This is a genomic window from Polaribacter sp. IC073 (genome assembly GCF_007997075.1).
Lineage (GTDB): Bacteria > Bacteroidota > Bacteroidia > Flavobacteriales > Flavobacteriaceae > Polaribacter.
The window spans coordinates 1-57,671 of the sequence record NZ_VORS01000005.1 but is presented as its reverse complement, the minus strand read 5'-3'; the positions used below and the strand labels follow the sequence as shown (position 1 = coordinate 57,671).

General features: G+C 30.8%; 28 protein-coding genes and 3 pseudogenes (1 of these 31 running past the window's edge). 19 read left to right on the top strand and 12 right to left on the bottom strand.

Going from position 1 to position 57,671, the window contains the following annotated elements; all coding sequences use genetic code 11:
* From lpdA to ES045_RS08535, 15 genes and pseudogenes are all read left to right on the top strand, one after another.
* Nucleotides 1-312: the end of a dihydrolipoyl dehydrogenase gene (gene lpdA / locus ES045_RS08610; RefSeq protein WP_147115491.1), read on the top strand. Its footprint begins 1,089 nt before the window's first position; 312 of the gene's 1,401 nt are visible here — the last part of the coding sequence; its start codon lies beyond the left edge, outside the window; it ends in the stop codon at nt 310-312.
* Nucleotides 313-408: 96 nt separating this feature from the next.
* The gene (locus ES045_RS16625; protein WP_223267217.1) at nt 409-1,632 is read left to right on the top strand and encodes an acyloxyacyl hydrolase; all 1,224 of its coding nucleotides are present in this window, start codon (nt 409-411) and stop codon (nt 1,630-1,632) included.
* Between the two features lie 99 nt (nt 1,633-1,731).
* Nucleotides 1,732-3,024: an anthranilate synthase component I family protein gene (locus ES045_RS08595; RefSeq protein ID WP_223267216.1), complete on the top strand. Its 1,293-nt coding sequence runs from the start codon at nt 1,732-1,734 to the stop codon at nt 3,022-3,024.
* 48 nt (nt 3,025-3,072) lie between these two features.
* Entirely contained in the window at nt 3,073-4,398 is a 1,326-nt protein-coding gene (locus ES045_RS08590; protein ID WP_147115488.1) for a serine hydrolase domain-containing protein, read from the top strand.
* 19 nt (nt 4,399-4,417) lie between these two features.
* Complete coding sequence (locus ES045_RS08585) at nt 4,418-4,651, top strand: hypothetical protein (RefSeq protein WP_147115485.1); 234 nt, start codon at nt 4,418-4,420, stop codon at nt 4,649-4,651.
* Between the two features lie 39 nt (nt 4,652-4,690).
* Complete coding sequence (gene tilS / locus ES045_RS08580; RefSeq protein ID WP_147115483.1) at nt 4,691-6,031, top strand: tRNA lysidine(34) synthetase TilS; 1,341 nt, start codon at nt 4,691-4,693, stop codon at nt 6,029-6,031.
* A 46-nt stretch (nt 6,032-6,077) separates the two neighbouring features.
* The gene (locus tag ES045_RS08575) at nt 6,078-7,454 is read left to right on the top strand and encodes a TlpA family protein disulfide reductase (RefSeq protein ID WP_147115480.1); all 1,377 of its coding nucleotides are present in this window, start codon (nt 6,078-6,080) and stop codon (nt 7,452-7,454) included.
* Between the two features lie 23 nt (nt 7,455-7,477).
* Entirely contained in the window at nt 7,478-9,448 is a 1,971-nt protein-coding gene (locus ES045_RS08570) for a protein-disulfide reductase DsbD family protein (RefSeq protein ID WP_147115477.1), read from the top strand.
* A 54-nt stretch (nt 9,449-9,502) separates the two neighbouring features.
* Nucleotides 9,503-9,898, top strand: coding sequence for a hypothetical protein (locus ES045_RS08565; RefSeq protein ID WP_147115474.1), 396 nt, complete (start codon nt 9,503-9,505; stop codon nt 9,896-9,898).
* Between the two features lie 134 nt (nt 9,899-10,032).
* Complete coding sequence (locus tag ES045_RS08560) at nt 10,033-12,612, top strand: phosphoenolpyruvate carboxylase (RefSeq protein ID WP_147115471.1); 2,580 nt, start codon at nt 10,033-10,035, stop codon at nt 12,610-12,612.
* A gap of 91 nt (nt 12,613-12,703) precedes the next feature.
* Nucleotides 12,704-12,892 (top strand): annotated as a pseudogene (locus ES045_RS08555) (magnesium chelatase domain-containing protein); the annotation flags it as partial.
* A gap of 539 nt (nt 12,893-13,431) precedes the next feature.
* On the top strand, nt 13,432-13,722 hold the full coding sequence (locus ES045_RS08550) for a hypothetical protein (protein ID WP_147115468.1): 291 nt from the start codon (nt 13,432-13,434) through the stop codon (nt 13,720-13,722).
* 76 nt (nt 13,723-13,798) lie between these two features.
* Complete coding sequence (locus ES045_RS08545) at nt 13,799-14,617, top strand: GLPGLI family protein (RefSeq protein ID WP_147115465.1); 819 nt, start codon at nt 13,799-13,801, stop codon at nt 14,615-14,617.
* A 16-nt stretch (nt 14,618-14,633) separates the two neighbouring features.
* Nucleotides 14,634-17,321 carry a hypothetical protein gene (locus ES045_RS08540; RefSeq protein WP_147115462.1) on the top strand — a complete coding sequence of 896 codons (2,688 nt, stop codon included), beginning with the start codon at nt 14,634-14,636 and terminating at the stop codon, nt 17,319-17,321.
* Nucleotides 17,322-17,538: 217 nt separating this feature from the next.
* Entirely contained in the window at nt 17,539-19,074 is a 1,536-nt protein-coding gene (locus ES045_RS08535) for a YifB family Mg chelatase-like AAA ATPase (RefSeq protein WP_147115459.1), read from the top strand.
* 127 nt (nt 19,075-19,201) lie between these two features.
* On the opposite strand, the gene ES045_RS08530 is transcribed toward ES045_RS08535, so the two are convergent.
* The 4 genes from ES045_RS08530 to ES045_RS08515 all read right to left on the bottom strand — a co-directional run bounded on the left by ES045_RS08530 (nt 19,202) and on the right by ES045_RS08515 (nt 28,656).
* Nucleotides 19,202-22,561 carry a VCBS repeat-containing protein gene (locus ES045_RS08530; RefSeq protein WP_147115456.1) on the bottom strand — a complete coding sequence of 1,120 codons (3,360 nt, stop codon included), beginning with the start codon at nt 22,559-22,561 and terminating at the stop codon, nt 19,202-19,204.
* Between the two features lie 83 nt (nt 22,562-22,644).
* Entirely contained in the window at nt 22,645-24,204 is a 1,560-nt protein-coding gene (locus ES045_RS08525; RefSeq protein WP_189663061.1) for a RagB/SusD family nutrient uptake outer membrane protein, read from the bottom strand.
* A gap of 10 nt (nt 24,205-24,214) precedes the next feature.
* Complete coding sequence (locus tag ES045_RS08520; RefSeq protein ID WP_147115450.1) at nt 24,215-27,250, bottom strand: SusC/RagA family TonB-linked outer membrane protein; 3,036 nt, start codon at nt 27,248-27,250, stop codon at nt 24,215-24,217.
* A gap of 35 nt (nt 27,251-27,285) precedes the next feature.
* Entirely contained in the window at nt 27,286-28,656 is a 1,371-nt protein-coding gene (locus tag ES045_RS08515; RefSeq protein WP_147115447.1) for a Gfo/Idh/MocA family protein, read from the bottom strand.
* A gap of 303 nt (nt 28,657-28,959) precedes the next feature.
* Between ES045_RS08515 and ES045_RS08510 the strand changes: the two genes are divergently transcribed.
* The gene (locus ES045_RS08510; RefSeq protein WP_189663060.1) at nt 28,960-32,958 is read left to right on the top strand and encodes an ATP-binding protein; all 3,999 of its coding nucleotides are present in this window, start codon (nt 28,960-28,962) and stop codon (nt 32,956-32,958) included.
* 79 nt (nt 32,959-33,037) lie between these two features.
* Here the strand turns inward: ES045_RS08510 and ES045_RS08505 are convergent, their stop codons facing one another.
* The 7 genes and pseudogenes from ES045_RS08505 to ES045_RS08475 all read right to left on the bottom strand — a co-directional run bounded on the left by ES045_RS08505 (nt 33,038) and on the right by ES045_RS08475 (nt 53,646).
* Nucleotides 33,038-35,938: an MBG domain-containing protein gene (locus ES045_RS08505; protein WP_147115441.1), complete on the bottom strand. Its 2,901-nt coding sequence runs from the start codon at nt 35,936-35,938 to the stop codon at nt 33,038-33,040.
* Nucleotides 35,939-35,945: 7 nt separating this feature from the next.
* Nucleotides 35,946-44,510, bottom strand: a complete 8,565-nt coding sequence (locus ES045_RS08500) for a LamG-like jellyroll fold domain-containing protein (protein ID WP_147115438.1) — start codon at nt 44,508-44,510, stop codon at nt 35,946-35,948.
* 23 nt (nt 44,511-44,533) lie between these two features.
* Entirely contained in the window at nt 44,534-45,487 is a 954-nt protein-coding gene (locus ES045_RS08495) for a phage tail protein (RefSeq protein ID WP_147115435.1), read from the bottom strand.
* Nucleotides 45,488-45,737: 250 nt separating this feature from the next.
* Nucleotides 45,738-45,941: pseudogene (locus tag ES045_RS16850) on the bottom strand (LytTR family transcriptional regulator DNA-binding domain-containing protein); the annotation flags it as partial.
* A gap of 498 nt (nt 45,942-46,439) precedes the next feature.
* Nucleotides 46,440-47,108, bottom strand: a complete 669-nt coding sequence (locus ES045_RS08485; RefSeq protein ID WP_147115432.1) for a LytR/AlgR family response regulator transcription factor — start codon at nt 47,106-47,108, stop codon at nt 46,440-46,442.
* Between the two features lie 3 nt (nt 47,109-47,111).
* Entirely contained in the window at nt 47,112-50,135 is a 3,024-nt protein-coding gene (locus ES045_RS08480) for a histidine kinase dimerization/phosphoacceptor domain -containing protein (RefSeq protein WP_223267215.1), read from the bottom strand.
* A gap of 196 nt (nt 50,136-50,331) precedes the next feature.
* The gene (locus ES045_RS08475; RefSeq protein WP_147115426.1) at nt 50,332-53,646 is read right to left on the bottom strand and encodes a glycoside hydrolase family 2 TIM barrel-domain containing protein; all 3,315 of its coding nucleotides are present in this window, start codon (nt 53,644-53,646) and stop codon (nt 50,332-50,334) included.
* Nucleotides 53,647-54,125: 479 nt separating this feature from the next.
* Here ES045_RS08475 and ES045_RS08470 point away from each other — a divergent pair, with 479 nt between their 5' ends.
* Together ES045_RS08470 and ES045_RS08465 are read left to right on the top strand one after the other, a co-directional pair.
* Complete coding sequence (locus ES045_RS08470; protein WP_147115423.1) at nt 54,126-55,823, top strand: GMC oxidoreductase; 1,698 nt, start codon at nt 54,126-54,128, stop codon at nt 55,821-55,823.
* Nucleotides 55,824-55,825: 2 nt separating this feature from the next.
* Entirely contained in the window at nt 55,826-56,368 is a 543-nt protein-coding gene (locus tag ES045_RS08465; RefSeq protein WP_147115420.1) for a gluconate 2-dehydrogenase subunit 3 family protein, read from the top strand.
* Nucleotides 56,369-57,085: 717 nt separating this feature from the next.
* On the opposite strand, the gene ES045_RS08460 is transcribed toward ES045_RS08465, so the two are convergent.
* Nucleotides 57,086-57,256, bottom strand: coding sequence for a helix-turn-helix domain-containing protein (locus tag ES045_RS08460; protein ID WP_410524640.1), 171 nt, complete (start codon nt 57,254-57,256; stop codon nt 57,086-57,088).
* 188 nt (nt 57,257-57,444) lie between these two features.
* Here ES045_RS08460 and ES045_RS08455 point away from each other — a divergent pair.
* A pseudogene (locus ES045_RS08455) lies at nt 57,445-57,671 on the top strand (transposase); the annotation flags it as partial.

The following is a 57,671-nucleotide window of genomic DNA, read 5'->3' as shown; positions in this document are numbered from 1 at the left end:
GACGAATTAAAAGAAGCAAAAGTAGATTACAAATCTGGTAAATTTTCTATGAGAGCTTTAGGTAGATCTCGTGCAAGTGGAGATATTGATGGATTTGTGAAGGTTTTAGCTGATAAAAACACAGATGAAATCTTAGGGGTTCACATGGTTGGTGCACGTGTTGCCGATTTAATTATGGAAGCTGCCGTTGCCATGGAGTTTAGAGCATCTGCAGAAGACTTGGCAAGAATTTGTCATGGTCACCCAACCTATTCTGAAGCTGTAAAAGAAGCTGCAAAAGCTGCTTGGGACGGAAAACCATTAAATGCATAAATTATTATTCCTGCGAAAGCTAGAATTTAAAATATCAAAAAAGCATCCAATTAATTGGATGCTTTTTGTTTTTAGAAAGTTACTTACTTTTATCACATGAAAAAAAACATGTTATTTGCCATTCTTTTTTTAACCTGCTTATACAATTACAGTCAAGAAAATGTTAGGCCAAAAACGCAACCTTCTCAATTTTTAGAAAACTTTTATTACACCGTAAATTTTGGCGGAATATTGTATCCTTTTTCAAACGACAATTTAATTGATGGCTACCAAACAGAAACTTTTTCTAAAAACTATTTTTCGGGAAAGCTAGGTTTTGGTTATAAAATAAAAGAAAATCTAGCTTTACAGTTTGGTGTTATTAGACCCGCTTCTTGGTTTAAATATGACAATGTAAATAATATTGGTTATGAAAGAAGTGTCTGGATTAATGCCTGGTATTTGTCTCTCAAAAAAAGTATAAACCTCAATAAAAAACTCTCCTTTTTCGCAGAAGTTGGTGGTGCAAATATCACGCGAAGCGGATTTTCCATTGAAGAAAAAATCATCTACGAAGATGCACATTTCGGGAGTTTCCTCTACGGATTTGGGTTCAATTACAAATTAAATGAAAGATGGCGATTGGCTTTAAACGGAACCTTTTTTCCGAAATCGAAGAAACACAACCAACCTTCTATTTCTCAAACTTCTTTTGGTTTTGAATATCACCTTCAGAAAATTGATGAAAAATTAGCGCTAGAATATGAGAATGATAAAAAATACTTCTTCCCGAAAAACATCTTACAAGTAAGTTACGGAAACAGTAAAATTGGTTTTGGGGCAAATCGTTTTTTCGGAATGAGTTTAAAAGTAGGCAATTTTGAAAGTTTTGGAATTCCTGTTTTTTGGGTAGGAGACGTAAAAGCATCGCATTCTTTTTCTGTTACTTACCAAAGATTAGCTTTTAGAACTCAAAAACTATTCTCTTTAGATTGGGGTGTTAGCATAACTGCTTTTCAAACGGAAGCAACCAATGAAAGTGTATTCGCATTCTCTATTTTTCCGACCATGCGCTTTTACCTATTAAGAAAAGAAGGTTTTGACATGTACGCCAACTATTCTTTAATCGGCCCCACTTTTTTAACTAAAAGCAATATTGACACACTAGAAACAGGACCAAAAACGACTTTTCAAGACACCATGGGTTTAGGTGTTTTCTTCGGAAAACAAAGAGATTACAATTTCGAACTTCGAATTATGCATTATTCTAACGGTAATATTTTTACAAAAAATTCTGGAGTCGCAATTCCTATTCAGTTTACGTTTGGTAAAACATTTTAGTCAAGATAAATCTACTTTAAAATTTAATTTCTAAACAATAAGAATTGTATTTTTGCGATGATGACTCCAAGAACTATCCGCACTTTTTCTGTAGAAAACATGAAAGACTTTAAGCAAAACTTATTGTCTTGGTCGCAACAATTTGAAACAGCACTTTGGTTAGATTCTAACAATTATAAGCAGCACTATTCTAATTTTGATAGCGCTTTGGCTGTTGAAGAATTTACGGCTATCAAAACAGACTACACCAATGCTTTTGATAAACTAAAAGAATACCAAACCATCACAAAAGATTATATTTTTGGGTATATTTCTTATGATGTTAAAAATGATGTAGAACGTCTTTCTTCTAAAAATTTTGATGGTTTAGATTTTGCAGATTTGTATTTTTTTCAACCGCAAAAGTTAATTTTTATACGAGGAAAAAACATCGAATTTCAGTATTTAAAAATGGTCGATGACGAGATAGAAAATGATTTTAAAGAGATTTCTAATATGTCTCCCCAAACGCAATCAGGAACTATCGACTCCTTTGAATTAGACAGCGAAAAAACGGATATTAAAATAAAACTTAGAATTCACAAAGACGAATACCATCAAAAAGTAACAAAGGTTTTAGACCACATTAAAAGAGGCGATATTTACGAAGCTAATTTTTGTCAGGAATTTTATGCTGAAAACGCAACTATAGAACCTCTTGAAGTGTACAAACATTTAAATGAGATTTCTGAACCACCTTTTGCTTCGTTTTTAAAAATGGAACATCAATACGCTTTGTGCGCTTCACCAGAAAGATATCTAAAAAAAGAAGGTGCTAAAATTATTTCTCAACCGATAAAAGGAACTGCAAAAAGATTGATCAGTGCAATTGATGACGCCAAAATTGCATCCGATTTATCGAGAGACGTAAAAGAACGCGCAGAAAATGTAATGATTGTAGATTTGGTAAGAAACGACTTATCTAAAACTGCAAAAACGGGTTCTGTAAAAGTTGAAGAATTGTGCAAAATCTATTCTTTTAAACAAGTGCATCAGATGATTTCTACCGTGGTTTCAGAAATTGACATCAATATGCATCCTGTAGAAACACTAAGAAGCACTTTTCCTATGGGAAGTATGACGGGCGCTCCAAAAATTTCTGCAATGAGAATTATTGAAGAACTAGAAGAAACTAAACGTGGCTTGTACTCTGGTACTATTGGTTATTTTACGCCAGAAAATGATTTCGATTTTAATGTAGTCATTAGAAGTATTCTTTATAATGAAGAAAAAAAATATATTTCCTATTCTGTTGGTGGCGCAATTACTGCAAAGTCTATAGTAGAAAAAGAATATGAAGAGTGTTTATTGAAAGCAAAAGCAATGAAATATGTGTTGCTAAATTCTAAATAAAACTGCTATATTTATAGCGTTTTAAAATCTTATAAACACTATCATCCTATGGTATTTCCTAAAAAAATATACACTTCTTTTTTAATTGGTTTTTTATGTATTTCAAACTTTACAACTGCTCAAAACAGTAAGCATCAAAAAATATCTTTTGGAAACCCTTCTGAAGTTGATATGGATTCTCTTTACATTCATACAAAAGTAGATTCGATTATAAATTTAGGCATACAAAAGGAAGCTTTTCCTGGAGCTCAAATTTTAGTTGTAAAGAATCATAAAATTATTTTTAACAAAGCGTACGGTTTTCATACGTATGACAGCATTCAGAAAGTTGGTTTAGATGATCTGTATGACTTGGCTTCTGTAACAAAAATTATTGGCCCTTTACCAGCATTAATGAAATTACATAGCGAAGGAAAACTAGATTTAGACAGTCCGTTTAGCAATTATTGGAAACCTTGGAAAAGGAGAAAAGACAAGAAAAATCTTACCGTTAGAGAAATTTTAGCGCATCAAGCAGGTTTAAGTCCGTATATAATATTTTTAAATGAAGTCTTAAAAAAGAACGGAAAAATCAAAAAAAGGTTTGTTAAAAAGGAACCGAATAAAAGGTTTGAAAACGAAGCGTACGAAGGTCTTTTTGTAAAAAACAGGTTCAAAAATAAAATGTTTCGTCAGATTAACAGATCTAAAGTTTCTGATGTAAAGAAATATAAATATTCTGGTTTGAGTTTTTTAATCTATCCTGACTTGATTTCACAAATCACCAAAAAAAGTTATACAGATTATCTACAAGAAAACTTTTTCACCCCTTTGGGAGCCACTACTTTGGGATATAGACCAAAAACTAAGAATTTTAAAAATTTGATTGTTCCTACAGAAATAGATTCGCTTTTTAGAAAAGGACTTACAAAAAACTGGGTTCATGATGAAAACGCTGCCCTTTTAGGCGGAATTTCTGGTAACGCAGGTTTGTTTGGTACATCTTTAGATTTAGCAAAAATCATGCAGATGTATAGTAATTATGGTGTTTACGACGGTAAAAGATACCTTGCAGAAAGTACGGTAAGAGAATTTACTAAAATTCAATACCCAGAGAATGAGAATAGAAGAGGTCTTGGTTTCGACAAACCTTTAATAAATAACGCAAAACTGTCTATAGAAGAGGCGTATCCTGCGCCAGAAGTAAGTGCCGAAAGTTTTGGTCATAGTGGTTTTACAGGAACGTTTGTTTGGGCAGATCCTATAAACGATTTGGTTTTTATATTTTTATCTAACAGAGTATATCCTAGTAGGACACACAGAAATATCTACAATTTAAATATTAGACCAAAACTTCAGCAAGTCTTCTATAAAGCAATCAAAAATAAAAAATAATTTCACTTATATTTGCGCTATGATAATTGACCAAGAAGCACTTTTTAAAAAAACGTTAGATAGTTTACAAGAAAAACCAACGGAACAGAATATGTTTAATAAATTTTTAGATTTGTATCCTGCAGAATGGAAACGGCTAAAAGTTACTTTTTCTAAATTTAACAGAAGCAAGCAATTTGGTAAGACAATTCCATTGCCGAGACCCGAAGTTTCTTTAAGAAGAAATATTAGCGTTTGGTTGAAAAAACAATAGTAAAATAACGTTATTAATTTGCGTACTTTTGAAGATCTTATGCTTCAAAAACTATCAAATCACATTGCCCAAAACCTTCCTTTTCTAAAGGATAAAAAACTATTAATTGCTATTTCTGGCGGAATAGATTCTGTCGTATTAACTCACAATTTAGCGGCTTTAAACTTTAACATTTCTCTTGCACATTGTAATTTTAATTTAAGAAATACAGAAAGTGATTTAGATGAAAAGTTTGTAAAAGAACTAGCGAAAAATTTAGACATCGATTATTTTACAACTTCTTTTGAGACTAAAAAAGTAGCGAAAGAAAATAAAGAATCTACACAAATTGCCGCTCGAAATTTACGATATACTTGGTTTCAAGAACTAATTACCACTCATAATTTTGATTTTGTTTTAACTGCGCATCATGCAGATGATAATCTAGAAACGTTTCTAATTAATTTAACAAGAGGAAGTGGTTTAGACGGTTTTACAGGAATCCCTGAAATTAATGGAAATATTGTACGTCCATTTTTAAAATTTTCTAGAGAAGAAATACTCGATTTTGCCAATAAGAATACTATTTCTTGGCGAGAAGATAAAAGCAATGCTTCTACAAAATATGTCCGGAATAAAATTCGCCATAACGTGTTGCCTGTTTTAAAGGAAATTAATCCGAGTTTGTTAGATACGTTTTCTAAAACAATAGAGAACCTACAAGAAAGTAAGCAAATTATTGAAGATCGAATTGCAGAAGTTTCTAAAAAAGTAGTTGAGAATAACTGTTCGACTGCGCTTGAAGAAACAAAATTCAATATTCAAGAAATTCAGCTTTTATCAAACCCGAAAGCATATTTATATCAACTTTTAGTAAAATATCATTTTACAGAGTTTAATGATGTTTACAATTTGCTTTCTGCACAATCTGGCAAACAAGTATTTTCTAAAACGCACGTTCTTTTAAAAGACAGAGAATATTTAATATTGTCTAAAAAAGATTTCTCTCCTAGCGTTTCTAATCCGCTAGCATCAGCCTTTGAGATAGCTGAAAATACGGTTGAAATCACAAATCCGATTCATTTAACGTTAGAAGATGTTAACGAGAAATCAATTCAAAATAAAAACACTATTTACGTTGCTAAAGCGCTTTTAGAATTTCCGTTAATTTTAAGAAAATGGCAAAATGGCGACTATTTTTATCCTTCAGGAATGAAAGGAAAAAAGAAGTTAAGCAAGTATTTTAAAGACGAAAAATTATCACTCTTAGAAAAAAATAACACGTGGTTGTTGTGCAATAATACTGGAGATGTTATTTGGATTCTCAACAAAAGACAAGACAATCGGTTTGAAGTTGACACAAACGCCGAAATTATAAAAATCTCTATCAAAGATAATTGACCAAAAGGTTTGTATCTTTAAATCTTCTACCAAAAACAATATTCTTATGAAAAAAATAGGGCTTTTAATAGCAATAATTACCATGGTTTCTTGCAAGCCAGAAATAAAAGTAGATTATACGATTGTTTCCGGGAAAATTGAAAATGCAACCTCTAAAAAAGCAACGATATATAGTCAGTTTGATACTAGTAAAAAATCTGAAATTACACTAGCAGCAGATGGTAGTTTTACAGATACCTTAAAAATGAATACAGATTTCTATTTTTTGAGAGAAGCAAGAAACATGACCACATTTTATGCTCCAAATGGGACTATCTTACATCTAGAATACAATGCTAAACAGAAAGATTCTACCCTTACTTTAATAGGAAATACGAGTACAATTAATAATTACATGATTAGAAATTTGAAAGTTTCTAAAGATTTAATTAATGACATGAAAACTCTTTATTTAAAGGATGAAACTGAATTTAAAGAACAATTATTAACTGTTAAAACAGCAAAAGAAAACCTTTTGTCTGAAACAGACGGAATTCCGGAAGATTTTAAAATGAACGAAAAAAGAAATATTAATTATGAATATTTAACAACGTTAAACAATTACCAATCTTACCATGGATATTACAGTAAAAATAGAAATTTTAAAGCTTCTAAGGATTTTCTTGATGACTTGGAGGGTTTAGATATAGATAATGATACTGATTTTCTTTTTTCTGGAAACTACAGATCTCTTCTTAGCACCAATCTAAGAGAAAAAGCAAAGAAATTAGCTGAAAAAGACTCAATTGCTGGTGATATTGCTTATTTAAAAACTATTGCAACAGTTAAAAGTGAGGTAATAAAGAACAAGTTATTGTATGATGACGCTCGATACGGAATTACCTACACAGATGATTTAGAGCAATACTATGCACTTTACTCTTCAAATTCTACAAATGAAGAAAACAACAAAAAAATAAATGAAGGCTACAGCAAATTAAAATCTTTAGCAAAAGGAAATCCTTCTCCAAAATTTACAGATTATGAAGACAATGCAGGTGGCACAAAATCTTTAGAAGACTTAAAAGGAAAATATGTTTACATAGATGTTTGGGCAACTTGGTGCGGACCATGTATTGCAGAAATTCCTTCTTTAAAGCAAGTTGAAAAAGATTTTCATGGTAAAAACATTCAGTTTTTAAGTATTTCTATAGATGTTGAAAAGGATCATGATAAATGGAAAAAAATGATTATTGATAAAGAATTAGGCGGAATGCAATTGATGGCTGATAGCGATTGGAAATCTCAATTTATAGAAGATTATATGATCAAAGGAATTCCGCGTTTTATTTTATTAGATCCTCAAGGAAACATTGTAAATGCAAATGCACCAAGACCTTCAGATAAAAAATTAGTAACAACCTTAAATGGTTTAAACCTTTAGTATTCTCTCAACATCAAATTATAATGAAGAAAATTTTTTCACTTTTTCTGCTTTTTACCGTATTTTCTATTTTTTCACAAACCGAAAACAATCCTATTGTTTGGGAAGCATCCATCAATAAAATTTCAGAAACTGAATATGACGCCGTTTTTACAGCTAAACTTTTATATGAATGGCATTTGTATTCGCAATATAACCCAGAAGATGCTTCACAAGCTTTAGAAATTCTAATTCCTGAAGGTAAAACTGGCTATAAATTAGTAGGCAAAGCTAAAGAAAGTAAAACAGACAAAGAGTATTCAGAAATCTGGGAAAAAGAAGAAATTTTCTTTAAAGACAATGCTACAATTACACAAAGAATAGCAATAATAAATGCTGATATTTCATCTGTTACACTAGAAATCTACGGACAAATCTGTAAGCAGGCTTGTATACAAATAGAAGAGTCTTTTTCTTTTCCTTTAGACGGAAAAAAGCTAGAAAAAGAAGTTATTGTTATAGATGACAAAAGTAAAAAACTAACAGAAGCACTAAAATTAGATTTAAAAAACACTGCTTTATTAAAAACAGGAGCTAAAACTGAAGAAGAATCTGGCAACTCATTATTCAATATTTTTCTTTTAGGTTTCGCTGGCGGTTTGTTCGCTTTATTAACCCCGTGTGTGTTTCCAATGATTCCTTTAACAGTTTCATTCTTTACAAAACAATCTCAAAGTAAAAGTAAAGGAATTTTTAACGCGATTTTATACGGTGTTTTTATTGTGATTATTTACATACTTTTAAGTGTTCCTTTTCACTTAATTGATGGTTTAGACCCGAATATTTTAAATACCATTTCTACCAATATTTGGTTAAATATTTTCTTCTTTGTCGTGTTGGTATTCTTTTCATTGTCCTTTTTCGGATTTTACGAAATAACACTACCAAGTTCTTGGGGAAATAAAATGGATTCTGCCTCTAATGTTGGCGGGTTTGTTGGTATTTTCTTCATGGCATTAACCTTAGCAATTATCTCTTTTTCTTGTACCGGACCTATTTTAGGTTCTCTTTTAGCAGGTTCTTTAGGTACAGTTGGTAATCCTGCATTTCAGCTTTCTGCAGGTATGACGGGTTTCGGACTCGCTTTAGCTTTGCCTTTTGCTTTGTTTGCTTTGTTTCCTAATTTATTAAATGCTTTACCAAAATCTGGTGGTTGGTTAAATACAACCAAAGTAGTTTTAGGATTTTTAGAATTGGCATTTGCTTTTAAATTTTTATCAAACTCAGACCTAGTTGGTCATTGGGACATTTTAAAACGAGAAGTTTTTATTGGTATTTGGATTGTTATTTTCTTAGGATTGGCATTGTATTTATTCGGGAAAATCAAATTTCCGCATGACTCTAAGCTTAAGAAATTATCTTTCTTTAGAGCATCTTTTGGTGTATTGGTACTTGCTTTTGTGGTGTATTTAATTCCGGGAACATTAAAAGACCCAACATGGAATTTGAATGCGTTAAGTGGTTTTCCTCCTCCACAGTTTTATAGTATTTATGAGCAAGAATCAGACTGTCCATTAGGTTTAGATTGTTATAAAGATTTTGATGAAGGCTTGCAAGTTGCTAAAGAAACAAACAAACCAATTTTATTAGATTTTACAGGTTGGGCTTGTGTGAATTGTAGAAAAATGGAAGAAAATGTTTGGAGCGATCCTGCAGTTTATAACATTCTTAAAAACGAATACGTTCTAATTTCACTATATGTAGATGACAATGAAAAAGAATTGCCCAAAGCAGCACAATTCGATTTTATAAAAGCCAACGGAAAACTTAAAAAAATTGAAACGTATGGTGATAAATGGTCTACGTTTCAGATCGTAAATTTCAAAAATGCTTCACAGCCTTATTATGTGTTGATGAATGCAGATCTAGAGATTTTAAATTCTCCACAAAAATATACAGATATAGAAACTTATAAGAGTTGGTTAGAAAAAGGGATTCAAAATTATAACAAGTAATAATTGGTATAAAAGTTGATGCTATCTATAGCATCAACTTTTATATTTTAAATAATGAAAAAAAGACTTTTATCTTTAACCATAAGTTTGTTCTTAAGCATTTCTTTGTATGCTCAAAAAACGAATACACCTCAACAGAAAGCACCAGTTAGTATTTACACCTTTAACTCTTTAGATAAAGATGTAAATAGTATTTCTTCCTTAAATAAAAGACTAAAGTTAACTTCTTACAAATTTGTAATTGTAAAGGCAGATGACATAGCTACTAAAGTCGCTTCCATTAATTTTAGTGCTATTGGTAAAAAACCATCAGCATCTATTTATGATGATTACAGAAAACATCAAAACAACAATCTCTTAAAAGGTTTTTTATATAAAAATGACCCAACAAGGTGGAACTTACATCGCATAGAAAACAGAATACAACCTTACTTCCTAAATCAAAAATAATACAGAAATTGAATTTTTCTTAAAATTAGGCACTATTTCTACGATTATAATAATTAAGTGGAGAACTATTGCCATATAAGTAAGTTCTGTAAAAACTTCTTTTTGTAACTTTACACTATAAAATTTACAAAAATATGTCCGGATTATCTGAACTTTCTCGTTTTAATGAAAATGTGTTGTCTAAATATCAAATTTACAACAGTATTTTTATGACCTTACCTTTTGACACTATTAGCAATACTGGTGTGTTATTACCCTTGTTTCATAAATTGTGTGAAAAAGGATTTCAAGAAGGAAAAAATCCGACAGAAATTGTAGATACTTTCTTTAGTAAGTACCAAGAAAACCCTACAGAAAAAGAGAAAACAGATTTATTATTTCGTTTTATTCAATACATAGAACGTCAGGTAGTTTTGTTTGATGCCATTGAAGATGCAGCTTTTCCTGTGGTAAATAATATGGACGGAATTGGTACACTTAGAAATTCTAAGGAAACCGCCATTTTAGGTGATAAAAAAGAAGCTTTAAAAGCCCATTTAGAAGACTTTAAAGTTCGTGTGGTTTTAACAGCGCACCCAACACAATTTTACCCTGGAAGTGTTTTAGGAATTATTACAGATTTAGACAAAGCAATTCAGAATGACGATTTATTACTGATAAAAAAATTGTTGGCTCAATTAGGAAAAACCCCGTTTTATAAAAAAGCGAAACCGTCTCCTTATGATGAAGCGATTAGTTTAATTTGGTATTTAGAAAATGTATTTTATCATTCTATCAGCAAAATATACAACTACATTCAAAACAATATTTATGATGGAAATCCTATGGATAATGAAATTATAGATCTTGGTTTTTGGCCTGGTGGAGACAGAGACGGGAATCCGTTTGTTACCACACAAATTACATTAGATGTTGCAGAAAAACTACGTCAATCTATTTTAAGAAGCTACTACAGAGATGTAAAAAAATTAAAGAGACGTTTTACTTTTGATGGGGTTCAAGAAATATTAGCCAGAGTAGAAAAAAGACTTTACAAACACGTTGTTAGAAGTTATAGTAAAGTCAACTTTTCGCAAAAAATATTATTAGAAGAACTCTTAAATGCAAGACAAATTGTAGCAGATAACCACCAATCTTTGTTTATCGAAGAGTTAGATGATTTTATAAATAAAGTAAGAATTTTCGGTTTTCACTTTGCAACCTTAGACATTAGACAAGACAGTAGAGTGCATCACCAAGCATTTACACAAATTGTAAAAGACTTGCATACTGTCGGAGACACTACTTTCCCAAAAAATTACGAACATTTATCCGAAGAAGAACAAATAGAAATTTTAGCGGCCGTAAAAGGAAGCATCGATCCTAAGATCTTAACAGACGACACTTCTGTAAGCACCATAGAATCTATGTATGCTTTGAAACAGATTCAGAAAAGAAACGGAGAACGTGGTGCAAACCGTTACATTATTAGTAACAACCAAACGGCATTAAATGTAATGGAAACTTTTGCGATGTTGAATTTATGTGGCTTTGAAAACGGATTACCAGTAGATGTAATTCCGCTTTTTGAAACTGTAGAAGATTTGCAAAATGCAGAAGAAGTAATGAGAACCTTGTATTCAAATAGAACGTACAGGTATCATTTAGAGAAAAGAAAGAACAAACAAACCATTATGCTAGGTTTCTCTGACGGAACAAAAGATGGTGGTTATTTAATGGCTAACTGGGGTATTTTTAAAGCTAAAGAAGCGCTTACAAAAGTTTCTAGAGAATTTGATATTGAAGTTATTTTCTTTGACGGACGTGGTGGACCACCTGCTCGTGGAGGAGGAAAAACACACCAATTTTATGCTTCTTTAGGACCTACAATTGAAGACAAAGAAATTCAATTAACTGTGCAAGGACAAACCATTAGTTCTAACTTCGGAACACAAAATTCTGCTCAATATAATTTAGAACAATTGTTAAGTTCTGGTATTAAGAATGATATTTTTACGAAAGATCAGTTAAATGATGATAATAGAAAATTGATTGAAGATATGGCTGAAACAAGCTATAAAACTTATGTCGATTTTAAAAATCATCCGCAGTTTTTACCGTATTTAGAAAAAATGAGTACGTTAAAATATTATGCTAAAACAAATATTGGTAGTAGACCAAGTAAGCGTTCTAATTCTGCTACGCTAGATTTTTCTGCCTTAAGAGCCATCCCTTTTGTAGGAAGTTGGAGTCAGTTAAAACAAAACGTCCCCGGTTTCTTTGGTGTAGGAACTGCGCTTAAGAAATATGAAGATGCTGGTAGGTTTGATGAAATTGTAGCGTTTTACAATACGTCAGATTTCTTTAAAACACTCTTAGAAAATAGCATGATGAGTTTGACAAAATCTTTCTTTGAATTGACTGCATACATGGCAGATGACCCTGAGTTTGGTGAATTTTGGAAACTGATTTTCGAAGAATATAAAACAACGAAGAGATTACTTTTAAAACTTACAGGACATACAGTATTAATGGAAAACTTCCCTATTGGAAAAGCTTCCATTGAAATTAGAGAGCAAATTGTCTTACCTCTTTTAACCATTCAGCAATTTGCTTTAAAACAAATTCAAGAATTACAATCTTCAGACGAAAATGCAGCTAAGATTGAAGTTTATGAAAAAATGGTGATGCGTTCTTTATTCGGTAATATTAATGCAAGTAGAAACTCTGCTTAAAAAATAGCTAAAAATATTTTATCCATAAAAAGCAACCAACATTTGGTTGCTTTTTTTATATTTTAATTTTCTCTATCTTTAAAGAAAAAAAATGCTTGTAAAAGCTTATGGTTCAGCCGTTTTCGGTATTGAAGCTACCACCATTACCGTAGAAGTAAATATAGATAAAGGAATTGGCTACCATTTGGTTGGTTTGCCAGACAATGCAGTACGAGAAAGTTCTTATAGAATTTCTGCTGCTTTAAATAATAATTCATACAAACTTCCTGGAAAAAAATTAAACTAGACAAAAGCACCTTATCTAATTTTGAAAAAGGTAAAACTGTAATATTAAGACTGAAGATTTGACTAAGATCTTTCTTGTTAAAAATAGCTGAAAACTATTTTTTTTTAAAAATTTTTAAAATAAGTTAGGGGGGGGGGCAAATATTTTTATACATTTGAGTGCTATCCTATTACAAAATGAAAAAGAAAAAGTGAGTATAAAAATGCTTTCTTTTTCAAAAAAACATATTTATATTATCATTTACCGAAAGTTAAAATGATAATAAATTAAAAAAAACTCAAATTTTGAGTATGTCTTGTTATGTAAAAAAAACAAAACCTCTGCCTGAAAATTTAAGAGACAAAAATATTTCACATAATTGTTTAACTTAAACCTATTGCCTATGTAAATATACAATAACAAGAAGAGATCGTATTGCAAAAGTAAAGCTTTTTCTACAAGTTTCCTAAGAGTTGTCAACTTGTTTATTCACATACAATTCTTAAAAAAATTATAAAACAACTAACCTTTAAAAGGTTATAAATTTAAAAATTATGAAAAAAATTTTAATAGTATTTTTAATGTTTTTTGCTTTATCAAGTTTCGCAATTGATTCAGTAAACAAAAATAAAAACGAGCAAAGTGAGTTTGAATTAACAAAAGATGAATTCGAATTAACGAATACTGCAGATTTTGTAATTGTCGTATGTTCTGTTACTATTAGGAATACTGAGACAGGTGAAACAAGAAAAGTTTATGCTTATGGATATGATAGAAACTCATGTGCATCAAATGCATACGGGAACGCACACAAACTTGTCAAACAATTGAATGACGAAAAATGAATTAATAAATAATAATAATAATAATGGAGATTAATTTTTAATCTCCATTATTATTGAATATAAATTTACAAAAAAAATGCTGAAAAAAATATTAGTTCTAACGTTTTCCTTAATTATTTATAGTACTTATTCTCAAAAAAAAACAATTAATGTTTATCAATTAGAATATCAGAGAAAATTAACTTTTGAAGATACCCCGACAAACCCCTTTATTTCTTCTTTTGAGTACATTAAATTTATAGAGTTAAATAAATCTATTTATAAAAAAATCAAGAAAAACAGAAACTCTAACATTTTAAAAAAAGATAAAAAACAAAATACTGTTGTTGATTTTTATCCAACAGGAAAAAATATAAGTACAGTTTTTAAAAATTATAAAAAAAATGAATTTTACTCTAAACATGAAGTCGCATACAAATATTTTGTTGTTAAAGATAAATTAGATGTTTTTGATTGGAATGTTTTGAATAATACAAAAGAAATATTAGGTTATAATTGTCAATTAGCTACCATGGATTATCGAGGGAGAAAATATGAAGCATGGTTTACAACAGACTTACCTGTTGGAGGCCCTTGGAAATATGATGGTCTACCAGGTATGATTTTAGAGATTAAATCAAAAGATAATTTTATAGCTTTTAAAGCTACCAGAATAAAGAATACTGCAATAGAGTTAGACAATCTAAAGAATCCGTTTAAACTTAAAAAAGCTATTACTTGGACTGAATTTAAAGCTTTGTATAAGAGAAAAGCTATGGAACTTATTAATTACAGACCGGATGAAAATTTTATTGGGGTTGAATCTTCTAGAGGTGGTATTGAACTTTATATTAATAAAGATGACGAAGAATACAACAATGCATTAAAAAAATTACCTAAAACGCGTAAAAATTAATTAAGATATATAAGTGTTGAAAAAAATTAAAATTAGCATAATTAGATATGGTTTTATTTACTTATTTATTTTTTTTGTTATAAGCTCAAATTATTCTCAGACATTACAAGGAAATATTAGTGATTCTAATGGAAATTACTTAACAGCAAAAATTCTTATTAAAAAATCTGATGGATCCGGTGTCGTCAATGAATTTATTTTAGTCCAAAACGGGAGATTTTCTTACGATTTGAAAAAAACATATTATGAAAAAGGTTTTTTTTTAGATGTTACTGCTACAGGATATAATTCACATATAGAATTAGTTAAACCATCTGAACTAAAAAAAACAATGAACTTCAATTTTATATTAAAAAAAGAAAAAATTGAAATCCTTGAAGAAATTATTATTAAAGGGAATAAAAGACCTCTTTCTATAAAAAAAGATACCGTAGTCTATAATGTTGAATCCTTTAAAGACGGTACTGAAAAAAAAGTAGAAGATTTATTAAAAAAGCTTCCTGGTATTAGAGTAAATGAAGATACTGGTATCATAAAATACAAGGGTATCACTATTGAAACAGTTACTATTGAAGGAGATGATTTATTTGATTATAATTATACAATAGGTACAAAAAATATAAATATAGATTTAGTAAAGGAAATTGAAGCAATTGAAAATTATTCTGAAAATAAATTACTAAAGGGTATTGAAAAAAGCAACAAAGTTGCAATTAATTTAAAACTTAAAAATAATAAAACAGATTTATCTTTAAGTACAGACATTGGCATTGGTAATTATTCAGATTCAGATAATGTGCCAATAGATTTATCTATTAATTCTTTAGCAATAAATAAAATACAAAAATCATTTATTGTTTCAACTTACAACAATGTTGGTAAAAACACTTCTCCTTTTAACTACCTAGACAGTCAGATTAGTCTAGAAAAGATAAAAGAAGAAAAATTTTTAATAGAAAAAATAATTCCAGAATTATATTTACCAAAAGTTACAATAAATAATCTTTCAAACATTAATAATCAAATTTTTGGAAATTTAAATAGCATATTAAGTCTTTCAGATAAAACAAAAGTTAAATTAAATTTCTATTATTTATCTGATAATAATAAAAATAACCAAATTTCTGAAAGCAGAATTACTATTAATAATTCTGCTTTCAGTACTCTTGACGATATTCATGTCGAAAAAAAACCTTTACAATATCGTGGCGATTTTGAGTTAACGTTTAATACGTCTAAATCCTCATTATTAGAATACAAAATGAGTATAAGAGACGAGTATATTAATACTGAAACAACTATTTTTTCAAATCAAAACAATGATTTCTTATCCTCTCTGCAATCAAATAGTACTTTTCTAAAACAAGAGCTTTTGTACACAAAAAAAAAATCTGATAGAAAAGCTATTCAACTGGAAGCTATTGTAGCAACAAACAATTTAAATCAAACTTTTGTCATCAAGCCGTCAATTTTTGATAATACTAAGTTTAATCAAGACATTCAAGACAATAACTCTAAGAAACTAAACTCTTCTTTTAAAGCACTTTTTTTAGGTAGAACCATAAAAAATAATAAATATAGATTCTCTTTAGGTTATAACTATAATAAAGATTTATTTTATTCAGATTTATCAAGTTTACAAAAGACTCAAGTATTGTTAGTACCTAACAGCAAAAACGCGTTAGATTATATTAACTCTGAAATTTATAACAAAGGTTCCTATAACTGGAGTATTGGAAAGTTTACTATATCTCCAAAATATTCTTTAAGATATTTAAATTTAAAACTTAAACAGGATAATATACATAATACTTCAAATTTTTTACTCTTTGAGCCATCCCTTAATATAATCTATGAGATAGACAGAACTTCTTCTTTTGGTTTTGTCTCCAATTTTTATAATATCTCAACACCTTTGAGGTTTTTATATAGTAATCAAGTTTTGATAGACAATAGAGTGTTAAGAAGTAATAAACCAAAACTATCATTACAAAAGATTAAATCATTTAGTTTATCATTCTCAAAGAATGACCTTTTTAATCAATTTGAGATGTACTTAGGAGCCAATTATAGTATTAATAACGGAAATTTTTTTAGCAACTTATTTATAAATGAGAATTCATCAAGAGTTAGTATTTTTTTTCTACCTGAAAGTGTAGGAGATATTGCTTTTAACTTTAGTCTTTCAAAATTGATTTACCCACTAAAAACTACCTTTAGGATAAACTCCAATTATTCAATCGTTAATTTTAAAAACGTAGTAAATAATTCTGAATTAAGAAATAATAAAAGTAATTTTTCAGTTAACAGTATTTTTTTAAAAACATCTTTCAACCTACCTGTTAATATAGAAAATAAAACAACATATACCTTTCAGGAAACTAAAAGTATAAACACATTTAGTAATAAATCTATAGAAAATAATTTGAAACTGATTTTAAAACCTTTTAAAGGTTTTTCTGCTTCAATTACCCACAATTATATTATTCCTTCTTTTAAAAATAGTTCTAATAATTATTCTTTTTTAAGCTCTAAAATACGATATACTCCGAAAAAAAAAAGTTGGCAGTTGGAACTATCTGGAGTTAATCTATTGAATGAAAAATCATTTAGTAAAGAGAGTGCTACTGATATTTCTAATAACTCTCTTAGTGTAGATTTAATTGAAAGGTATATACTATTAAATTTTTCATACTCTTTTTAACCTCCATAGACTTAAAAATGTTACTTCAATAAGGATTGTATATCAATTAAATATATAAGAATGGTAAGTATGTTATTTCTTTTTGACTAATTCATATTCTGATATCAAAAAATGGATACTTTTAAATATCATTACGAGATTCTAAACTAGAAAATCAGATAATTTACAAACTATCTATTATCAATTTTTTCTCTACCTTTATCCAAAAGAAAAAAAAATGCTCGTAAAAGTTTATGGTTCAGCCGTTTTCGGTATTGAAGCAACAACCATTACCGTAGAAGTAAATATTGACAAAGGAATTGGCTACCATCTAGTAGGTTTGCCAGACAACGCAGTACGAGAAAGTTCTTATAGAATTTCTGCTGCTTTAAATAATAATTCCTACAAACTTCCTGGTAAGAAAATTATTATAAATATGGCGCCAGCTGATATTAGAAAAGAGGGTGCTGCTTATGATTTAACTTTAGCTGTTGGTATTCTTGCTGCTTCTAGTCAAATAAAATCCGAAACCATACACGAATATATTATTATGGGCGAACTTTCTTTAGACGGAGGTTTACAACCCATAAGAGGTGCTTTGCCAATTGCTATAAAAGCAAGAGAAGAAGGTTTTAAATATTTAATTCTTCCGAAGGCAAATGCAAAAGAAGCAGCTATTGTAGACAATGTAGAGATTTTAGGCGTAGACAATATTTTAGAAGTGATCAATCATTTTAATGGTGATAAAAAAATTGAACCCACTTTGGTGGATACAAGAGCAGAGTTTTATAAAAACATCGATTTCCCAGAATTCGATTTTTCTGATGTCAAAGGTCAAGAATCTATTAAACGTTGTATGGAAATTGCTGCTGCTGGCGGACATAATATTATTCTAATTGGCCCACCAGGATCTGGAAAAACCATGTTAGCAAAACGATTGCCTTCGATTTTACCGCCCATGACTTTACATGAAGCTCTAGAAACTACAAAAATTCATTCTGTGGTTGGTAAAACTAAAAATGAAGGTTTATTATACCAACGTCCTTTTAGAAGTCCTCATCACACAATTTCTAATGTTGCACTTGTTGGCGGCGGACAATACCCAAGACCTGGCGAAATTTCTCTGTCTCACAATGGTGTTCTATTTCTAGACGAATTACCAGAGTTTAAAAGAGATGTTTTAGAAGTAATGCGTCAACCTTTAGAAGATAGAGACGTTACAATTTCTAGAGCTAAATTTACAGTGACCTATCCTTGTAGTTTTATGTTGGTGGCGAGCATGAACCCGAGTCCGAGTGGATTTTTTAATGACCCAAACTCACCAATGACTTCTTCTCCACAAGAAATGCAGCGTTATCTAAGTAAAATTTCAGGACCTTTATTAGACAGAATTGATATTCATATTGAAGTAACTCCTGTACCTTTCGAAAAATTATCCGAAGAAAGAAAAGGAGAATCTTCTGTAGATATTAGAAAACGCGTTACGGCTTCTCGAGAAATACAATCAGAAAGATTTACGGAGTTTGAAAATGTGCATTACAATGCTCAAATGAATGTAAAACAGATTCGTAAATTTTGCAAACTATCCGAAGAAAGTAAACTACTTTTAAAAACTGCTATGGAGAAACTAAACCTGTCTGCCAGAGCTTATGACCGAATTTTGAAAGTCTCTAGAACGATTGCCGATTTAGCAGCTGTTGCAGATATTTCTCCAGATCATATTGCAGAAGCAATACAGTATAGGAGTTTAGATAGAGATGGCTGGTTGGGGTAAAGTATCTGGGAAGTTCTAGCTAAAAAAAGTTTAATTATGGAAGTTTTTCTAAATACAAAAAAAATAAATACAACCAAAACTATTGATTATTATTATAATAGCCTACTTTCCCTCAAGGACTTCACAACTATTTGTTAATTTTTATTAATGATAATTCTCCATTATTTCTAGCAACTAAAATAGCTTTAGATGCTCCTACTTTTATAAAAGCAGCATCTTTTACATCTCCTCCAGCCCATAAGTTAGACTCTTGGTTGGAAATAAATTCAAACTCTTTATTTAGATTCCCTTGAAGCAAAAACCCGTAATTACTGTCATTTCTTGGAGTTTCTACTTCCGACCCAAATAAATTCCCTAAAAGTAGTATATCTTTGACTGCATCGTTATTAAAATCGTTTATCAAAATTTTATTTACGGACGATAATTGGGCTCTATTCTCTAAAGGGTTGAATTCAAATTTTCCATTGGTGTTTTTAAGAATTGACGTTGCAAAATAAGTTGCTTTGTAGGATAGACTTTCTTTTAATTTATCGCCATAAATATCTTTTACACTAGCAGAACCAAATTCATTATAATTTTTAAACTTCTCTTGAATAAAGGGCATTTGTGCCGAAGAACAAGAACGACCTCTTACCGGGAAAACCTGGTCATTCTGACTATATCCTAAAACAATATCTTCTGTATTATTACCATCAAAATCATTTAAATACATGTAAAAAGGCTTCTCAAAATCTGCTTTGTATTTATAATTTAAACCTAAATTACCGGCAATTACGTCTAAATCGCCATCATTATCAATATCATTCACCTCAATAGAACTCCACCAACCAACATGCTCCAATAAACCATACTTTTCTGTTTCATTAGTAAATGAACCTCGCTGATTTGTATACAACTCAATAGGTCCCCATTCGTTTGCTATAAGTAAATCTTGATCACCATCTTTATCTATGTCTGCCCAAGTTGATGCCGTAATCATTGTATGGCTTACCAATTCTGGCAAATATTCTGCAGTAACATCCGTAAATTTTATTTTGCCTTTTTCAGTATTATTTTCTAATAAATAACTTTTTACAGGACGTCCATAAAAACCGGGCTTAATTCTTCCTCCAATAAATAAATCTATATCACCATCATTATCAAAATCTGAAGCAGACACTCTCAATCCGCTAGAAGTTATAGTAGGTATTGCGGTAGTATTCTTTACAAACTTACCATCTCCTTTATTCTCATAAAATCGGTCTGTGTAGTAACTATCATTGGGTTTTGCTTCACTTCCGCCACTTATTACATATAAATCTAGATCACCATCTAGATCTGCATCAAAAAATATTGCACCAACATCTTCATATTTTTTATCTCTAGAAAACACATTGCTATTTTTAATAAATTCTCCTGTTTCTTGTTGAATGTATAAGGCACTTTTACTATTTTTTGCGCCACCAATAAAGAAATCATCTAAACCATCATTATTTACATCTGCCACAGCTAAAGCAGGACCTAACTGCGACATTCTATGTGGTAATAAGGTTTCTTTTTCAAAATCATTAAAATTATTTTCCTTGTGTACAAAGTTGATACCTGATTTTTTTGTTATTTCTGTAAACAAATCTTTTCGTGGTGATTTTTTAATGGCTTCATAAGTTTCCTTCTTATCATAAACCAATTCTATGGCTTGATTTACTTTTACTTTTTTATAAATCTGAATAGAAGCATCATTCCATATTACCTTAACACTATCAATTACTGTAACTCCTTTCACTCCAAAATGTAAGGCATCTGCCATTGCTGATTGAAAACCTCTTGTGAAATAATTCTCTATTGTTTGTTGTGTATTATTTGCGTACAACTCTACTCTAGCACCAATTGCATTGACATTCTTTTTGGTCCCTTTTAATTTAACCTTTAAATAATTATTAGAAGTTGTGTTGTTTTTATAGATGTAAGAAATACCCGCAGAATTATTAACAACAATATCTAGGGCACCATCATTATTAAAATCGGCATACGCTGCACCATTAGAATTGGTTGCGTTTTGCACTATTTTTAACTTTTGAAACGTTAAATCTCCATTATTTAAATAAAAATAATTTTCTTTTTGCCTAGTAGGCATTTTAGACAAAATATCACTCATATACGAACTTGTCTGAATGCTTTTATTTTTTATAACCTCTTTTTGTTTCTTTTTTCTATAATTTACAAAGTCATTGTTTCTAAAATCTCCTTTAATACCATTTGATATAAACAGATCTTTATGACCATCATTATTCATATCTAAAAAAAGAGGAGCCCAACTCCAATCTGTACTTGATATACCTGATAATTGTCCGATTTCAGAAAACATTGGCATATTGGTTTCCTTATTTACACCACTATTTAATTGCAGTGTATTGTACATATATTGATTATGTAAACCCAGTTTCTTGTTTTCATAAAATTTTTCTGGATCCATACCACTCATACTGGTCTTTTGTGAAAAATTATCTTCTGCCATCATATCTACCGCCATAATATCTAAATAACCATCGTTATTCATATCGGCAATATCATTTCCCATAGAGAAATTAGACATATGTTGCAGTGCTATTTCTGAAGACTCTTTAAAAGTGCCATTTTTATTATTAATATATAGAAAATCTTTTTCTGAAAAATCGTTACCAACATAAATATCTGGCCAACCATCATTGTTTAAATCACCAATAGAAACACCCAAACCATAACCAATCATATTGTTTATAATATTGGCTTTTTCACTTACATCTACATAAAAATCATTTACATTTTCATACAAACGATTTCCTCTGTGTTTTGATTTTTGAGAAAGTAGATTTTTTAGATCATTTTCATCATAAGTACCAATACCATGGTTTATGATGAACATGTCTAAATCTCCATCTTTGTCGTAATCAAAAAAAGTAGCCTGTGTTGTGAAATCCGGAGTATCTAGTCCGTATTTTTTTGCTTGATTTTCAAACTTCGGAATCCCCTTTTCATCAATCCCTTTGTTTACTAACAATACATTTCTGCGCTTATCTAAGTCACTTATTTTACCTGACTTAGCGTAATAAATATCCATTAAGCCGTCATTATTTATATCTACAACTGTCACTCCTGTTCCAAACCCATAACCTCCGCTAGCATTGGCTTCTTTGGTTACTTCCTTAAACTTCATATTGCCCTCATTTAAATATAATGAGTTTGATTTTATACTATTTACATAATAAATATCAATTAACCCATCATTGTTAAAATCTGCAACAGCAACTCCGCCACCATTATAATAATACTCATATAACAATCCATTCATATAAGTATTCTCTTTCAACTCATTAAAAAAACGGATACCTGTAGTTTCTGGAGATAAAACCGTAAATAATTCTTTTGAATTTAAACTTTGAATAGAAGTTTCTTTACGCTGCTTTTTTGATTCACTATTACATGAAGACCACAAAGTAAAGATTGCTATGAATATAATTATTTTCTTCATTCTATATTTTATTATATTAAAAAACTAGAGCCCATTATAAGACAATTAAATGGGCTCTAGAAAACTAATTCAAATATAATTAATTAATAATCTTTATTCTGTGTTAAATTTTTATTCTTGTCCATTTCACTTTGCGGGATAGGCATTAAGTAGTGACTATCTTTCCATGTACGGGTTTCCCATAAATCTTTTCCAAGAAAATTTCCATTTGTATCCATTTTCATTCTATAGATATTTAATACCTCTGGATCTCCTGCTATTTTCCATCTTCTTAAATCCCAAAAACGGTGCTCTTCAAAAGCAAGTTCAATACGTCTTTCATGTCTAACTTTTGTTCTCATTTCGGCTTGACCACTTAAAGTAATTGCTGGCATTTCAGAACGTTGTCTAACCATATCTATAGATGCTTTTGCCAGACCTAAACTAGTCCCCGCTTCTATTAAAGCTTCTGCATAGTTTAAATGCACTTCTGCAACCCTCATAAATACCCAATGCTGTGTACCCGAATTTCTTCTTGCTTGGTCATTCTGAATTAACTTCTTTAGACTGTAACCCGTCTTTGTCCAATCTCCACTTGTGTCAATATGTTCAGTTCCTCCAGGTCTTGTTCGGATAGTTACACCATAATATTCTGCCCCATCATACAAGATTGACGCATAAAACCTTGGGTCCCTACCTTCATAAGGATTTGTTGCATCATATCCAGAAGTTACATCTGTAATCATTTTACCCGTAGCCTTCATTTCATATTGATCTACTAAGTTTTGAGTAGGATTGGTTCCTCCCCATCCACTTATTCCTCTGGTAGATTTTGGATAGTTAAAAAGATTACCATAATGTACTTTATCTGGGTCTTTAAATTGCTTATCAAAAATAACCTCATCTGTATCATCATCTAAAAAAATATTTTGATAATTTGCGTCTAATGCACTTTTTATGTCTAATGCTTTTTTAGAAGCAGCTGCAGATTCTGTATACCTACCTTCATACAACAAAACTCTTCCTTTTAAAGCATGAGAACCTATTAAACTTGCTCTTGTTGATCCTGCAGAACTTGCTGTTGCAAAAAAACCAATTGCCGCATCTAATTCCTCTACAATAAAATCTAAAGTTTCCAATCTTGTGTTTCTGGTAACTAATAAATCATCTCCTTCTAGATTTTGAGGAACTTTAATAATTGGAACGCCACCAAAGTGTTTTAACAATTCTGCATAATAGAAAGCTCGTAAAAAATGAGCCTCACCTTTTAATCTATCTACTACATTTGCACCACCTTCTAAATCATTATAATTTAAAATGAACTCGTTTATCCTTCTAATTTGTCTGTAAGAATTACCCCAAGCGCCATTAAATGGTGAATTTGCGGGTGTTATACTTGAAGTATTAAAACTTGCATTTGAAGCTGCCCAAGAATACGCATTTTCAGCATCATCAGATGCAGCATCTAACATATACCAACCTCTATTAAACCCATCTGGTATTCCTTGATACACCTCATTTAAATAAAGAGATGCCAAAGCCGGGTCTTTAAAAATATTTTCACTTGAGATAGACTCTAATGGTTTTAAATCAAGGAACTCATCATTACATGAAGTTATAAAAACTCCTAGTAATGCTAATACTATTATTTTAATATTTTTCATCATATTCTTTTTATAATTCAACATTAATACCTAGGTTAAATACTTTTTGCTGTGGATAAAACCATCCTCTAGATTGAGGGTTTTCTGGATCTAAATTTTCAATTCCAGACCAAGTAAATAAGTTTCTTCCATTTAAATACAAACGTAAACTTCCAATTCCTACTTTATTTAAAACATTTTTCGGTAAAGAATACCCAATTTCAACATTTTTTAATCTCATATAATCTCCTGATTCTACCCAGTATGAAGACGTTCTTTGATTAATTGTTGCACTAGAAATACTTAATCTTGGGTACGTAGCATTTGTATTTATCACATTACCATCTGCTCCTATTTGTGCTCTACCTAAATGATCTTCGTGCACTTTACCCCCGTTAAAGAATGCCCAAGAAGCCTCTCCGCTTAAGTACATATCAAAATTAGCTGCTCCTTGTAAAAGAACTGAAAAATCGAACTGCTTATAGGTTAACCCCATATTTAAACCATAGGTAATTTCTGGAGTAGTTCCTCTACCAATTATTGTACGGTCATCATCATTTACAATTCCGTCACCATTTATATCTGCATACCTAATATCTCCTGGTTTTGGACTTTGAGGCTGATATTCTCCGCCTGGTGCAGCTGCATTTAAGTCATCTATTTCTTTTTGTGTAAAAAATAACCCAGAAGCCAAATAACCAACTCTTGCTCCAATTGAACGACCTGTACTTCTAATTTTTTCATCTACAGATTCAGATTCTGAAACTTCAATGACCTTGTTACGAGCAAAACCTAAGTTAAAGTTTGCATAATAATTCCAATCATTTACAGTATTAGAATGACCTAAAACTACTTCGAACCCTTTATTTTCAACAATTCCTAAGTTTTGTTGTGGTAAAGTTGCTCCGAAAGTTCCTGGAACTTCTAAACTTCTATTTGCTAAAATATCTGTAGTTCTTTTGTAAAACACATCTGCTTCTACTGTAAACATTCCATTCAAAAACGAAGCATCTAAACCTACATTATAGGTAGTTGCTTTTTCCCATGTAGAAGTTGGATCTGCAATACCATTGTCATATAACGTCTTAGTAATCTCTCCATTGTCAATAATTGGTCCTCCAAAAAAGTATAAAGATAAATCTCTAAAACGTCCAATATTATCACTTCCTAAGTTACCATAAGATGCTCTTAATTTTAAATTGTCTAGCTTACCAAAATCTTGCATAAAATCTTCTTTAGAGATTGTCCACGCTCCTGATACTGAAGGAAAAAATCCTCCTGGTAAATCATAAGAAAACAAATGAGACTTGTCATACCTACCATTAAACTCGATAAAGTATTTATCTTGATAAGAATAGTTTAAGCGACCAGCATAACCTGCAATTGCAGTTTCTGATGTTGAGTTAGAGTTTGTTCTAGTGTCTTCATCTCCAACTACGAAATAATCTACAGAATTCCCTATTAAATTAGATCTACCTGCACTTAAGAAGTCATATCTAGACTCTGTTCTAGAATAAATTAATTTTCCTCCTACTTTATGATCTCCTAAATTTTTCTTATAATCAATTATTTGTTCTAAGGTTCTTAAATACCCTTGGTTAGAATTCTCTGTTAATGAAGCTGTATCCCCTCTGTCTGAAGGTGTACTGTCTGTAAAAGCACCAGTAGTTGGATTAAACTCTGTATAAGTAAATGGTGTTGAATGTGCTTTATTTCTATTTGCAATTCTATCGTAAGCAATTTGAGAAATTAAGGTTAAACCATCAACACCCGGTACTTTAATGTTTAAAGCTAATTTAGATTGAAATGTAAAATTCTTACTTCTGTTATAACCACTACTGTTAATCTCTTGGTATAAACTTTTTTCTGAATACCCACCATTTGAATACCTGTTTACTTCTGTAGGAGAGGTTCTCATTAAGTTTGAAAATATTCCAGAACTTCCTGTTCCAGCTCGATCAAAATTCTCATACACACCACTAAAATCTGCAGAAACATTTATATAATCATTTATTTCTACATCTAAGTTTGATCTGAAGTTATACTTTTTATAACCTGTTGTACTATAAACACCCTCTTGTTCTAAATATCCTAAAGAAGTGAAATATTTTACTTTTTCGTAACCTCCTCTTAAAGAGAAATCATGCGATTGAATGGTTCCTGTACCTAAGGTTTCTTTAATCCAATCTGTATTTGGGTATCGATCTGGATCTGACCCGTCTTTAAACATTTGTAACTCTGCCGCTGTGTACGCTGCTGCTGTTCCGTCATTTTTATTCGCTTCATTTAAAAGCACGCCATAATTATATGAGTCTAAAAAATTAGGCATTCTTGTGTTTTTCTGAATTCCGTAATAAGAGTTGTAGCTCATTACTGGCTTCTTACTACCACCTCTTTTTGTTGTAACCAAAATAACTCCGTTTGCGGCTTTCATACCATAAATAGATCCTGCTGCTGCATCTTTTAGTACCGTAATATTTTCTATATCATTAGAATTAACAGAATTCAACGAGCGTTGTATTCCATCCACTAACACCAAAGGTTCTGAACCATTGTAAGTACTTAAACCTCTAATTCGTAAAGAAGACTGATCTCTTCCTGGTTCTCCAGAACTTTGTACAGCAACCAAGCCTGCTAATCTACCAGACAAAGCACTACTAATATTAGATGTAGAATTCTTAACAATGTCTTCAGATTTTATAACAGCGACAGACCCCGTTAATGAAGCTTTACTTTGAGTTCCGTACCCAACAACTATAATTTCATCTAATTGACTAGAACTTTGTTCTAATGACACTTTAATATCGGTTTGATTTGTAATAACAACCTCTTTAGCTCCATAACCTAAAGAAGAAATTACAACAATACTTCCAGAAGTTGTCTTAATAGTTACTACACCATCAAAATCTGTAGACCATCCTTTCGTTGTTTCTTTAACAACAACACTTGCACCCGGTATTGGTGACCCTGCACCATCTACCACAGTAATAACAATAGATTTTTCTTGCGCGAGCATCATTGCCGAAAAGAAAAGCATTGTTATTAAAATTGATATCTTTTTTTTCATGTAAATTGGTTTTAATTGATTTTAGTTAGTTTTGATTAAAAATTATTTTTCATCCAGTTATAAGGCTTTCTCTTTATCCATGTTCCTCTAGTAAAATCTGGAAAATCTTGTGGCTCACCATTATTTTCTATTGACAGTTCAGATAACGGAGTTACTGCACTCCAAGCCGCAGCGTCGTATGCATCCATAGGCGGTGCAATATTTTCTTTTGCAGATTCTATAAAAGCATTTAGTACGAAGAAATCAATACCTCCATGCCCTGCTTCTGTTGCAGAATCACCATATTTTTTCCATAATGGATGGTCATATTTTTCTAACCATGCATCCATGTCATCCCAAACATGTGCTTGTGTTTTTCCTTCAATATGTATTCTTTGTGTGTGATAATCGAATTCTGAAACTCCTTGACTTCCTTGTACTTCAAAGCCTAAAGAATAAGGTCTTGGTGAGTTTACATCATGAGTTACAATAATTGTTTCTCCGTTCGCAGTTTCTATAGTTGAAGTGATAATGTCTCCTTGCTTCCATTTTAACTTTGCATTCGGGTGGTTTTCTCCACCAACTTCTTTAATATATTTATTTAAACCAACAGCTTTTGTAGCATGTGATGTTATAGATACCAAACGATTTCCTCTATTAATATCTGCCATAACCGCTACAGGTCCTAAACCATGAGTTGGGTAAACATCTGCATTTCTTAAAAGTGAATGCTGCGTTCTCCAAGCAGATTCAGAGATTCCTTTCTCACCAAATTCTGCCCCTTTACCGTAGGCGCTTTTTCCATCGTTAAATTTAACACCCCTTAAATCGTGTCTATAACCACATCTAAAGTGTAATAATTCTCCAAAAACATTTTGCTTCACCATATTAAGCACGGCTAAAACATCTCTACGATAATTTACGTTCTCTAAAATCATTAGATGCGAACCTGTTTCTTCGTGTGCGTTTACCAAGTCCCAGCATTCTTCTAATGTGTTTGCAGCAGAAACCTCTAAACCAGTATATTTACCGGCTTTCATAGCATCTACCGCCATTTTTGTATGCCACAACCAAGGTGTTGCTATTATTACAGCATCAATCTCTTTTAAGTCTAAAAGATTTTTATAATCATAATCGTTTTTTCCAAAAACCTTTGGAGCTTTATGACCTGCTTTCTTAATTTTGTCTAAGGCAAGGTCTATTCGCTTCTGATCTAAGTCGCAAATTGCAGTAACCTCTACATCTTTTCTTTGTAAAGCATTGTTTAAATGATTTGTTCCTCTTAATCCAACTCCAATAAAGGCTACCTTTAACTTCTCTTTATTTAAATTGAAGTCTGCCCCAAATGACAAATTAGGTAGTATTGAGAATCCTGCAGTAGCTGCAGCTGTTTTTTTTACAAAAGACCTTCTTGATTTTGATTTCATATGTACGTTATTATATTTTAACATTACAAATATGTCTTTTTTAATTTCATAAAACAGCTCTTATTTCTGCCAAAAAAGGCATTAATTGTAGTCAAATAATGCCTTTTGACTAATTAGTACACTTTTTTGAAGAATATTTACTCCAATAATAGGTAGTGATTTTAAAAAAAAATCCTAAAATAAAGAATATCTTTATACTCTGTTTTTTACTATATTTTTAATAAAATGAATTCTAAAAAAAGTTTTTTTTTCTTATTTTTCTTGACGATTGGTTCAATTATAAGCTTTAACGCGCAAAGTAATTTGAATGTAAAACACATAAGCCCTCTTTACGAAAACAAACAACTAAACATCAGCCAAATTGCTCATGACTCTATAGGAAACATCTGGATGTCTAGTAATTATGGTATTTTAAAATACAATGGTTATTCCTATAACTTTATCGATATAAAAGAAGTTTTTACAGCACTTACTTCTAATGATCGAATAAAACAGATCTCCTCTGACAACAATAATAATATTTGGATAAAATCTACCAAAGGTCTTTTAACTAAATATGATTCTAAAAGCGGAACTTTTACTTCTATAGAGCACCTTATAAAAGAACCGATAGAAATTATAAAACCCATAAGAATAGGTCTTCTACTAGCCACAACTTCCGGAAAAATATATACAGTATTTAATAACAAGGCCAAATATATTTGTACAGTTCCGAATACAGCTAGCACAGAGAATCGTATTATTAGTATAGAGGCTTCAAGAGGAAATGAGTTTTTTATAAGCACTAATAAGGGCAGAGTTTACAACTATTCTTTAAAAACAAATAGCATGGAAGAGATTGTTTCAGACTATTCAAATTACCCTGGAGTTACCATTTTACAAGTTGACAATAATGGTAAATTATGGATTGGAACGGAGGCTCATGGCTTATTTATTTATGATATAAAGCAGAGAAAACTAATTCAAAATTCATTTTTAAAAGGGAAAACAGCAGGAATAAAAAAGGAGTTCTTCATCAGTTTTTTTTACGATACAAATGGTTTTATTTGGGCAGGAACAGATGGTGGTGGTATTTATAAAATAAATAGTGAAACCGGGAAAATTATTATTTATAAGAATAAATTTCCGAACCTATTTTCTATTAGCAGCAATACAATAATTAATATCAGCAAAGATTTACAACAAAACATCTGGTTAGTTACCAATCATGGTAATGCCAATGTAATCCCTACACCCAACAATAACATTAAGTATCATAAAGGCTCTATTTCTGGCACACCTGTTAGGGTTTTAAGTGTTTATAAAAGTTCTAAAGAAACCTTATGGATTGGTACAGACGGCAATGGTTTAACTCGAATTGAAAAAAATAAAAACCCAAAAGAATACTTTAATAATATTGAGAATAATTTCTACATTCAATCTATAACGGAAGATGATAATGCCAATATCTGGCTAGGAACTTACAGAAACGGATTGTGGAAATTCAATTCTAAAACCGAAAAATTTTCAAAAATTATCGTTACAAATAAATTAAATCAAGAGGCTAAAGATGTAAGAACTACGTTTAAAGATTCTAAAGGACGAATTTGGGTAGGCTCTACAGTATCTTTAAATATTTATGATAAAAACGAAAAATTATTGGCTGGTTTTAATAATAATAAATCACCTCTTAATGGTATTGTTGTAGAAAGTATTATTGAAGATCATGCTAATAATATTTGGATTGGTCAACAAGATGGAGGTCTTTATAAATTTAACGAGGATCTTAAAAGCCTCGTTAAATCTACATTTTCAAGGTATTCTAATGCTGATAAAAAAACAGCTTCACGAATAATAGATATGTCTTTAGGTAAGAAAAATGAAATATGGTTCATTAACCAAGATCTAGATCTAGAATTATTCAACACTAAAACAACTACTTTTCATGAGTTTAGAGATTTATTCCCAAATAAAAAACATAGTTTTACTTCTATAGTTGCAAAAGATTCAACAAATTTATGGTTGAGTTCTTATCATGGTATTCACCATTTTAATGTTGAAAAAAAAGAAGTTATTTCTTATTATTCCTCTGAGGGGTTTCAAGAAGAACCTTACATTATTAGAAGTAGTTTTAAAGACAAAGATGACCAAATTTACTTCGGAAGCTCAAAAGGAATTAACTTTTTTGACCCTACAAAATTAACTAAAACACAGATTAAAGCACATTTATTTGTAACAAGTATCGATATTTTAAACAAACCCGCAAAACAAATAATTCCAGAACAAATACATTCTGAAATCTTTAATGTTAATCAGTTACATTTAAAGTACAATCAATCTTCTTTTACAATTAAATTTGCCGCTATTGGCAATATTATAAATCCGAATTATAATTATTCATATCGATTAAAAGGTTTTGATAAAGAGTGGAAATCTACCTATTCTGAGGGGTCTGCAACGTACACAAACATTCCTTCCGGAGATTATGTTTTCGAAATTAAAGCAAACGAAATCAATCAACCCTTAAATGTATTGAGCAAGCAAATAAATATTGCGATATCTCCACCAATTTGGCAAAATTCTTATGCATACCTATTCTATCTTTTAATTCTATTTATTTTAATCTTTAGCTTTTCTAAATGGATACTTATTAGAAGAAAACTACTAATAAATAAAATTAGCAGACGAAAAGAGAAAGAGCTTCACAAAGAGAAAATAAATTTTTTCACCAAAATGTCTCATGAAATTCAGACCCCAATAACCCTAATTCTTGGTCCTATAGATGACATGTTAAAGAGAGCAGAACAAAATGGAAACCTGCTTCTTAAAGAACGTTTAAACATTATTTCTAACAACGCGGGTAGGTTGTCTAGAATCGCAAGAGATTTAACACTCGTTAGAAATAGAGATTTAAATAGATTAAATTTATCTGTAACTCGGAATAATCTAAAAGAAAACATCGATCAAATTTGCTTATCCTTTAAAGAATTGGCAAGAATAAAGAATATAGATTTTACTATCAATTGCCCAAACAATATAGAAAACACTTGGTATGACAAAGATAAAGTTGAACATATTTTATATAACATTCTTGGAAATGCTTTTAAATACACGCCTAAAGAAGGCAATATTCAATTAACGGTTAAACCACTTAATAAGAAGGAAGTTTTGAAAATTTCTATATCAGATTCGGGAGTAGGAATTCAGAAAGAAGAACTAGCAGATATTTTTAAATTATTTTATAGATCTACCAATAGAAACAACGCAAAAGGAACAGGAATAGGATTGGCACTTACCAAAGAGTTGATTCATTTACACAAAGGGAAAATTAAAGTAGAAAGCTCTAAGTCTGAAGGCACTACATTTACCATTAAATTACCTGTGTCTGAAAATTTTTATGCGGATGATGAAAAAATCACATCAAGTAAAAAAGAGACTCAAAAAAAGATTGAAACAAATACAACAAACTTTACAGAAACCATTTTAAAAAACGATATTAATACAACTAAGAAAACAATTTTAGTGGTTGAAGATAATCTTGAGCTTCAGAAATTCCTGCAAGATTTATTGCTAGAACACTACAATATCATATTAGCAGACAACGGAAAAGAAGGGTATTATTTAGCAAAAAACAATTTACCAGATTTAATAATTAGTGATGTGATGATGCCCGAAATGGATGGCATAGAAATGTGTGACGTACTCTCTAAAGACAATTTAACAAAGCACATTCCCATTGTTTTACTTACCGCAAAAAACTCTACGCAAGCAAAAATTACAGGTTTAAAAACAGGTGCAATAGAATATATAAACAAGCCTTTTAACTCTAATGAATTATTACTGAAAATTCACAACATTATTGCAGCAAAAGAATCTATTATTTCTAAATATAGAAAAGAACTTATTAACAACCCTAAAGTAAAAATAGAAAAGTCGCAAGATGAACTCTTTTTAGAAAGTTTAAATAAAATAGTAAATGAACGTTTAAGTGACTCTAATTTTAAAGTAGACGAGTTAGCGGATAAATTAAACATGAGTCATTCTAGTTTGTATAGAAAATGTTCTTCATTAACAGGGTTAAGCCTTATCGATTACATTCGTCAAACTCGTTTAAATAAGGCTGCTGTATTATTAGCAAAATACGGATACAATATTTCTGAAGTTGCGTATCTTGTTGGATTTAATAATCCTAAATATTTTTCAAAAAGCTTTAAATCTCAATTTAAATCTACGCCAAAAGGCTTTAAAAATATGGCAAGTGCATCAAAAGACATCAAGGTGTATCTCAAGGAAAACAACGTTAATATGACAGATTTCGAATAGTTATGTACATCAAAAAACACTTAAAAGAATTATTCCTTTAAGTGTTTTAAGTGTGTGTAATTCTTGATTTAAAATAGTCCTAAAGTTTAATGAAACGCTTTACAGTTGTTTTACCTGTAGCATCTTTTATTTTTATAAAATAATTACCAGCAGTAAAAAGACTTACATCAATATCTTTTTCTGATTGGTAATTGTTTATTTTTTTTACTTGTTTACCTGTTGCATCAAAAATAGAAACCTCCAACGCCTCTTGTAAATCTGTTTTAAGTTTAACCTTTAATTTTACGGGATTGGGATACAATACAATCGATTTATTTAAAATAAAATTTCCATTGGTCGTTAAAGTAGAAAAAATTAGTTCTTGAGATTTATTTTCAGCTACATTATAATTTACATTTCCTGGTTGGCTTGCTGTTATTATAGTAACACCAGAATCTACTAAAGAAATAGTACTCCCAGAAACTTTTGCTACAGATATATTAGAACTTGTATACACAATTTCTAAATTAGAACTTATTGTTGCTGTTAATGTAAATTCATTTTTATCTGAAGGAAGTACTATCGGTTCAAAAGAAATTACTTGATCTGCCTTAGAAATTGATAACACTGCTTTTAAAATCAAATCTAAATAATTGGGTTTAGAAATGGTTGCTGCCACTTCATAAATCCCTGCTTCTAACTTATTGTTGTTGGTATAAGAAACTGAAGTTCCTGTAGGCAAATTACCTGTAATTATAAGCGTTTTTGGCTTTTCATCATACACAAAACTCTTATTCTCAAAAACATAACCACTTAAAGTTGCTTTAGTTATTGTTAAGTTTGCTTTTAAAATTAAATCTTTATAGTTCGCACCAGAAATAGTTGCAACAACCTCGTATTCACCGGTTTCTGTTTGATTATTGCCTATATAAGAAACGGAAGTATTGCTTGGTAAAGCACCCGAAATTACAATTGATTTTGAGGTGCTATCATAGACGAAGCTTTTACCTGCAAAAGCAAAACCGTTTAAAGTTGCTTCGGTTATTCTTAGAGTTGCCTTTAAAATTAAATTTTCATAATTGTTACCAGAAATGGTTGCCGTAACCTCATATAAACCAGTATTGGTAGCAGAATTATTTGTGTATGAAACGGAAGTTCCTGTGGGTAAACATTCTAAAATGGTAATGGATTTCTGCATACCATCAAACACAAAATCTCTGTTAGTAAAAGTAAACGTGCCTAATGTGTTTTTTGTAATTGTAACACTCGCTTTTAAAACCAAATCCTTATAATTACCTCCTGATATGGTCGCGGTAACTTCATGTACGCCAACCTCTGTTAAATTATTATTTGTGTAAGAAACAGAAACTCCTGTTGGTAAATCACCTATGATTGCTATCGATTTTATTTCGCCATTATATACAAAGCTAGTATCTATAAAAGTGAAACCACTTAATGTTGCTTTGGTAATTGTTAAGTTGGCTTTTAAAATTAAATCCTTATGGTTTTTACCCGAAATAATTGCAATAACTTCATGAATACCAACATTTATTAAATTATTATTTGTGTAAGAAACAGTAGTGTCTTTTGGTAAATTACCTGTAATTGCAATCGATTTTTGTGTATCATCAAAGATAAAACTCTTGTCTAGAAAAGAAAAACCATTAAACCTAGCTTTGGTTATTGTCAAGTTGGCTTTTAACACCAAATCTTCATAGTTTACTTTAGAAATAGTCGCTAAAACTTCGTGAATTCCAGAATCTGTTTTATCGTTATTCACATATACTATTGAAGCATCAATTGGTAAATTCTCTGTAATAGCTATAGATTTAGAGCTTCCATCGAATATAAAACTTTTATTATTAAAAGTAAAGCTTGTATTAAAACTTGCTTTTCTAATTGTTAAAACTGCTTTTAAAACTACATTCACATAATTATCTCCTGATATGAGCGCGAATACTTCTTGCACACCCGCAGCTGTTCTAGAATTAGACACGTAATTAAGTTCGGTTCCGCTAGGAATAATACCTTCAATTAAGATTGACTTTTCAGATCCATCATAATCAGAATTTGCATCAGAAAAAGTAACTCCAGTAATTATCGCTGGACTAATAGTTAAACTTGCTGTTAAGACTAATTCTTGAAAATTAGCGCCAGAAATTGTTGCTGTCACTTGTTTACTACCAACATTTGTTAAACCATTATTTGAATACATAACTGTTGTACCATTTGGTAAAGTACCTGCTATTGATAAAAATTTCTCTGTGCCATTAAAAACATAAGTAGCATCTGAAAAAGTAATATCATTATCAGAGGTATTCACTACTTTTTTAACTCTTATGGTGTAGCTACTATTTTGAGATTCATCTTCCGATAGAACCTCAAACACTACATCATTTGTGAAATCTAAAGTATTACTCCCAGAAACTTGTAGAACTTTGTTCAAATAAACTTTAGAATTACTTTCCGTTGTAAAAACAGGCGTTAAACTTGTAATATCTACCTCAGATGCTACTTCTATAAGAATGGTCTTATTAACTATAGAATTGCTTTCTAGAGTAATTCCATCAAATGAAAAACTATTAATTACTGCTTGCGAACTTAGGGTTGGTTTTGCAATACTATAAGATTGAAATGCACCACCAATGTTCTTATTTATTTCAAAGACTTCAGTTTTTACTACATCCACAATAGCATTATTAGTACTGTCGTAAATTTTAAAGTTGATAGTTTCACCAACCGTATTTGCTACAACAGACAAATAAGCAACATACTTTTTAGCGTTTGAATTATACACAACTGTGGCTTCACCTCTATTTTCTCCATTAACAAATGCGCCTACTTTATCGTTTACATTTGTTAACATAGTTCCATCAACATTTAAAAAAACGGTAAATGTCATATTATATTGATAAGAGCTAGCGTTTACAGACCAATCTGGTGACTGACTATAAACACTAGCTGTAAACAATAAGAATAAAATGAATATACTTTTTATCATAAGTAATTTATTTTTTAATTAATTTTCTTACGATGTATCTACCTTCTCTATCTATAATCTTAACAAAAAACACACCTATTGGTAGTTCTTTTGTAGAGATTTTTGTTTTAGAGCCATTAACTTTTACCTCTTTTACCTTAACCCCTAAAACATTGTAAATTAAAAGACTAGACACCTCTGTACTTCCTAAAACACTGATGATTATTTCATCATTAAAAGGATTTGGATATATGTTTACTAAATCTAAAAGATGCTCTTCTACAGACAGTGTATTTATCATTAATGGCAAAGGTGTTTTTAAGGTTCCCGACACTCCGTTTACTGAAAACTGTAACTTTGTTTTCAATTCAACTTCTTTATTAGAATTCACTAAAACATATATTAAAGGTTCTGATGCATCACTATAAACTGAAATAAAGCTTAGCATTCTACCATTTATATTTTCAATTTGAGAAACTCCTCTTAATACAGAGTTCTTATCGTAAACTTTTACTTCATCAAAAACCTCATCTGTAATAATTTCTGCAATTACCCCCATAGAATGTTGATATTTCGCAAAGTTGTGAATCATTTCCTCTGAATGCTCTTGCCCTTCTGATGCTCCTTTAGCCGAAAAACTGATATTCGGATACCTAAATGTTTGTGCTGTTGCAGATTTTAGCATATACCCTCTATTAGATTGCAAGTAGCGCAAAGTACCAGACCATGCTGCAGAATTCTCGTCATATACAGCGAAATTATACTGATCTTTAATAACATCACCATCTGTTGGTTCATAAAATGCCAGCGCTTCTTTTAAACTGATGTTTCTATGGATTGGAAATGACAACCAGTTCCAACCTGTTGCAATAGGAATATTTAATTCACTAGCGTTCACTTCATCTCCTTTTAAAACTATATTATTCTTTTTCGCTAATTGAATTTTATAAGCTTTAGTATTTTCAATTTTAGTTAAACTACCAGACCAATACCCGTTTTCATATCTTGTAAACTGAGTTCCGTACTTAACAAGATCTCCATCAGACAGTTCAAGTTCGTCAAATACCGCTGTTACATTATCAAATCTATCATCATTTACAAAGAAAGAAGCCCAAGTCCAACCTTCATTTAGAGAAATTATTTGCTCGGTAAACATCCCAGAACTAAATATTGTTGGATTCGATTTTGTTCCAATAATATCATTTTCTAAGAAAACCCTAGAGGAAGCTCCGTTAATTTTAGCAACCCTTGTTTTACCATTTAAGGCATCCCAAATTTTAAAAGTAACAACTTCATTTGCACTTACGTTACTATACATTGTTAAAAAGGCATAATAAGAATCGTAACCACTATCATATACCAAATAAGCTTCTCCTCTTTTTTCATCATCTACAAAAGCACCCACTTTAGTATAAGTATCTCTAGAAAAAGTATCATAAATTTTTATCTGACTGATGCTATTCATGCTGTAGGCAAAATCTGCAGGATTTACAGACCAGTCTGGTGCATCTTGTAGTACTCTTAATTTAAAATCTAATCTGTCTGTATAACCATTGTCTAAATTTAAGTAGATGGTAGCACTGTAACTTCCCATTGCTAATTCTTTGTCTACACTAAACTTTAATTGCTTCATAGCATTAGGGCCAACAGTGCCAGAACTCGCAGAAATCGTCATCCAACTTGGTAAACTAGAAACCGAAAATTCTTTATTATTTCCACCTTTATTAATAACATCTATTACAAAATTATAAGGCTCATCTACAATTTTTTCTGCCGCTATTGTTTTTGCACCGTCTTCTGTAGACCAATTAACTTCTTGTCTGTTTACAAATGCAGAAAAACTTACTGGAGACAATTGCTTATTAAAGTGGTTGTCGTACATATTTGCAACTGAAATATCTAATATTTGCCCTTCAAACAAGCTCCATTCTTCTGCGGTTAATGTTGGTGAAATAATCATTTCATCTCCACTTATTACAGTTGTATAAGGCACATTTGTATATTTTAAGACAGGTTTAATAGCCGGAGAGTTCTCTGTAAACTTACGGTAGCTATCATTTAATAGCGCTAAATACCCTAAAGTAGTTCCGTTTCCTTTTCTAATATTATATCTTGGCCCTTTGTCTAAAAGACTTGCTTCTGCTACATTAAAATTCACATACATTAATAGCCCCATTGTTTCTTTATCTACTTCAAAATAACGGTCTCTTTTTATTTGGTCTAAGCTTCTAGCCGAATTCCAAAGTCTAAATTCATCTAAATTACCAGTAAAATGGTTCTCTATCCTCTCTGTTCTTGGGCCTGTTATAACTCCATTTTCATCCGTTGGTATCTTTCTTTTGTAACGAGCGCCAAAATATAATCTAGCTCCAGAAATACCTCCAATGTTTGCAGATGACACAGAATTATTTTGTTTCCCGTCAACAAAACTATTTAAACTACCACCTCTTTTTACAACTAAAGCAACATGGTGCCAATTAGAGTCTGTAATAGAATTACTTGTTAAATTATAATCGATACCTTCTGTTCTAAGACTTAATTTCCCGTTAGATAATAAACTAATGTCCCACTTATTTCTAAAACCATTCGTTTGTAGTGGCTCACCTAGGTCTTCATTTCCTGTCCCATTTCCAAAAACAGTTCCTGTATCTCCAACTTTTGCTTTTACCCAAAAAGAAATAGTTATATCTTCATAATTTGTTGGTTGTACAAAACCTACGTTGTCTAAAGTTAAGTAACTATTATTTCCGAACGCATACGCTTGCCCTTTTGGTTTTACTGCCCAATTAAGATTAATTTTCGCATTTCTACCTCGTACTTTATCTGCTGCTACAGCTCCAAAACCTTCATTTAATGGCCAATAACCTAAAAGTTTTAACTCATTACCTGTTAATGTGAGGTCTTTTTCGGCGGCTGCCTGTGCAGAAGTTGTTGCTTTGTTCCAAATTCTTATGTCGTGAATATCTCCATTTACTTTAAAATCTCCAATTAATATAGAATTGTCATTATTAAAAGACAATTCTTTAGCTAAAGGCGCTGTTTTTAAAACTTTACCGTTTTCTAAAATTTCTAAATATGGGTTTATTCCATCTCCATAAATAAATGAATAAAAGTTATATTGAGAATAATCAATGACTGCTTCAACTTTTTCTCCATCTAACTCGAAAGTTAAAATAGTGCCATTTAAACTTACTTTTGGCCCATCTTTTTGCTGTAATAAAACACCGTTTGCTAAAGCTCCTAAATCTAACCAAAATTGAATGCTAAAGGCTTTTGAGAATAGGTTTTGTTTTGGAAGCTCTATTTGATTGAAAGAACCATCTAGACTAACACTTACACTATGATCTATTGCTTGTTGATTTTTTAAACCTCTTAATGTAATATTTGTTGAAATATGTCTATTAATTTCCTCGTTAAAACGCACCTTAATATCTTCTCCTATATCTAATATTCCATCACTTGGAGATGGTGTACCAAATACAACTGGCGGTGTTAAATTAATAGTACCTGTTACAATATCCGATTCAAAAGAAACATCATCTGTACAAAAAGCGATTGCTCTTATTTCATAATTTCCATCTGTAATTTTACTACCTACAATATCCCAATTAAATGTAAACTCTGTTTCAGAATCTATAACAATTCCTGCATCATCAGATGCCTCATCTTTTAATTGTTGACTACCATAATAGGTTTTAAACTGGGTCCAACTAGAAGCATTTACGTTTCTGTATTGTAAACTTATTTTTCTAAAACCTGCAAAATCTGTATTAAAATCTGTGAATGTTATTGGTAAAGAATTTGTACCTAATAGGTTTCCTCCATTGTCATAATTAAAAGCTTCTGCTCTGTTATAAATCCAATTGGTTTGAGGTGCAGAAATAGTTACATTACTACACGACTTTTTAAAGTTTACAGTAACATCTACAAAGGCATCAGAATCATTTAAATCGATACATGGATTTGCCAAATACACTCTAATATTTTCATAATCATACACATCTGATGATGAGTTTTTTGTGATTATTAAAGGAACTTCTACCGTTTCATTATACGGTAATAAAACTGAGAATCCGTTTTGGTCTATATTAGAAACCGCTCCGTTTAAAGTAGTTTGATCTACATAAACTGTATGTTCTAAATCTGTACCGGTATCACTTAAATTTTTAAGTTGTAAGGTAAATACGGCACCCACATTTTCTGCTAAATTGCTTATTAATGTTTTATTTACTTTTAATTCTGGTTTGTAAACACTGGTTGTTGCTTCAGACAAGGTTTCTCCACCTTCACCAATAACACTTACATTATAACCATCATTCTTATAAAATTCAGAAACTGTTGGTCCTTCGTACGGACAAGAAGTAGCTCCACCTTTGGTGATAAAAATTGGTCCATAACCATCAAATAAATTTACTACGTCTACACTTAAAAAATTTGCTTGATCATTATCTTTTAAAGTATAAGAAATAGTAGTTGTTTTTTCATTTTCAGTTTGGTCAGAATTTGTACTCACACCAGAATGTGATGTTGCAAAATTACCAATTAAACCAACATTATTTATTAATCCTCCTAATTGTATTTTAAAATCGTTCGAAATATCAACCACTTTTTCGTATGTTTTAGTGGTAATTGTTGTGGTAGATATAGAAGATGTAAACTCGCCTACACCAGCATCAAAAGATTTATTTCCTGCAAAATTAGCAGAAACTAAATCTGCCAAACTAGCAATATAAATATCATAATTTGATAGTGTATAAGGAAATATTGAGGTTTGTGAAGCTTCTATTCTTGCTAACCTTGCTTCTTTTTCTTTATCTATTTTCCCTAAAACTACTTGTTTTAAATCCGCTCTAGAATTTAATGACAAATATTTATCACGCTCGTTATCTTGAACTATTTTTTTCCATAATTCTATTTGCTTGATATAAAAATTTCTAGTTTGCGTTCCCTTTGGTGTTGTTGCTGTAATTACCTCTGGAGAGACATTTGCTAAATCTTGTAAATCTGGAATTAACTTCTCTAAAATGTGCTTTTGAGAATACATAAAAAACGTAGCCGAAGGTTGTTCTGCAATGAAAAAATCTTTTTTAGAACTAACATATAAATTAGTAGGATTATCGTCTTTATCTTTACCATTAATGATGATATGTGGAACTACAGAATTATCTGGTAACGTTGGTATTTCTTTTGTAACAAACATATTGTTAAACAAACCATAATACACATTTTTAGCATTCCCTATATATAGATCTCCATCTGCCCCAACATATTCTGGGTCATCACTTGTTGAAATAGTTTCTGAAAATTCATAGGTTTCTGTAGTGCTACCATCTCTATTTATTTCTTGTGTTTTAGAAAAATTAGCCTCAACATCTGCTACTACAGATATTTCTGTTTCAAGACTAAAAAATGGAGAGCCAGATACAGTAGTAAATGTTGGACCTACACTTGCGTAAAAACCACCTCCATTTGTATCTGAACTAGAATTTCCATTAGATCTTTCAAAAGAAATGACACTTCCTTTTTCGATACTTGCAAAACTATTAGAACCAGGTGGGTCTCTTAAAATAATATCTGGCACTTCTGGTGCAACCGTAGAAAATGTAGTACCCTCTGCAGCTCTACCTCCAATAACAATACCTTCAGATTTTAAATCATCACTATTTAAAATATCTATAGGGTTTAAACCAGATACATTATAATCTATGGTCATTGCATTTTTAAAACCATTTGTTTGCGTAATGTTTGGCAAACCTGCTCTAAAAGAATACACATATTGTTCTTTGTTAGGATTTTTAATTAATTTTACCGAACTATCATTTGGGTTTGTACTTGCAAAATTATTGGTAATATTAAAAGTACCTTCATTAAAATATTCTTTTACAACAACTTCATCAGTTTTATCTTTATTTACATAATCTTGTGTAACCTCAAAAGCCATTCTGTACTCTTCTTTTTGAGTATACATAGGTATAGCCAATTCAGAAACATCATAGGTAATATCGCCAATTTTATATTCTTTTAAAAATTCTTGCTCAATTAAACGAACATTTATGGTAGAATTATATCGAAAACTTTTTTCGTATTGATAAGGTTCTGAGCTGTATTCTGTACCATCTTCTGATGTATAGGTAGATGTTATTTCTTCTTTAATTTCTGTAATATCAAACTCATCATCTGCATCTATAAAATCTGTATTTATATCAGAATTATTGAGAACATTAATACCTCCATTTTGTTTTATATAAAATTTATACGGAATTAACTGTATTTTATATTCACCAGTTTTTTCATTAGTTGTAACACTATAATCTAGCTCATTGGTGTTTAAATCTCCTTTAAAAGTAAGGGTTGCTTGTCCAATATTATTTACAGATGAATAAATTTCTTTACGCTCTATCTCTCCTTCTGCAACTTCATTTGCATGTTCTTTTAAACCATCAAAACCAAAGCCTATTTTTTTATTAGATTGTGTGCTACCACCTACAACTTTACCAACAACGGTAACACGTGTTTCATCTAAAAACCAACGTTCTTGTATTTGATCTTCAAAAAAATCGAATAAATTAGACGTTGTATTTGTTGTTTTTTCTGGAAATCTTCCTTCATACTCAAATGTATGTCCGTCTTTTGTTACCTCTATTTTATGTTTACCAATAGGTACATTAATAGCAAATTTACCTTCTATATCTGTAACTACAGGTTGGTTGTCTTCATCAAAAACAATGTCCCCATCAATATGCAAGTATGCACCTTCTATACCTAAAACTGGATATTGTTTTAACTCTCCATCAATTAAATTCCCTGTATTTGAATCTAATGTTCCTCCTTCATAAAAATATTGCCCTTTGTTAATAGTTACTGTACCGTTCACTAAATAAGAGTTATAACCGGTTTCTCTAATTTCTGTAATCGTTGCTAAAGCAGGGTCTGAAATAGGAATAGTTTTAAAAACATCTCTTGTATCATATACAACTCTACCATTAAATTTAAACGAAGAAATATCTTCAAAATTCACTTGGTTTACAACTGGTTCTTCTTTTCCTAAAAATAAAGTCTGACTAGCAGGTTTAAATTTATGCACGCCAAAACTTGGTGTTATTTTAAATTGCTCTCCGGCACCAGAATACGGTATTGCTGCAATACTGTATGCGCCATCTTGGTCTGTAATACCAAAAACACCTAACTGCTCTTTAGTTGGTTTTATAGAAGAAAAATTAATTGAACTACCATCAAACGTATTTTTTATTAAGTGATTACCATTAAACTGAAACCCGTTTCTAGAAATATCATATGCATAATTACCATAGCCTTCATCAAAACGATAGTACATTTCTAAACCGTTTTCATTACCACTTAAATAACGTCTATAATCTCTTCTAATTTCTTCGCCACTTAAAGCCCTACTCCATACCCTAACTTCATCTGCATGTACTTTTCCGTAGGTCCCTACATCAAATCTATTTACAACATCATCAATATTATTATATACACTTGTAGTAGTATTTTCAATGATACTTATCCTCGGTTTTGCAACACCTTCTGTAGGTACTACATTATCAATATAATCTTGAGAAATGTATCTACCATTCATGTAAATCCCTATTTCTTTATTGTCTTCAAAAACAAAAGCGTAATGAATAAAATCGAATCTACTTTCTTCATTTAAGGCTTTAAAAACATCATTTCCTGCTGCATCTACTTCTCCTGTTGGGTAAGAATCATGAATATAAATATGCTTAGCAATGTCCCCATCTAGTCTTATAGCAACATATATAGTTCCAGCTCCTTGGTTAGAGTAATAAAAATGATAAATTTTTTCACCTACCACCAACTCAAAAGGTAAATTAAGATTCGTGTCATTTGCAAACCAGCCTTCTACAGTAATTGCATTTCCGCTAAATGCGTTTCCGTTATCTGATAACCTTGGGCCTTTTAAATCATAGCCTTGAACAATAGCAGAAGTTCCTGCACTAGCACTACCTTGTGCACCAACGGGTTCTGCCAACACTTTAACATCTTTAACAGGGCTACCTAATTCAAAACTAATTGTACCAGACACAATAGCCGTAGGACTCCTAAAACCAACACCTTCTATATAATTTATATATTCTTGTTCTGTACCACTTAATCCTTCTGCAAACAATCTATATTGATACAGCACTCCACCTTCTATTTGTGTGTCTTCAAACTCATAAACATCTTTACCAACCGTGGCTATTAAATTATAAACGCCAGCTCCTTTTAATGGTTTTCTATAAATTTTAAGTTTGGTAATATTATCTTGATTGGCACCATAAGTCCAGTTTATATTAATTTTATCTGAATAATATCCTTTAGATACCTCAAACGTTTTATCACTAAACGTATTTGGTACGTATAAAATACCAAAAGGAAAACCTACCTTGGTTTTTACTCCTGCAGCCATTGGATACTGAAAAGTAGCACCAATTTGAAACTGAATGTTTATATTGTTTGATGTATTTGTAACCTTGCCTGCGGCAGAAAGTACGCCTCCTTTGTGGTCGCTTTGTTCTTGTGCTTGGATTATACCTACCCAAAACAACAAGAAAATAATTATTCTTTTCTTCATCTTGTTTTATGTTTGGGTTTGTATTAGTATTTAATAATATAACGTACACCATAACTAAATGGACGATTTTCTTTCTCTAGATTACCATCTCTTTGAGCATCCCCTAAAGTACCTCCATGGCCTGTACGCTGGCCTGTAATTGCTATATTATGGTTGTGGTTACCTGCGTTATCTGTTTTTTTAAATTGTTCAGAACTAGAATTATTCGGATCACTAGACTGTTGCCAACCCCATTCTTTATCTGCTCCTCCATGATCTATACCATCTGGCGTACCATAATTACTATGACGAATATTGTGGTCATGAATACCTGCATCATTTGTATTACCATTAACATTAAAAGAATGTGTATGGCTTTGTGTAGATGGATCTTGAAGATTTCTTAAACCTATTGCATGTGAAAAACTTGAATTATTAGGTGTACCTGTCCCTTTTAAATAAACACCTCCTAAGTTAGGAGCCTTATCCGCTCCACCGAGTACAATCCTTAAAGCTGCATATTTAGCATCATCTTTAATACTTTGCCCATTGCATTCTACATAACCTTCTGGTACGGCATCTCCCGCATGAGATAATATGGTACCTACTGGTACACCATTAGCAGCATGTTTTGCATAGGGTACGTATTCAAAAGGCTGGTTGTAAATTTCGGTATCTACACCACTGTTATTTACATTAATAATCGCTTTTAGGTTTCCGTCAGAAAAAGCGATATCTCCAAAAGCAGCAAAATCAACACGTGTACCTGTACCAATTACGTGAGAAAATACACCAAAATTATCCGTTGTTATTTGTTGCGTTTCTTCATACGAAACAGCACCATCACTTTTTGTAATTTTAAAGGTAAAGGTTAAGGTTTTACTTGTAAGAGCAGCACTATTATTGTCTCTAGCAATTCCTTGAAAAACGAGACCAGATTGTGCAAAACTTGCTAAAGAGATAAATAATAAAATAAGAGTAATTTTTAGTGATTTCATAGAATTTTCTTGTTGAAAGTTGATGTAATTAAATAATTGTTTGAATTTTGAATGTAATAATAGTTCATTTCAGTATTTTCACAAAAAAAATGTCGTGAACTGCCCTGTTTTTGTCGTGAATGCACATTTAGGGCAAAATTAAACTATTATTGCAAAGACAAATAGCGTATTTACCCCTGTTTTTAGCTCTAAGTAAAGGAGTAAATCAGTTAAAAAAAAACGCTGTACTTTATCAATAGGTTTTCTTATTTTACACCAATATTGTGTAAACCTCTTCTAAATATTTCTGAGAAACAGGAATTTTGTTTGTCTCCATTTTAATTTCTTTTGCATTAAATGCTGTCACGTAATTTTTATGAACAACATAAGATAGATGCACTTTTAAAAAAGAAGCCAAATTTAATTGTAGTAAAAAATCTTGTATATTAGAACGTATAAATTTTACAGACTCTTTTGAATATAGTGTTAGCTATTCGTCTTCCTTTTATAAAACCAAATAGCTTTTACTTTAGATTTTTCAAATCGGTCTCTAGCATTCAGTGTAGTTTCTTTTTCTGGCAATAACAGAAAGCGCTAATTGTAAGGCAATAAATAACTCTTTTATATTAAATGATTTAACTAAACAGCTAACGGGTTTGGCTTTAATTGCTCTTTTTATAATTATAGGGTTACTAAAAGCAGTTAAATAAATAATAGGAACCTCTATAATTGATGTACTAACTTCATTTCGGTTTTAGTACCTACCAATCTAAGAAGATGCTATCTTGCTTTACTTCTCTAATTTCTTCTAAGCAATTTTTGCGTCTATTTGCAACCCAAAAACGTTATAGTTTAAAGTCTCTTTTAATAATTATTAAGATGAATTTATAGGATAATAAAATATTGTGAATTGTGCTGTTTTTATTGTGAATGGATTCTTTTTGTCAAAAAACATCTATTTTCTAAAAATAAATTAAGAAATTTCATCAAAAACCTCTTTTACATACGTTTTAGATAAAGGTATTTTATAATTATTTATTGTTATTTCTTTACTGTTAAATGCAGATATATAGTTTTTATTAACAACATAAGATCGATGTACTTGTAAAAAAGAGCTGGAATTCACCTGCTTCAAAAAATCATGAATACTTGCTCGAATTAATCTTTTAGAATCTACTAAATGAAGTGCTAAATAATGATCTTCTTTTTTGGCAAACATGATGTCTTCTTCAAGAATTTTAATATTTTTATCTCTGTCTTTTACAATAATTTGTGCCGTTTTTTTTATTTTACTAATGGCTAGTTCTACAGCAATAAATAATTCATTATTATTAAACGGTTTTACCAAATAGCTCGTAGGCTTTGTATTAATTGCCTTTTTTATCGTTTCTACATCATTAAACGCGGTGAGATATATAAACGGAATTTCTAATTGATTTCCCAACCAAATACCTGTTTCCAGTCCTTCTACTCTAATATCTAAAATAGCAATATCTGGCTGCAGTTCTTCTATTTCTTTTAATGCAATTTCTGCATTGGTTGCCATTCCACAAACTTTATACCCTAGCACTTCTAAAGTTTCTTTTAATAACTCTTGGGTTATTATTTCATCTTCTAAAATGTAAATTCTAATACTGTTCATGTATTAAAAGTGTAATGTTAATTTAAAGCCATTAGCCTCTTCTATATTCATCTTTCCTTTTAATTGCGTATTCATCATGCCAATAATTCTCATCCCCATAGATTCTTTTTTACCTACTTCTTTTCTAAAAGTACCATTGTCAAAATACTCAAACACATAATTTTCCCCGTCTTTTTTAAAGCTTATATGAATCTCTCCATTTGCTATCGTAGTAAAAGCATGTTTATTAGAATTATTAATTAATTCATTTAATAAAAGCGCAAATGGTGTTGCTTTATCCATGTTTAAAACAACCTCTTCTACATTTAGTTTATAGGTTACTTTTATAGGGAATAGTGCTTTATAATATCTTATAATATTTTCTATGTTTTCTTTAACAGAAATACCATTCTGATTGTCTGAATTATACAACACATCATGAATCCCTGCAATCGACTCTATTCTGCTTTGGCTATCTTGTAATTTTAATTTTAATTCTTCGTTAGCGCTATGCACCATTTGCAAACCTAGCAAGCCAGAAACAATTTGAAGGTTATTTTTAATTCTATGATGAATTTCTAACATCATTGCACTTTTTATTCTAGCTTCATTAATAGCAATTTCATTTTTAGAAAATAGCTTTTGCTTTATTTTATATTGATAAAAAACATAAACAACAATCGCCAAAGCAATCGCTATTAACAAACATATAAATCCCCAAGTTTTATAAAAAATTTTCTCAGACAGCACTCTTAACGTTAGTGTTTCTCCTATTTTTCTTTTAGACGCACTTAAAGCTTCTATTTGCAACGTATATGCTCCTGCCGCTAAGTTTGCAAATAAAATTTCATTTCCAGAATAACTGGTAAACCACTCAGATTTATTTTTTTGATCTAACAAGCGATATCTATATCGAATCTCTTTTGCATCTACTTCACCAAACAAAGACATTGTTGCAGAAAAGCGTCTGTATTCTGCCGGTAAGTTTATTTCTTTTACATTCTCTAAAAAGCTAGGAGAGGAATGTATTTTCCATCTATTTTCTTCAGCATCAAAAAAAGAAATTGAAGTGAATTTAGGCTGTATATTAATACTTTTTTTTTCTAATTTCTCTGGATCAAAAAAACTGAGCCCTCTATAACTCCCCATTAAAATACTTCCTTTAGCATCTTTGTAAGTACTGTATCTATTGCCTTCTAGTTCATAAACACCTTCTTTTTGAGTGAATCTAACTACTTTTTTTGTTAAAGGATTTATGGAAACAATACCAGCAAACGTATTTAGCCATAAATGGTTGTTATTGTCTGCAACCATACCAACTATAGAAGCGTTTACTTCATCCTCATAAAAAAGATTTAATTTTTTATTTACAGTATCATACTTATATATTTTACCAAATCTTGTAGCAACTAAAACTCCGTATTCCTCCTCATAGGCTATAGAGAGTAAATTGTCTGCATTTTCATTTTCGAACTTATAAGTTTTAAAAATACCCTTTTCATATTCAAAGATTCCTTCGGATGTAGTTGCAAATATCTTTTTTCCGTCAGTTGCAAATTCTTTTACTTTTACCGCATCTGTATTTGCTATTTTAGTGTACGTTTTTCCTTTAAGACTATATTTAAAAACGGCACCTCTTTGGTTAGCTGTAAAAATGGTATCTTTTAATTTAATTATTTCCTCACCAATAATTTTAGTACTTCGTTCTTTAATTACATTATAATCGGAGTCTAAAGTGTATAAATTATGGGAATCATTTATAATAATCGTATTGTCTTTCTCCACATAAATATCTCTAGAAAAGTTAATTGCTATTTCTTTATGGTCTAATAAAAACTGAATCTTTTTTTCTACCCCCTTCTCAACATCAACAACATAAACACCTTCACTATCTGTTGCTACAATATATTTAGATCCCGTCAGTTTTTTAATTGTTCGAATACTTTTGCCTTTTAAAAAGGTTTTAATTTTGCTTTTCTTAAAGGAATAAGATTCTAATGTATTTCCGTTTAAAACAATCAAATCCTTACCAAACTCTTTGTAACTTTTTTTAGAAAAATTTTTAATTTTAACCTTAGTATTCAATTGAGGTTCGAAATTATCAAAACTATAAAATTTAAAAAACTCATAATCTCCAACCACATCTTCTAGGCAAGCCTTTTTATAATCTTTACTAAAATGTAATGATTTATTGACTTCATAATTCGCACTCGTATTGGGTATTTCTATAAACGCCTCTTCTTTTCTATCATATTTAAATATATTTTTATAGGCATCGAAGTAATAATAAAACGCATCTTTAACTTTAAAAACATTATGAATTTTATCAGGAAAAAAGTGAGTTCCTTCTTTATCTATAAAATTGTTTTTGGTAATTTTTTTAGTGATTTTTCCGTTTTCATCTAAAAAGCATCCTTCTTTTTCAAATAATAACTTTACAATTGAAAATTCGTCTGTTGTTCTTGTCTGTGCCAAAAAAGGTTCAGCAATTGGTGTATCAAAAGAAATGGAATCTATAAATTTAAAATTTAATTCTTGAAGCTCTGCACTGTAAAATTTATCTTGTGAAGTAAGAATCAACCTCGTTTTATCATTTACAAAATATTCTTCTGAAATTATATATTTTTCATTTAGCGTATTGTACTCTTCAACAAGATCAATTGTTAATGTTTCTGTATTTATAAAATAAAGTGCTGCTCTTGCAACTTTATAATACAGTTTTAGATACAAGCCATTTTTCTGATGCCTAAAAAAATGTCCTTCTTTTATTTTTTTGTGGAAGGTCTCCGGAATTTTCAATCTAAAAAAGTTAGCACCATCAAAACGCTGAATAATCACTTCTTTTTCTCCAATTACATGTTCACTCGAAAGTTTATTTTCTCCTAAAATCCAAAGCCAATCATTCGTATCGTAAATAGAATGATACGGATTAGAGATTAAATACCCTTCTCTAGATGAAAATGAATTTTTACTCGATAACATTGTATTTTCCTGCTGAGACCAGAGTATAAAATGAGAAAATAAAAATATAAATAGGAATTTCTTCAAAAGTTGATTTTAAAAGATCGGAAATAATCAAATATAAAAAAACTATTTTAGTTTCGGTTACCGAATTCATATATAAATGTTCTATAAAATAGGCCAACAAAAAAAGCACCTCCTATGAGATGCTTTTTATATTGACACTTACTTAAAGTATCTAATAGACTCGTTTTATTTCTAAGAATAGTAGCTGTAAACGGTATTATTTACCACTATAAACTTTACTTTTTTCTATAAAATTGTCTTGCGTATCGTTTTCAAAAGGAATTAAAAAGAAACTATAGTTATGCTTCTTATTTCCTTTAACTAGATATTTATCTTGTGGTCTTGCAGACCAACTATCATCACCCGCAACACCACGCTGCTCTAAATCTATATTTAATTGAACCAAATTTTGTTCTTTAATATCTATGGTGTGTTTAGAAGAATTTATTTCTGGAATACCATCTATTTGATACTCTTTATTAATTTTAGTGCTTCCTCCATAAGACAATCCTGCTGTGGTATCAAAATCTTCATTTGGCATGTGCAAAGCACTGATTCCTAAACCTTTTTTGAAATTATTTGCAACCACTAATAAACCAGCATTATTCGCATTTGCTAAAGCAACCCAACGTACATCCGTTTTATAGCCATTTTCTTGGGGTCTAATATAAGGTACATATTGGTTTTTTACTTTCGAGTTATAAACATCTACAAACGCAGCACTATTTCTATCTTGGTAATTTTCCCAAGGACCTCTACCTAAAAACGTCATGTTATCATACTCTTTTAAAAGCTGCATGCGCATTCCTATTCTTGGAATATCTGCTCCATAATCTGTGGTATTTAGTGTGTTATCTATTTTTACCACACCATTTCCGTAAATTGTGTAATTCGAAATAAAGGTTGTTTCTACTCCTGGTAATTCATACACTACATTTAAAAACACACTTCCATCATCTAATGTAGAAGTCTCTAATTTTACTACTTTAGAAAATAAAGAAGCTTTTTTCCACTCGATATTTCTAACGTGCATTTGGTTCCCAAAATCATTATCTGTAACAGCTCTCCAGAAATTTGGCTTTGGTCCTTTGCCTTCTTTTAACAACTCTTTTCCTTTGTATTTATAGGTTGTTATTCTTCCTTCTTCTTTATTAAAATACAAGTCGATATTGCTATTAGAAACCTGTATTCCGTTTGTTTTTTTATCAATATTTAATGTTGTTGAATTTTTAATTTCTAGAACACTTTTCTTATACTTTCTTGTTAAGTTAAATTGCTCGTGCGCTACTTCATAACCTTTTGGTAAAACACCCCAGGTATCTTTTGTAAAAGCACTTATTTCAAGAAAATACTCTGTGTTTGCTTTGTAATCCACATCACTTAAACCTACTCTTACCAATTTACCAATGTGGGGTACTACGTCTATTGAATTGATTTTTATTGTTTTTAAAACCTTTCCGTCACCTTTAATCTCTGCAACAAAATCAAATGCATTTAAATTCGTAAAATCATATAAGTTCTCTATAAAAATTCTTAATTGATCTTTTCTTGTATACCCACTGTTTTTGAAATTGATAAATTCATGCGCTTTTTTAACTTCATATAAAGCAGGTTGAGGCGTTCTGTCTGGAAACACAATTCCGTTGTTTAAAAAAGAATTATCTGTTGGCATATTTTCACCGTAATCACCACCAAAAGCATAATACTTTTCGCCTTTGCTATTTGTTTTCCAAATAGATTGATCTACCCAATCCCAAATAAAACCTCCTTGTAAATTATCATATTGTTCGATAATGTCCCAATAATCCTGAAAATTACCAGTACTATTCCCCATTGCATGTGCATATTCACTTGGTATAAATGGGCGGTCTGTTTTATGTTTTCCAATGTATTCGAAAGTTGCGGGAGACGGATATTGAGGTACAAGAATATCTGTATTCCAATCCATGTCTAAAATACTTCCATCTTCATCTTTATATGGACGTTCATATTGTACAGGTCTTTTTGAAGCATCATGTGCTTTTATCGCTTTATAGCCAGCATAGAAATTAATACCGTTACCAGCCTCATTTCCCATAGACCAAATAATAACGGATGCATGATTTTTATCACGCTGCACCATTCTTACCATTCTGTCTACATGAGAATTTTCCCAGGTTGCTTTTTTAGCCAAAGAATGATCTCCATAATACATACCATGAGACTCAATATTTGCCTCATCAACAACATAAATTCCGTATTCATCGCACAACTCATAAAATCTTCTTTGTTGTGGATAATGACTTAAACGAACTGCATTGATATTATTTTCTTTCCAAAGTTGAATGTCTCTTAAAATTTGAGATTCTGGCACCACATGTCCTGTTTCTGGGTTGTGTTCCTGCGTATTTACACCTTTTAAAGTAATTCTCTGACCGTTTACCAAAAGCAAGCCATTTTTAATTTCTACAGATCTAAAACCTATTTTCTGCGGAATTACCTCTAGCGTTTCTCCTCTTTTGTCTTTCAACTCCACAAGTAATGTGTACAAATTTGGGTGTTCTGCACTCCATTGTTTTGCATTCGGAATCAATCCTTTAAAATGAACAACTGCTTTTTCACTATTTAAAGCGTCTGCTTTTACTCCTTTAGAAAGAACAATTTCATTCTTATCATTTAAAATTTTATAATGAACACTAACTTTCTGTTTCTTTGAAGTGTGATTTTCTAAAGATACCGTTGCTTCAAAAACACCTGTTTCATAGGCATTGTCTAAAACCGATTTCACATCAATATCTTGAATACGTGTTTTAGGCTGTGCATACACATAAACACTGCGTTCAATTCCGCTAATTCTCCAGAAGTCTTGACATTCTAAATACGAACCATCCGTCCATCTAAAAATTTGTATTGCAATTGTGTTTTTCCCTAGTTTAATTGCTTCGGTTACATTAAATTCTGCAGGTAATTTACTTCCTTGAGAATATCCAATGTATGTACCGTTTACCCAAACAAATCCACCAGATTTCATTGCACCTATATGTAAAAACATTTCTTTATCGCCCCAACTAGACGCAACATTAAAAGTTCTTCTGTACGAACCTACAGGGTTGTAATTGTTAGGAACATCTCCGGGAGTTTTAGGATACACGCGATCTACAAACTCAATATCATCTGCTATCGGTGCTTTATAATCTGCAAATTCATATTGATGATTTACATAAATAGGAACTCCGAAACCTTCAACTTCCCAATTAGAAGGTACCTTTATCGTTTCCCAATCTGCAACATTTTCATCCGGATTCATAAATGTCATCGGCCTGTCTTTTGGGTTTTTCACCCATTTAAAATTCCAATCACCGTCTAAACGCTGTGTGTATGTTTCTGTATTTGACAAGGCATTTTTTTCTGAAGTAAAAGAGGTAAAAGAACTGTGAGTATCTAATTTATTTTCTGAAATAATTTTCTCATTTTCTATGTACTTTTTGTAATCTTTTATCGGATCTAATTTTTGTCCCAAAATACTATTACCAAATAATAGTAACATTGCCATGAAAAAGAAGCGTTTTAAATTCAAACATTCTAATGTATTTTGGCTAATAGTTAGTCCTTTTTTTAATATAATTCCCATATGCTATCTACTGTATAAATTATTGCATTAATTGTTTCAACAGCAATTTTAAAGAAAAAATATGTATAAATAACTAAAAAACGAATTACTCCACTATTCTGACGGAATTGTACCCTATTTGACTACTTATCTTTGACGCTTTTTGAAATTATAAGTCCCCTTATGAAAAAGGAGGAACTATTTTATGCTTGTTCAATGGCTCTAAAGCGAATGCTCTTTGAATCATCTTAGACGTAAAAAAAGAAATTATAATGAATTAATTATTTAAGTTTGTCGCAAAAACAAATGACAATTTTTAACGATGCTTATTTTATTTCTGGGGATAAAAAGAGACTCTTTAAGTCCTAAAATAAAGTAGCGCAACTTTAAATTAAAGACAAGGTTTTAAAGAAAGTAAGAATATGAGTACCTATAAAAATAGTTTTGATGCAATTGTAATAGGAACCGGAATTTCTGGTGGATGGGCCGCGAAAGAACTTTGTGAAGCGGGTTTAAAAACCTTGGTTTTAGAAAGAGGAAGAAATATAGAACATATAACCGATTATAAAACTGCCAATAAAGAAACCTGGGAATTAGATTTTAGAAACAAACCTTCTAACCAAGATTTAAAGAAACAAGGCAAACAAGCTAGAACAGGTTTTGTAACAAACCAAGCTTATAAACATTGGTTTGTAAACGATTTAAAACATCCGTATAACGAAACCAAAAGATTCGATTGGATTCGAGGCTATCACGTTGGTGGACGCTCTCTAACTTGGGGCAGACAAGCATTGCGTTTAAGCGACTTAGATTTTACCGCAAATAAAAAAGAAAACATCGCAGTAGATTGGCCTATTCGATATAAAGATATCGAACCTTGGTACACCCATGTAGAAAAGTTTATTGGTGTGAGTGGAGAGTACTTAAACTTACCTCAATTACCAGATGGCCATTTTACGCCGCCCATGCCACTGAATTGTGTGGAAAATGAATTTAAAAATAAAATTGGTAAAATTTATGAGAATAGGTATTTAACCATGGGGAGATTTGCCAATATTACTGGCGAAAATATTTATAAAAACAGACATACCTGTATCAGTAGAAATAAGTGCATGAGAGGCTGTCCTTTAGGTGGCTATTTTAGTAGCAATGCCTCTACATTACCCGCCGCTAATGAAACTGGAAACATGACTTTGAGACCAAATGCTATTGCTTATGAAATTATATATGATGACAGTAAAAAGCAAGCAACAGGAGTTAAGATTATTGATACCGTAACCAAAGAGCAACAAATTTTTTATGCAAAAATAATTTTCTGTTGTGCTTCTGCACTTGCATCCACAAGTATTTTAATGCAATCTAAATCGAAACGTTTTCCTAACGGATTAGGAAATGATTCTGGTGAGTTGGGTCATAATTTAATGGACCATCATTTTAGAGTTGGAGCCACAGCGATTTATAATGGTTTTGAAAGTGTTCATTTTGAAAACAATAGGCCTACAAGTTTCCATATCGTCCGTTTTCAGAATTTAGGAGATAAAGATTCTGAAAAAAAATATACAAGAGGATACTCTTTTCAAGGATCTGCGAGCAGAAAAGATTGGCAACACAATATTAAAGAGCTTAGTTTTGGTTTAGATTTAAAAGAAAAACTGAAGCAACAAGGTCCTTGGCGAATTGGTATTACCGGTTTTGGAGAATGTTTACCATATCACGAAAATAAAATGGAGTTAGACTACAACAAGAAAGATGAATGGGGGCTTCCGACAATTACTTTTGATTGTGAATTTAAGGAAAATGAAAAAATGATGAGAGCAGATATGAAAACAGAAGCAATAACAATGCTAACAAAAACTGGTTTTACCGATGTAAAAGGCTTTGAAGATTCATTTGTGCCAGGGCATGCAATTCATGAAATGGGAACTGCAAGAATGGGACATGATTCAAAAACCGCTGTTTTAAACAAGTACAATCAAATTCATGACGTACCAAATGTATATGTCACAGATGGCGCTTGCATGACTTCTTCTGGCAATCAAAATCCTTCTTTAACATACATGGCTTTAACGGCAAGAGCTGCACATCACGCCATAAAAATGTTTAAAAAACAAAACGCATAGTTATGGAGAGAAGAAAAGCACTAAAAAACATCTCTCTAGCTATTGGCGGAATTGCAATTATGCCCACTGTACTGAATATTTTAACTTCTTGTTCTAATGAAAAAATTGATGGCAATTATTTGTTTTTAAATCAAAATCAACAATACATTGTTCGCCAATTAGTGAATGTTGTTTTACCGAATCCGAATTTTGATGATAAAATAAACTACACGCTGTTTATTGATAAAATGTTCCATCATACAGTTTCTAAAGAGCATCAAGCACTATTTCATTTAGGATACCTAGAATTTGAAAAAAACTATCAAAATTCATTTAACAAAGAAATTTCTGAAGCAAACAAACGTGACATTGAAAAAACAGTAGCCAATAATTTTTCTATTTCTAAACAAAAAGAGGATGCTCTGTTCAATCTATTAGCACAAGAATTTTCTTTAATTGATAAAAAACTTCAACCAGCATATTTAAACTACACTTTTCTTACTAAAGTGAGATACTATGCGCTTTTGGGGTACTGTACTTCTGAATACTATGATAAACCTTTGTAGTTTTTCTCTTTTAAAGCTTAAGAGATCAAACCATCCAGAATCCTTCTTTATCATTTTTTAAAAATGCTATTTAATCCTAAAAAAATATCACTGAATATAAAATGCTATAAACCAAAAAAACACCTCATAAATGAGATATTTTTTACGGTCTGGACGGGACTCGAACTTCCCCCTATCTCCCAGTATTTAAAGCTTTTTTTTAAAAGGTCTGTAAATATTGTTGACGAATTGTTGACTTTTACTTTAAAGTAATTTCATGCAATTTGATATTCGTATATGTAGTATAAAAACACAAAACTTATGGAACTAAAACTATTTAAAATGATGCAAAATTAATTGATTTATTAAAACATAGATGTGCATGTAACGTTTCGGTTTTGTGTGCAAGGGTATTTCACAGAAAAATCAGATGCAGATAAAAGAAAACAATCTTTGGTTTAGACTAAAAAAGCAATTGATATTTATAATAAAAAAAGACCACGTTTATTAAACTACATTTTGACACAAGTGCAGGTGCATAAACAGCAAAAAATCAACATAAAAAAACACCAATCAAAAAGGTGAACATTGATATCATTGTCCATGTTTAATTAGTCAATAATCTATATCGGTTATTTAGGACTTAACATTATATATTCTTCAATTATACATGCTTAAAGCTTAGAACTTCTCACTCCAAAGTTTAATATTCTTGAATATAAAACAATCCAAATATTTTTAAGGTTTTTTCATAGATTTATATTTAGAAGGCAAACATCCAAATTGTTTTTTAAATTTATATCCAAAATATTTATAATCATTAAATTCTACTTGGATGGCCACAATACTTAATTTTTTATTTTCTAATAATATTAATTCGGCAGCTTTTTTCAAACAAATAGACCTTATAAACCCTGTTAAAAAAGTCCTATCAAAGATTTAATTTTTCTATAAAGTATAGATTGGCTCATAAATAATTCATTCTTCAAGTTTTCAATACCAGACTCTTCATTCATTAGATCTTTTTCAACTAAGTCTATGGAGTGTCTACCTTTGATGTGACGTTTTTATGAGGTTATAAATTTTATATTTGACTTATGGCAAAAAAGTATGACAATGAATTTAAAGTTATGATAATCGAACTATTAAATTCCGGTGTTAAAACCAAACAAGTGAGTGAGGATTATGACTTAAGTATAAGTATGGTTGGTCGCTGGAAACGCGAATACAAGTTGAAATCTGGAGATTTTTCAAAAAGAAAGAAATACCTCTTGAAGCTCAAAAACCCAAAGCACTAAAAAAAGAATTAAAGAATGAAACCATG

Bases quoted from the DNA above. Each gene is read 5' to 3' on its own strand.
- ES045_RS16625 (WP_223267217.1), top strand. From the start codon at position 409: ATGAAAAAAAACATGTTATTTGCCATTCTTTTTTTAACCTGCTTATAC.
- ES045_RS08595 (WP_223267216.1), top strand. From the start codon at position 1,732: ATGAAAGACTTTAAGCAAAACTTATTGTCTTGGTCGCAACAATTTGAA.
- ES045_RS08590 (WP_147115488.1), top strand. From the start codon at position 3,073: ATGGTATTTCCTAAAAAAATATACACTTCTTTTTTAATTGGTTTTTTA.
- ES045_RS08585 (WP_147115485.1), top strand. From the start codon at position 4,418: ATGATAATTGACCAAGAAGCACTTTTTAAAAAAACGTTAGATAGTTTA.
- tilS (WP_147115483.1), top strand. From the start codon at position 4,691: ATGCTTCAAAAACTATCAAATCACATTGCCCAAAACCTTCCTTTTCTA.
- ES045_RS08575 (WP_147115480.1), top strand. From the start codon at position 6,078: ATGAAAAAAATAGGGCTTTTAATAGCAATAATTACCATGGTTTCTTGC.
- ES045_RS08570 (WP_147115477.1), top strand. From the start codon at position 7,478: ATGAAGAAAATTTTTTCACTTTTTCTGCTTTTTACCGTATTTTCTATT.
- ES045_RS08565 (WP_147115474.1), top strand. From the start codon at position 9,503: ATGAAAAAAAGACTTTTATCTTTAACCATAAGTTTGTTCTTAAGCATT.
- ES045_RS08560 (WP_147115471.1), top strand. From the start codon at position 10,033: ATGTCCGGATTATCTGAACTTTCTCGTTTTAATGAAAATGTGTTGTCT.
- ES045_RS08550 (WP_147115468.1), top strand. From the start codon at position 13,432: ATGAAAAAAATTTTAATAGTATTTTTAATGTTTTTTGCTTTATCAAGT.
- ES045_RS08545 (WP_147115465.1), top strand. From the start codon at position 13,799: ATGCTGAAAAAAATATTAGTTCTAACGTTTTCCTTAATTATTTATAGT.
- ES045_RS08535 (WP_147115459.1), top strand. From the start codon at position 17,539: ATGCTCGTAAAAGTTTATGGTTCAGCCGTTTTCGGTATTGAAGCAACA.
- ES045_RS08530 (WP_147115456.1), bottom strand. From the start codon at position 22,561: ATGAAGAAAATAATTATATTCATAGCAATCTTTACTTTGTGGTCTTCA.
- ES045_RS08525 (WP_189663061.1), bottom strand. From the start codon at position 24,204: ATGAAAAATATTAAAATAATAGTATTAGCATTACTAGGAGTTTTTATA.
- ES045_RS08520 (WP_147115450.1), bottom strand. From the start codon at position 27,250: ATGAAAAAAAAGATATCAATTTTAATAACAATGCTTTTCTTTTCGGCA.
- ES045_RS08515 (WP_147115447.1), bottom strand. From the start codon at position 28,656: ATGAAATCAAAATCAAGAAGGTCTTTTGTAAAAAAAACAGCTGCAGCT.
- ES045_RS08505 (WP_147115441.1), bottom strand. From the start codon at position 35,938: ATGATAAAAAGTATATTCATTTTATTCTTATTGTTTACAGCTAGTGTT.
- ES045_RS08500 (WP_147115438.1), bottom strand. From the start codon at position 44,510: ATGAAGAAAAGAATAATTATTTTCTTGTTGTTTTGGGTAGGTATAATC.
- ES045_RS08495 (WP_147115435.1), bottom strand. From the start codon at position 45,487: ATGAAATCACTAAAAATTACTCTTATTTTATTATTTATCTCTTTAGCA.
- ES045_RS08485 (WP_147115432.1), bottom strand. From the start codon at position 47,108: ATGAACAGTATTAGAATTTACATTTTAGAAGATGAAATAATAACCCAA.
- ES045_RS08475 (WP_147115426.1), bottom strand. From the start codon at position 53,646: ATGGCAATGTTACTATTATTTGGTAATAGTATTTTGGGACAAAAATTA.
- ES045_RS08470 (WP_147115423.1), top strand. From the start codon at position 54,126: ATGAGTACCTATAAAAATAGTTTTGATGCAATTGTAATAGGAACCGGA.
- ES045_RS08465 (WP_147115420.1), top strand. From the start codon at position 55,826: ATGGAGAGAAGAAAAGCACTAAAAAACATCTCTCTAGCTATTGGCGGA.